The sequence below is a fragment of the Elusimicrobiota bacterium genome, from assembly GCA_016182905.1.
Lineage (GTDB): Bacteria > Elusimicrobiota > Elusimicrobia > UBA1565 > UBA9628 > GWA2-66-18.
Map to the genome: position 1 here is coordinate 1 of JACPFR010000018.1, position 56651 is coordinate 56651.

The 56651-nt window shown below is 68.5% G+C and carries 51 protein-coding genes (1 of these 51 running past the window's edge); 35 read left to right on the plus strand and 16 right to left on the minus strand.

The features are described 5' to 3' along the window. Window positions 1-14695, minus strand: a 14695-nt coding sequence (locus HYV14_06675; GenBank protein MBI2385681.1) for a right-handed parallel beta-helix repeat-containing protein, incomplete at its 3' end; no start/stop codon positions are given. 101 nt (window positions 14696-14796) lie between these two features. Continuing rightward, on the minus strand, window positions 14797-15231 hold the full coding sequence (locus tag HYV14_06680) for a helix-turn-helix domain-containing protein (protein MBI2385682.1): 435 nt from the start codon (window positions 15229-15231) through the stop codon (window positions 14797-14799). Between the two features lie 95 nt (window positions 15232-15326). Between HYV14_06680 and HYV14_06685 the strand changes: the two genes are divergently transcribed. Genes HYV14_06685 through HYV14_06700 form a run of 4 tightly spaced genes read left to right on the plus strand, consistent with a single transcriptional unit; the run spans window position 15327 to window position 18600 of the window. After that, entirely contained in the window at window positions 15327-16508 is a 1182-nt protein-coding gene (locus HYV14_06685) for a hypothetical protein (GenBank protein MBI2385683.1), read from the plus strand. After that, window positions 16501-17343: a uridine kinase gene (locus tag HYV14_06690; protein ID MBI2385684.1), complete on the plus strand. Its 843-nt coding sequence runs from the start codon at window positions 16501-16503 to the stop codon at window positions 17341-17343. The genes HYV14_06685 and HYV14_06690 overlap by 8 nt, the downstream gene beginning before the upstream one ends. After that, window positions 17340-18077: a uridine kinase gene (locus tag HYV14_06695; protein ID MBI2385685.1), complete on the plus strand. Its 738-nt coding sequence runs from the start codon at window positions 17340-17342 to the stop codon at window positions 18075-18077. Before HYV14_06690 ends, HYV14_06695 begins: the two co-directional genes overlap by 4 nt. Before the next feature lie 31 nt (window positions 18078-18108). Beyond that, a complete protein-coding gene (locus HYV14_06700; protein ID MBI2385686.1) occupies window positions 18109-18600 on the plus strand; it encodes a hypothetical protein in 492 nt (163 codons plus the stop codon). Window positions 18601-18606: 6 nt separating this feature from the next. Here HYV14_06700 and HYV14_06705 read toward each other — a convergent pair whose 3' ends face one another. From HYV14_06705 to modB, 3 genes are read right to left on the minus strand one after another with little or no spacing between them, the layout of a single operon-like run. Beyond that, window positions 18607-19386, minus strand: a complete 780-nt coding sequence (locus tag HYV14_06705) for a TOBE domain-containing protein (GenBank protein MBI2385687.1) — start codon at window positions 19384-19386, stop codon at window positions 18607-18609. Beyond that, window positions 19386-20036 (minus strand): ATP-binding cassette domain-containing protein, encoded by a 651-nt coding sequence (locus tag HYV14_06710; protein ID MBI2385688.1) that lies wholly within the window; start codon window positions 20034-20036, stop codon window positions 19386-19388. Before HYV14_06710 ends, HYV14_06705 begins: the two co-directional genes overlap by 1 nt. Continuing rightward, window positions 20036-20707: a molybdate ABC transporter permease subunit gene (modB, locus tag HYV14_06715; protein MBI2385689.1), complete on the minus strand. Its 672-nt coding sequence runs from the start codon at window positions 20705-20707 to the stop codon at window positions 20036-20038. Before modB ends, HYV14_06710 begins: the two co-directional genes overlap by 1 nt. Before the next feature lie 52 nt (window positions 20708-20759). On the opposite strand from modB, the gene modA reads away from it, so the two are divergent. Beyond that, window positions 20760-21527 (plus strand): molybdate ABC transporter substrate-binding protein, encoded by a 768-nt coding sequence (modA, locus tag HYV14_06720; protein MBI2385690.1) that lies wholly within the window; start codon window positions 20760-20762, stop codon window positions 21525-21527. A 6-nt stretch (window positions 21528-21533) separates the two neighbouring features. On the opposite strand, the gene HYV14_06725 is transcribed toward modA, so the two are convergent. Together HYV14_06725 and HYV14_06730 are read right to left on the minus strand one after the other, a co-directional pair. Beyond that, window positions 21534-22226, minus strand: a complete 693-nt coding sequence (locus tag HYV14_06725) for a response regulator transcription factor (protein ID MBI2385691.1) — start codon at window positions 22224-22226, stop codon at window positions 21534-21536. Further along, window positions 22223-22606: a response regulator gene (locus HYV14_06730; protein MBI2385692.1), complete on the minus strand. Its 384-nt coding sequence runs from the start codon at window positions 22604-22606 to the stop codon at window positions 22223-22225. Before HYV14_06730 ends, HYV14_06725 begins: the two co-directional genes overlap by 4 nt. A 59-nt stretch (window positions 22607-22665) precedes the next feature. Between HYV14_06730 and HYV14_06735 the strand changes: the two genes are divergently transcribed. From HYV14_06735 to HYV14_06775, 9 genes are all read left to right on the plus strand, one after another. Continuing rightward, window positions 22666-23349, plus strand: a complete 684-nt coding sequence (locus tag HYV14_06735; protein ID MBI2385693.1) for a hypothetical protein — start codon at window positions 22666-22668, stop codon at window positions 23347-23349. Next, window positions 23346-24389, plus strand: a complete 1044-nt coding sequence (locus HYV14_06740) for a hypothetical protein (protein MBI2385694.1) — start codon at window positions 23346-23348, stop codon at window positions 24387-24389. The genes HYV14_06735 and HYV14_06740 overlap by 4 nt, the downstream gene beginning before the upstream one ends. 522 nt (window positions 24390-24911) lie before the next feature. Then, the gene (locus HYV14_06745; protein ID MBI2385695.1) at window positions 24912-25199 is read left to right on the plus strand and encodes a co-chaperone GroES; all 288 of its coding nucleotides are present in this window, start codon (window positions 24912-24914) and stop codon (window positions 25197-25199) included. 47 nt (window positions 25200-25246) lie between these two features. Further along, window positions 25247-26875, plus strand: a complete 1629-nt coding sequence (groL, locus tag HYV14_06750) for a chaperonin GroEL (GenBank protein ID MBI2385696.1) — start codon at window positions 25247-25249, stop codon at window positions 26873-26875. 106 nt (window positions 26876-26981) lie between these two features. After that, window positions 26982-27683 carry a hypothetical protein gene (locus HYV14_06755; GenBank protein ID MBI2385697.1) on the plus strand — a complete coding sequence of 234 codons (702 nt, stop codon included), beginning with the start codon at window positions 26982-26984 and terminating at the stop codon, window positions 27681-27683. 37 nt (window positions 27684-27720) lie between these two features. Beyond that, a complete protein-coding gene (locus HYV14_06760; GenBank protein MBI2385698.1) occupies window positions 27721-28131 on the plus strand; it encodes a rhodanese-like domain-containing protein in 411 nt (136 codons plus the stop codon). 99 nt (window positions 28132-28230) lie between these two features. Further along, the gene (locus HYV14_06765; GenBank protein ID MBI2385699.1) at window positions 28231-28530 is read left to right on the plus strand and encodes a hypothetical protein; all 300 of its coding nucleotides are present in this window, start codon (window positions 28231-28233) and stop codon (window positions 28528-28530) included. Window positions 28531-28535: 5 nt separating this feature from the next. Beyond that, a complete protein-coding gene (locus HYV14_06770) occupies window positions 28536-28832 on the plus strand; it encodes a hypothetical protein (GenBank protein ID MBI2385700.1) in 297 nt (98 codons plus the stop codon). Between the two features lie 93 nt (window positions 28833-28925). Continuing rightward, the gene (locus tag HYV14_06775) at window positions 28926-29330 is read left to right on the plus strand and encodes a hypothetical protein (protein ID MBI2385701.1); all 405 of its coding nucleotides are present in this window, start codon (window positions 28926-28928) and stop codon (window positions 29328-29330) included. A gap of 29 nt (window positions 29331-29359) precedes the next feature. Here HYV14_06775 and HYV14_06780 read toward each other — a convergent pair whose 3' ends face one another. Then, a complete protein-coding gene (locus HYV14_06780; GenBank protein ID MBI2385702.1) occupies window positions 29360-29926 on the minus strand; it encodes a hypothetical protein in 567 nt (188 codons plus the stop codon). A gap of 200 nt (window positions 29927-30126) precedes the next feature. On the opposite strand from HYV14_06780, the gene HYV14_06785 reads away from it, so the two are divergent. The 4 genes from HYV14_06785 (at window position 30127) to pyk (ending at window position 33672) form a co-directional block, all read left to right on the plus strand. Beyond that, the gene (locus HYV14_06785) at window positions 30127-30759 is read left to right on the plus strand and encodes a YggS family pyridoxal phosphate-dependent enzyme (GenBank protein ID MBI2385703.1); all 633 of its coding nucleotides are present in this window, start codon (window positions 30127-30129) and stop codon (window positions 30757-30759) included. A gap of 23 nt (window positions 30760-30782) precedes the next feature. Next, window positions 30783-31046: a DUF167 domain-containing protein gene (locus tag HYV14_06790; GenBank protein ID MBI2385704.1), complete on the plus strand. Its 264-nt coding sequence runs from the start codon at window positions 30783-30785 to the stop codon at window positions 31044-31046. A gap of 122 nt (window positions 31047-31168) precedes the next feature. Then, on the plus strand, window positions 31169-32203 hold the full coding sequence (mtnA, locus tag HYV14_06795; GenBank protein ID MBI2385705.1) for an S-methyl-5-thioribose-1-phosphate isomerase: 1035 nt from the start codon (window positions 31169-31171) through the stop codon (window positions 32201-32203). Continuing rightward, window positions 32203-33672 (plus strand): pyruvate kinase, encoded by a 1470-nt coding sequence (pyk, locus tag HYV14_06800; protein ID MBI2385706.1) that lies wholly within the window; start codon window positions 32203-32205, stop codon window positions 33670-33672. The genes mtnA and pyk overlap by 1 nt, the downstream gene beginning before the upstream one ends. Here the strand turns inward: pyk and HYV14_06805 are convergent. Next, a complete protein-coding gene (locus HYV14_06805) occupies window positions 33663-35243 on the minus strand; it encodes a hypothetical protein (protein ID MBI2385707.1) in 1581 nt (526 codons plus the stop codon). The genes pyk and HYV14_06805 overlap by 10 nt on opposite strands. Window positions 35244-35344: 101 nt before the next feature. Here HYV14_06805 and HYV14_06810 point away from each other — a divergent pair, with 101 nt between their 5' ends. From HYV14_06810 to maf, 3 genes are read left to right on the plus strand one after another with little or no spacing between them, the layout of a single operon-like run. Then, on the plus strand, window positions 35345-35665 hold the full coding sequence (locus tag HYV14_06810; GenBank protein ID MBI2385708.1) for a divalent-cation tolerance protein CutA: 321 nt from the start codon (window positions 35345-35347) through the stop codon (window positions 35663-35665). Window positions 35666-35708: 43 nt separating this feature from the next. After that, window positions 35709-36437 carry an FAD-dependent oxidoreductase gene (locus tag HYV14_06815; protein MBI2385709.1) on the plus strand — a complete coding sequence of 243 codons (729 nt, stop codon included), beginning with the start codon at window positions 35709-35711 and terminating at the stop codon, window positions 36435-36437. Beyond that, complete coding sequence (maf, locus tag HYV14_06820; protein MBI2385710.1) at window positions 36434-36988, plus strand: septum formation protein Maf; 555 nt, start codon at window positions 36434-36436, stop codon at window positions 36986-36988. The genes HYV14_06815 and maf overlap by 4 nt, the downstream gene beginning before the upstream one ends. On the opposite strand, the gene HYV14_06825 is transcribed toward maf, so the two are convergent. Then, the gene (locus tag HYV14_06825; protein MBI2385711.1) at window positions 36951-38378 is read right to left on the minus strand and encodes a HAMP domain-containing histidine kinase; all 1428 of its coding nucleotides are present in this window, start codon (window positions 38376-38378) and stop codon (window positions 36951-36953) included. The two genes, maf and HYV14_06825, sit on opposite strands and share 38 nt — an antisense overlap. 30 nt (window positions 38379-38408) lie before the next feature. On the opposite strand from HYV14_06825, the gene HYV14_06830 reads away from it, so the two are divergent. Genes HYV14_06830 through HYV14_06840 form a run of 3 tightly spaced genes read left to right on the plus strand, consistent with a single transcriptional unit; the run spans window position 38409 to window position 41526 of the window. After that, window positions 38409-39677, plus strand: a complete 1269-nt coding sequence (locus tag HYV14_06830) for a HAMP domain-containing histidine kinase (GenBank protein MBI2385712.1) — start codon at window positions 38409-38411, stop codon at window positions 39675-39677. Then, window positions 39674-40792 carry a hypothetical protein gene (locus tag HYV14_06835; GenBank protein ID MBI2385713.1) on the plus strand — a complete coding sequence of 373 codons (1119 nt, stop codon included), beginning with the start codon at window positions 39674-39676 and terminating at the stop codon, window positions 40790-40792. The genes HYV14_06830 and HYV14_06835 overlap by 4 nt, the downstream gene beginning before the upstream one ends. Next, the gene (locus HYV14_06840) at window positions 40789-41526 is read left to right on the plus strand and encodes an SDR family oxidoreductase (protein ID MBI2385714.1); all 738 of its coding nucleotides are present in this window, start codon (window positions 40789-40791) and stop codon (window positions 41524-41526) included. The genes HYV14_06835 and HYV14_06840 overlap by 4 nt, the downstream gene beginning before the upstream one ends. Before the next feature lie 3 nt (window positions 41527-41529). Here the strand turns inward: HYV14_06840 and HYV14_06845 are convergent, their stop codons facing one another. After that, a complete protein-coding gene (locus HYV14_06845) occupies window positions 41530-42159 on the minus strand; it encodes a 6-carboxytetrahydropterin synthase (protein ID MBI2385715.1) in 630 nt (209 codons plus the stop codon). Continuing rightward, window positions 42156-42515, minus strand: a complete 360-nt coding sequence (folB, locus tag HYV14_06850; protein MBI2385716.1) for a dihydroneopterin aldolase — start codon at window positions 42513-42515, stop codon at window positions 42156-42158. The genes HYV14_06845 and folB overlap by 4 nt, the downstream gene beginning before the upstream one ends. Window positions 42516-42593: 78 nt before the next feature. Here folB and trxB point away from each other — a divergent pair, with 78 nt between their 5' ends. The 10 genes from trxB to HYV14_06900 all read left to right on the plus strand — a co-directional run bounded on the left by trxB (window position 42594) and on the right by HYV14_06900 (window position 52821). Then, a complete protein-coding gene (gene trxB / locus HYV14_06855) occupies window positions 42594-43529 on the plus strand; it encodes a thioredoxin-disulfide reductase (protein ID MBI2385717.1) in 936 nt (311 codons plus the stop codon). A 2-nt stretch (window positions 43530-43531) separates the two neighbouring features. Then, entirely contained in the window at window positions 43532-44428 is an 897-nt protein-coding gene (gene lipA, locus HYV14_06860; protein ID MBI2385718.1) for a lipoyl synthase, read from the plus strand. Continuing rightward, complete coding sequence (locus HYV14_06865) at window positions 44418-45146, plus strand: hypothetical protein (protein MBI2385719.1); 729 nt, start codon at window positions 44418-44420, stop codon at window positions 45144-45146. The genes lipA and HYV14_06865 overlap by 11 nt, the downstream gene beginning before the upstream one ends. Beyond that, window positions 45041-45397 carry a hypothetical protein gene (locus HYV14_06870; protein ID MBI2385720.1) on the plus strand — a complete coding sequence of 119 codons (357 nt, stop codon included), beginning with the start codon at window positions 45041-45043 and terminating at the stop codon, window positions 45395-45397. Before HYV14_06865 ends, HYV14_06870 begins: the two co-directional genes overlap by 106 nt. A 74-nt stretch (window positions 45398-45471) precedes the next feature. Next, the gene (locus HYV14_06875; protein ID MBI2385721.1) at window positions 45472-46401 is read left to right on the plus strand and encodes an alpha-ketoacid dehydrogenase subunit beta; all 930 of its coding nucleotides are present in this window, start codon (window positions 45472-45474) and stop codon (window positions 46399-46401) included. Window positions 46402-46509: 108 nt separating this feature from the next. Further along, window positions 46510-48312: a 2-oxo acid dehydrogenase subunit E2 gene (locus HYV14_06880; protein MBI2385722.1), complete on the plus strand. Its 1803-nt coding sequence runs from the start codon at window positions 46510-46512 to the stop codon at window positions 48310-48312. Window positions 48313-48325: 13 nt separating this feature from the next. Next, window positions 48326-49747 carry a dihydrolipoyl dehydrogenase gene (gene lpdA, locus HYV14_06885; GenBank protein MBI2385723.1) on the plus strand — a complete coding sequence of 474 codons (1422 nt, stop codon included), beginning with the start codon at window positions 48326-48328 and terminating at the stop codon, window positions 49745-49747. Window positions 49748-49750: 3 nt separating this feature from the next. Then, window positions 49751-50380: a lipoyl(octanoyl) transferase LipB gene (gene lipB, locus HYV14_06890; protein ID MBI2385724.1), complete on the plus strand. Its 630-nt coding sequence runs from the start codon at window positions 49751-49753 to the stop codon at window positions 50378-50380. A gap of 36 nt (window positions 50381-50416) precedes the next feature. Continuing rightward, window positions 50417-51619, plus strand: coding sequence for a phospholipase (locus tag HYV14_06895; GenBank protein ID MBI2385725.1), 1203 nt, complete (start codon window positions 50417-50419; stop codon window positions 51617-51619). Next, window positions 51616-52821, plus strand: a complete 1206-nt coding sequence (locus HYV14_06900) for an MFS transporter (GenBank protein ID MBI2385726.1) — start codon at window positions 51616-51618, stop codon at window positions 52819-52821. The genes HYV14_06895 and HYV14_06900 overlap by 4 nt, the downstream gene beginning before the upstream one ends. Here the strand turns inward: HYV14_06900 and HYV14_06905 are convergent. Further along, the gene (locus tag HYV14_06905) at window positions 52790-54175 is read right to left on the minus strand and encodes an MFS transporter (GenBank protein MBI2385727.1); all 1386 of its coding nucleotides are present in this window, start codon (window positions 54173-54175) and stop codon (window positions 52790-52792) included. The genes HYV14_06900 and HYV14_06905 overlap by 32 nt on opposite strands. Before the next feature lie 23 nt (window positions 54176-54198). Here HYV14_06905 and HYV14_06910 point away from each other — a divergent pair, with 23 nt between their 5' ends. Further along, the gene (locus HYV14_06910) at window positions 54199-54936 is read left to right on the plus strand and encodes a hypothetical protein (GenBank protein MBI2385728.1); all 738 of its coding nucleotides are present in this window, start codon (window positions 54199-54201) and stop codon (window positions 54934-54936) included. A 44-nt stretch (window positions 54937-54980) separates the two neighbouring features. Here HYV14_06910 and HYV14_06915 read toward each other — a convergent pair whose 3' ends face one another. The 3 genes in view from HYV14_06915 to HYV14_06925 are tightly spaced (each overlapping or abutting the next) and all read right to left on the minus strand, a layout consistent with a single transcriptional unit that may run on beyond the window. Beyond that, window positions 54981-56141: a membrane dipeptidase gene (locus HYV14_06915; GenBank protein ID MBI2385729.1), complete on the minus strand. Its 1161-nt coding sequence runs from the start codon at window positions 56139-56141 to the stop codon at window positions 54981-54983. Continuing rightward, entirely contained in the window at window positions 56138-56362 is a 225-nt protein-coding gene (locus tag HYV14_06920; GenBank protein ID MBI2385730.1) for a hypothetical protein, read from the minus strand. Before HYV14_06920 ends, HYV14_06915 begins: the two co-directional genes overlap by 4 nt. Then, window positions 56335-56651, minus strand: partial view of a 3-hydroxybutyryl-CoA dehydrogenase gene (locus HYV14_06925; protein MBI2385731.1) — the 3' end only. The gene runs 760 nt beyond the window's last position; 317 of the gene's 1077 nt are visible here — the last part of the coding sequence; its start codon lies off the right edge, out of view; its stop codon occupies window positions 56335-56337. Before HYV14_06925 ends, HYV14_06920 begins: the two co-directional genes overlap by 28 nt.

Genomic DNA, 56651 nt, shown 5'->3' on the forward strand with positions numbered 1-56651 from the left:
CGCCGCCGCCGTAGCCGCCGCCGGCGCCGCCGCCGCCGCCGTTGCGGATGCCGCGATCGTCGTGGCCGCCGCCGCCGCCGCCGCCGCGCGCGGCCGTCGTATTGAGCGCTCCGTCGTTGGCCGTGCCCGCGCCGCCGCCCGCGGAGCCGGCGCCGGCCGCGCAGTTGAAGTTGATGCAGCCGGATCCTCCTTTGCCGACCACCCCGTCCGCCCACTCGCCCGAGACGCCGCCGGAGACGGAGGCGGGGACGCCGCCTCGATAACCCAGGCCGTTCGCCGAGATGGACCCGCCCGCGTCGACCGTCACCGTCTGCGCGGCGGCGAAGACCAGCACGCCGCCCTTCGCTCCGTCCCACGGTGACGCGGTCAAAGAGGCGCCGGACTGGATCGCGACCGTGGTCCACTGCGGGATGCGCTGAAGCACGACCTTCTGGTTCGCGAACGCCGTCCCGCGATAGGACTTCTGCGGGGGCTTGCGCAGGAGGACCGTCGCGGAATCCGGAACGGAGTAGACGGTATGGATCTCGTAGTTGCCCACGTCGGCGGTGTCGCCCGCCGCGCCGCGAAGATTGATCAACAGCGCCAGGTCGCCGGGGGCGAAGCCCGCGCTCGCCGCGACGCTCACGGCCGCGCCCGTCGGATCAGCCGTCACCGTCGTGACCGCGCCGTCGGGAACGCCGGAGCGCGCGCTGCCTAAGATCGCCGTATTGATGTTGCCCGAGGCGGAGAGCGTGACCGCGCCGTCGCGGCCGTCGCCGAAGCCTCCGCCGCCGACCAGGGTCCACGGTCCCGAAGCCGCGGTCGCCCACTGCAGTTGGAAGCTCTCCGCGCCCGCGCCCAGCGCGGCGCCCACCGCGCGCGCGCTCACGCGCAGGCGGACGGGATCAAAGCTATCGAGGACGGCCGGCACGTTGACGCCCGCCAGCGCGGCTCCCGGGGCGAGCGCGTCGGCGTTGCGGTAGACGCGGAACTCGCGCTGGACCAGGCCGGTACGCAGGGTGGTCAGGTCGAGCAGGTCGACCGCGGTCCCCGGGGAGACGTCGGCGCCGCCGGCCGCCACGTCGACGGCCGGATTGGCGATGCGGAGGTCGAGCGTCTGGCCGTTGGCCGCGCCGGCGAGCACGTCCACCTCGGCGTAGAAGCAGACCTGAGCGGAACCGACGGCCAGGCTCCCGGCGACGGTGGCGGCCTCCGCGGCGAAGGCGGCCGCCGTGCCGTACACGGCCTCGGTCCCGTCATACTGACAGGCGTCGGAGGTCTCGTAGCGCAGACGCAGATTGGAGAGGTTCGCGGCGGCGTTGACGCTGCCGGCCTCCGAGACGGCGAGCGCCGTGACCGTGACGTTTCCGCCCAGGGCGCGCAAGGTGAAGGCGCCGCCGAGGTAGACGCCGGTCTCGCCGATGGCCGCGTCCGCGACCTGAGCGCCGAAAGCTCCGACGACCACGCCCGGCGCGGTCGCCGTCGAACCGACGAACACGTAGTTCGGCATCAAGGCATGGTTGAGCGAGGCGACCCGCAGGTAGTAGGTCGTGCCGAGGAGAAGCCCGGTGACCGTCAAAGTGCTCGGCTGTACGCCCAAGGTCTGCGAGGAGATCAGCGCGCCGCCGAAGTCGGAGCGCGTCGAGGCCTCGAGGCGGTAGCCGGACGCGCTGTTGGAAGAACCTTCGAGCGCCGCCGTGGGCAGCGGGGTCCAGTTCACCGTGATGCTGCTTTTCCAAGCGCCGAACACCAGCGCGCTCTGCACGGGGTTGGCGTAGGTGGCCGTCGCGGCGGCGGCGGAATAATGGGTCGTGCCGAACCAGAGCGCGCCCGCGCGCAGATAGTAGGTCGTATTCGGGTCCAGCCCCGGAAGACCCAGCGATAACTGCGCGGCGCCCGAGACCGAGGAGGAAAATACGACGCCGGTGAAGTTGGACGCGGTCGAGGCGGCGAGCTCGTAGCCCTGCGCGTAGACCGAGGCGTACGAGGCCGTGACGCTGGTGCGATGGACGGCCGTCACGGCGAGGGGATCGGGGGGACGGTTGGACCAGTATACGCGCTGGCCGGCCTCGTCGTCGTAGTCCTCGCCCCACATCTCCCCGGCCGCGGGCTTGTGGAAATTCCAGAGGAGCCCCGACGAGGCGCCCTCCACGCGCACGTTATAGGCGGAGGGAGAGGCGAGGGTGCTGCGCGAGACGTCGAAGCGGACATTGACGAAGCCGGTGGCGGTCGAGACCAGGTCGCGCGCGGTGATATAGGCGTTGGTCCCGCCCGCGATGCCCAGATAGTCGAAGGTCACCGAGGAGAGGAATACCCCGCCGCTCCCCGCGAGCTGGAGGCCGAGCGAGTCGGCGTTGGTGAACGAGGAGCGAATGGCGCTGAACGCGCCGGAGGAGATCACAGTGTAGTAGGTCGCGGAGGCGGAGAGCCGGTCGACGACGGTCGGCCAGCCGTCCGCGCCCTCTAGGACGAGGGCGGCTCCCGTCGACACGCGCAGGCGCGACATACCGCCGCGGTAGCCGTCGGCGCTCCGGCCGAAGAGCAGGCGCTTCTGCGTCCCGGCGTCGGCGGAGGCGGAGAGGAGAGCGAAGCTGAGACGGTCGCCCTCGTAGGGCGCGGCGTCGGTGAAGTCGATCCGCACCTGGGGCGAAGTCGAAGGGATGTCGAGGTTGACTCGGCTGCCGTTGAAGGGGGGGACCAGGTCGCTGCCGGTGGCCGAGCCGTCCACGTGCCACTGCCCGGCGCGGAACTCGAGGGTGATGAGCTGGTCCACGGCCGCTGCGTCGTAGACCTGCTTGACGACGGCCGAGAAGCCCGAGCCGCGGCGCACGACCGCAGCGGTGGCGGTCGAGCGGTACAGGCGATCGGCGTAGCGCAGTTCCCAGGTCGCGCCGGCAAGCAGATAGTCGCCGTGCAGGACGGCGCGTCCCGCGGTCAAGTCTTGATCAAGCGAAAGCAGGAACCTGCCGTCGGTCGTGAAGCCGGCGGTCGAGTACGCGAGGGCCGGGCTGACGCGGGCGCCTTGGAGGATCAGCGACGGCGAACCGGCCAGCGAGATCTGCCACGTGCTGTTGGCCACCGCAGCGCCGCCGAGGTCGTAGCCCCAACGATCTCCGGCCGAGAGGACGGTCCCGGTCTGCGTCCCCGAGAGACGCAGGCCGTGAGAGGCGTTGCCGTAGGCCGAGTTCCCGACCAGGACCGGAAGCTTGTCCGCGAAGGCGAAGCCGTCGCCGGTGTTCGAATAGGACACGTTGGCCACATAGAGATTGCCGCCGCGCGCGTCGACATCGTAGAAGCCCTCCTTGGTGTTGCCGTACGCCGCGTTGAGCAGGAACACGCTGTCCCCGCCGGCGTCGGAGCGCGTGCGCCAGTCGGCCCCGCCGGTCGTCGAGAGGTCCGAGATCTTGAAGCCCTTGCCGATGTTGTCGTAGGACTCGTTCGCCGTGACCGTATGCCCCGTGCCGTAGACGCGGATGCCGGCGCCGCTGCCCCAGCCGACGTCATGCACCTTGTTCTTGGAGATGAGGGCGTTGAAGCCCGCCACGGTCAGGCCGGTGCCGTCGATGTCGTAGACGTGGTTGCCGACCACGATGTTGTTCATGCCGAGCTCGGTGCCGTTGTGGCTGCCGGACTTCGGGCCCTGTCTCACGCCCAAGCCCCACCAGCCGCCGCCGAGGCCGTGCACGACGTTGTCCTTGACCGTGGTGCTGTCGCCGTACACGCGCAGGCCCTGGCCCCAGCTGGCGTCCGCGTCGTTGGCCAGCACGAGGTTGTCCTTGCCGTGCACGCGGATGGAGGTGTTGCTGTTCTCGAAGGCGTAGTTGCCGCGGACGACGTTGCGGTCGCCGTTGACGTTGAGGCCGCGCCAGCCGTTATGGATGAAGGTGTTGGAGCTGACGACGTGGCCGCTGCCGTAGATGCGCAGCCCCACGCAGCCGTTGGCCACGAAGCGGTTGCCGTCGAAGAGCGCCCCGTCGCCCTGCATGCGCACGCCCACGCAGTCGTTGCCGACCGCGTAGTTGCCGAGCAGGACGTCGCCGGTGGAGTAGAGCTTCAAGGACGGGACGTTGCCGAGCGTGTCGGCGAAGAGGTTGCCGACGTAGCGCGTGCCGGCGCTGTTCTGCGCGTAGACCGCGAAGTAGTCCGAGCGGTAGATCACGTTGCCCGTCAACGTCACGCTGGACGCCTGGCGCAGGTACACGCCGTACTCGTTCTCCATGATGGTCGAGCTCGAGATCGAGCCGCGCGTCCCCGCGCCGTCGAAGGTGACGCCGTAGCGGCCCGGGGCGTCCGTGCCGAGCCACGCGAGCTCGGCGTAGGCGAGCGCGAAGCTCGTCGCGTTCTCGGCGAGGCTGCGCACGTAGGCGGCCTTGGTGAAATCGGTGCTCGAGGAGCGGATGACGACGTTGCGGTCGAGGTTGCCGATGGGGACGGGGGCCAGCGCGTAGTGCGAATAGCGCAGAGGGCCTTCCAGCGTGACGGCGTAGGCGGGGCCGCCGCTGATGGCCGCGATCGTCGAGACCTCGCTGGACTCGATGGCGACGTCCTCGGTCTTGCCCACGATGAGGCGGTCGCCGACCTGCCAGCCGGCGACGCTCGTCGAGCCGTACACGGAGAGCGCGGTCGCGCCGGCGAGCGCGTCCACGGACGAGAGCGCGAAGGGGGTCTTGCTCGAGCCGTGGGCCGTGAAATCGGCCCCCTTCTCGACGATGAGGCCGAAGTAGTCGGCGCCCGCGGGCGCGAGCGCCAGCTCGGTCGCGACGCCGGCCGGGATGGGGTCGCCGTCGCGTCCCAGGTCGAGCGTGCCGCCGGCGGCCACGCGCACGTCCCCGGCCGCGACGACGAGCTTGGAGGCCGCGGTGCGGCTCGCCCGCAGCGTCCCCAGGACCGCGACGCCGCGCGCCGCGGCGGTCGTGACGTCCACGGTGACGGAATGCCCGGCCGAGACGGTGACATCCGAGCACTCGGCGGGGGCGGTCCCGCCCCAGGTCGCCGCCTGCGACCAGAGTCCCGAGGCCGCGCTGACGACGGGCAGGCAGCCGCTGACGGTCGTCGCGCCGGGAATGGCGACGGGACCTGGAGGCCAGCTCAGGTCGCCCGGGTCCACGACGAGGTCCGTGTAGGCGTTGGCGATGGAGAGCTCCAAAGTCTGCCCCGCCGCGGCGCCGACGACGTCGGCGACGACGTAGACGCACATGGTCTGCGCCGAGCTCAGCGCGACCGAGCCGGAGAAGCTCGAGACGCCGTCGGGGCCGGAGAAGCCGTCTACGTCGGTCGCGCCGTACTGCGGCTCCGTGCCCGCGTAGGACTCCGAGGCGCAGTTGTAGGGCGAGGTGACGTCCAGGTCGTAGCGCAGGCGCACGTTGTCGATCCGCGCCGCCGCGTCGATCGTGCCGCTCTCGCCGATGGTGATCCCCGACACGGTCGTCGTGCCCCCGGGCTGGGCGAACACGAAGGCGCCGCCGAGGTAGAGCGCCGTCGCCGTGCTGTTGGCCAGCGCCGTCTGCGCGCCCGCGGCGGTGACGAACAACCGGTCGGGCAGGGCCGTCGAGATCCCGCCCGCGTAGTGGGCGACCGAGTTCCAGTTCAGGGAGCCGACGCGGAAGTAGAACGTCGACGCCGTGACCAGCCCGCTGAGCGTCAAAGTCGTCTGGCCGACCGCGGGCGTGAAGCTCGAATAGACGACCCCGGTGAAGTCCGGGGCGCTGGACGCCTGCAGCAAGTAGCCTTCGGCCGTGCTGGAGGAGCCCGCCTGGGCCGCGGTCGGCAGGGGCAGCCAGTTCAAAGTGACGCTGTCGATATAGACGGCGGCCGCCTGCAGCCCGGAGACGGCGTTGGTCAAGGTCGAGGTGGACGCCGGCGCGACGGCCGCGTAGACCGTGGTCCCGGCGGCCAAGGTGCCCGCGCGCAGGAAATAGGTCGTATTGGGAAGCAGGCCTTGCGGGCTCAGGGACAGCAATGAGTTGTTGGCGGTGACCGACGAGTGGACCGCGGAGCTGAAGTCCGAGTGCGTCGAGGCGTCGACACGGTAGCCGTCGGCGGCGATGAGTCCGTAGGCGACGGTCAAGGAGGAGAGGTTCACGGCCGTCAGGACGGGGGCGATCGGCACGGGTACCAGCACGGCGAAGGGGCCGAGCACGCGCTCGTTGAACGCGCCGTCCACGGAGTGGAAGCGGACCTGGTTGGTGGCGCCGCAGGGTGCTGCGCCGCCGCAGGCGACGGCGTTCGTCGAGCGGGCCAGGTCCAGGCCCGTGACCGTCAGGATCTGCTCGCCCGTCGAGCCCGCGGCGCCGGTGTACAGGTAGCGGGCCGGATCGGAGGGGGCCGTCGAGGCGATCACGCGCCAGCTGACGCCCGCGTCCGTGGAGTAGGAGACGAAGCTCGCCGGCGAGGGCCGCAGCTGCGAGGCGGGGACGATCTGGTTCGCCCCGCCCGGCGGAGTCCAGTAGAAGCGCAGCGCCGCGTCGCCGGTGCAATCGAACGCGCCGATCACGAAGGGGACGAGGCGGTCGCCCTCGAGCACGAGGCTGCCGCCGCGCTGCGTGCCGGCCGCGTGCGTGGTGTTGTCCCAGAGGACCTGCCGGCGGTCCACGAAGATGAAGCCGCCGTCGTCGCTGTCGATGGCGAAGGTGTAGAGGCCCGAGGCTCCGGTGCGCACCCAGCCGGCGAACAGCGTCGTGAAATTGCCGGCGTTGACGCCGGGCATGGGGGACGCCGCGCCCCACTGATGGTCGACGCGGGCGTAGAACGTCGTCGCGGCCGCCGCTCCCTGCCAGTTCGCGAAGTCCCCGGCCGCGGCCCCGCTGGGGCAGGCGCCCGCGTTCCAGAAGAAGCCGGCCGCGCCCTCGGTGGACAGAGGGACGGCCCCGGCCGCCAGCAGCTCGGTCGCGACGCCCGAGTGGCCGACCGCCTGCAGTTCCGCCAGAAGGCTGGGCATGAAGCCCGCAAGCCCGCCGCGCCCGGAGACGAGGTCGCGCACGCTCAGCTGGGCCGTGGCCGGGGTGAGCAGGTCTCCGGCCTGCGTCTCGCCGAGCAGGCCGCTCGTCGAGGAGTAGGAGCGGAAGCTCGGCGCGGAGGACTCCGCCGCCGCGACGGTGTCCACGACCACGGTGAAGGCGCCGCTCCACTCGCCGGTCAGGCCGTTGACGCGCCAGTAGTAGGTGGCGTCATGAGGAAGATCCGTCGTGGCCACGGCGTAGGAGTTCGCCGTCGTGGAGTCGACGAGGACGACGGAGAAGCCCGCGTCGGAGGCCACTTGGAGGCGCCAGCTCGCGTTGCCGCCGCTCCAGGTGAACGCCGGCCGGTTCGTCGAGGCGAAGGCTCCGTTGCCCGGGAAGACCGGGACGGGCCTGCCGCCCAATGAGGCCTGGGCGGTGTTGCCGGAGGAGCCCATGTTGGCCCGGCTCCCGTTGGGCGCGGGCTCCAGGGCATAGGCCTCGGCCGGGTCGCCCGCGTCGATGGTCCGCGACGTGACGGCGTCGGTCAGGTCGAAGAGTCCCGTCGCCGGGTTGTAGCGGCCGTTGACGAAGCCGGTCTTGGGATGGAAGTCCTCGACGCCCGCGCCTGGGGCGGCCCAGTGCGGATGGGACGAGATCGAGTCGGCGTCCTTGCCCGTCGCCGCCGACCAGGGCCAGGCGTAGGCCGCGCCGCCCCAGACCAAGGTGTTGGCCGTGTTCGAGCTGAACCAGTCGTTGTAGTCCGAGTCGAAGCCCGAGACGGCGTCGGCCGTGAGCGACGCCGAGGAGCCCGTCACCGTCATCGAGGCCAGGAAGACGTTGTTGCGGATCGTGAGGGTCGAGCCGGCCAGCTGCAGCAGGTAGGCGTCGGTCAATCCGGTGCCGGTCGACAGGACGTCGTTGAACTTGAACGCCGTCTGCGTCACGCCCGCGAAGTAGGCGCCGACGAAGGAGCCCGCGGTGATCATGTCCGGGTTGCCGATGCGGTTGTGGTCGATGTTGAGGCTGCTCGCGCTTTGCGCGAACAGGCCGTGGGCCGTGAAGCCGGCTTGGGAGCCGGCGCCCCTCCAGACGACGGCGTTGTTCTGCAGCGTCGCCCCGCTGGTCAAGCCGTCGAGGCGGACGCCGTAGGTGTCGAAGGCGGCCGTGACCGGGACCACGACCGTGCTCGAGGTGAGCCACACTTTGGTCCCCGCCGCCTGCGTGCCGACGAACACGCCGTAGCGCGCGCCCATGACCGTGATCGTCGAGAGCGTCAGCGCGCCGCGATTCTGCGAGGAGATGTTCACGCCCCAGCCCTGCGGGCCGCCGATGAAGGTCGAGGAGCTCAAAGTCAGGTTGACCGAGCCGCGCGTGTCCATCCACAGCGCGCTGCCCATGACGTTGGTGGACACCAGGACGCTGCCCGAGATCGTCGTGCCCGTGCTGCGCGACACCCAGACGGCCGTCGAGGCCTGGACGTAGGAGGACGCCAGCGTCGAGGTCGAGATATTGTCGAAGAACACGCCGACGCCCGCGGCCGTGATCGTGCTGCGCGCGATCGTGCCGCGGCCGCCGAGGAAGCGCGCGCCGCGGCCGCCCGAAGCGGGGGACAAGAGGAAGGAGTCCTCGACCGCGTTGCCCGTGCCGCCCGCGAAGGACACGGCCTGCTCCGAGGCAACCGACGTGACGAGCCGGCTCGCGCTGACCGTGTTGTTGGAGCCGGTGAAATAGACGCCGTTGCCGCTCACGCCGCCGCAGTACGACTCGCTGATGAGGCCGCCGCTGCCGCTGAGCGCGCAGGCGCCGGCGCTGCCGCCGCTGGTCGTCGAGAACGTGCTGCGCAGGACGGTGTTGCCGCTGCCGCCGAGGCTCAGGCCGTTGCTGTTGCCGCTGCGCGGCCCGAAGACCCCGTCGAGCCGGTTCATGCCGCCGTTGATGGAGACGACCCACGTGCCGGAGGCGGAGACGGTGCTGTTGTAGACGGCGTTGTTGTTCGACGTCGAGTCCCAGTTGAGGCCGCGGCCGCTGCCGTGGGCGTTGTAGACGAACATCCCCGTGAAGGTGTTGGAGGAGGAGCCCGCCAAGGTCAAGGCGTCGACGACGGACACCGAGCTCGCGGCCGTGCTGTTGGAAACGGCGTTGTAGTTCGAGCCGCTCGCGAAGCGCCACGCCGTCCCGGGGGTGTTGGAGGCCAGCGTCACGGTGAAGGTATTGGACGAGGCGCCGGTCGCGAGCAGCCCGTAGAAGGACGCGCTGCCCGCCTGGAAGGTGCTGTAGGACACCGCCGTCATCGTGCTGCCGACGAGCCACAGGCCGTGCGCGGCCTGGACGGTCACGCTGGAGTAGCTGATCGCGCTGCGGCTCGAGAGACTCACGCCCGCCTGCCAGATGCGCCCGCCCGAGTCGACGTTCATCGAACTGATCCGGAGGTGGACCGATGAGCCCCAGACGCCGTACTGGACCGCGGCGGTCGGCTTGACGTCGATGCCGGAAACGTTGACCGAGGCGTTGGCGATCAGGAAGGCCGCCGTCGAGCCCGCGGGAGGCGCCACCACCGGGCGCAGGCCCGACGCCGGGTCGGCCATGATGGTGATCGTCGAGCCGCCGACGATGAAGTTGCGCACGGTCACCTGCTCGGCGTAGGTCGCCCCGTCGAGCACGACGACGCAGGCGTGCCCGGTCAGCGGGTTGGGCAGCGAGTCCACGCCCGCCTGGATGGTGGCCAGTCCCTCTCCCGTCTTGGAGACCAGCGCGCTCGCGGCGCAGCCCGAGTAGGACGCGCGCGCGGTCTGCGTGGAGCCCAAGGACGTGAAGGACGCCCTCCCGTCCCAGTCGAGGGTCCCGACGCGCAGATAGTAAGTCGCGGGATACGCCAGCCCCGTGAACGTCAAGGTGCTCAGGCTCATGTTCGGGGTGAAGCTCGAGAGCACGGTCCCCGTGAAGTCCGGCGCCGTGGAGGTCTCCAGCAGATAACCCCGCGCCGACTCGGAGGACGCGTCCGGAGGGCTCGACGGACGCGAGACCCAGGTCGCCGTGAACGACGAGCTCCACACCGCCTTGACCGACCCCGCGCTCACGGGCTTGGCCGGCGAGGACCGGGGGGACCCGCCCGCCGCCGCGTAGTGGGTCGTCGCGCCCACGAGCGAGCCCGCGCGCGCGTGGTAGATCGTGTTGGGGCTCAGGCCCGAGACGGCCAGGACGGAGGGCACGGGATTGGCGGTGACCGAGGTGAAGACCACGCCCGTGAAGTCCGCGGCGGTGGAGAGCTCGACCATCTGGTTCGTGCCGTTGGCCGGAACGAAGGAGACCGTGGCGCTCGAGAGATGCAGTCCCGTGAGCAGGATGGACTCGGGGGCCAGGCTGACGGAGCGCGAGGCCTCCGCCGTCGCGCCGTAGGAGCCCATGTTCGCCGCGGGACCGCGGGGGCTGGTCTCCGCGGCGTACGGCTCTGCCGGGTCCGCGGCGTCGACGACGGGGGAGTGCGCCGCGTCGGCCGCGAAGGACTGCGTCGCCGGGTTCCAGCGGCCGCCCGTCGAACGCGGGTGGTAGTCCTCGACGCCGGCCGACGGGTCGAACCACTGCGGATGGGCCGAGATCGAGCCCGCGTCCTTTCCCAACGCCCCCGACCACGGCCAGGCGTAGGCCGCGCCGCCCCAGACCACGGTGTTGGCCGTGTTCGAGCTGAACCAGTCGTTGTAGTTCGAGTCGAAGCCCGAGGCCGCGTCGGCCGTGAGCGACGCCGAGGAGCCCGTCACCGTCATCGAGGCCAGGAAGACGTTGTTGCGGATCGTGAGGGTCGAACCGTCCAACTGCAGCAGGTAGGCGTTGGTCAATCCGGTGCCGGTCGAGAGGACGTCGTTGAACTTGAACGCCGTCTGCGTCACGCCCGCGAAGTAGGCGCCGACGAAGGAGCCCGCGGTGATCATGTCCGGTTGGCCGATGCGGTTGTGGTCGATATTGAGGTTGTTCGCGCTTCGCGCGAACAGGCCGTAGCCGGTGAAGCCGGCTTGCGAGGCGGACCGGCGCCACACGACCGCGTTGTTCTGGATCGTCGCTCCCGTGGTCAAGCCGTCCAGGTAGACGCCGTAGGTGTCGGCGGAGGCGGAGATCGAGGAGACGATCGTGTTGGAGGTCACCCAGATCTGCGCCCCCGCGGTCTGCGTGGCGATGAAAAGTCCGTAGCGCGGCCCGGCGAGGAAGGAGTTCGTCGAGATCACGATCAGTCCCGCGTTGCCCGTGGAGAGGAGCAGCGAGTAGCCCTGCGCTCCCGCGCGGAAGGTGTTCGACGTCGCCGTCACGTCCAGGCTGCCCTGGACGTGGAGAGCGATGCCGGCGCCGCCGTCGGCCTCCAGGCGGCTGCCGGCGATGTAGGACGCCGTGGAGCGGTAGACGGCGACCGCGGTCGAGCCTTGGACGTACGAGTCGAGGATGGTCGCGCTGGAGACGGACACGGCGAGCGCGCCGTAGCCGCCCGACGTGACGGTGCTGCGCGTGATCGCGCCGCGGCCGGACTCGAAGCTCACGCCGCGCGCGCCGGAGCCGGAGCCGGGGGCGAGCACGCGCGCGTACTCGACGATGTTGCCCGAGCCTCCGCCGAAGACCACGGCGCTCTGGTTGTTGGAGTGGAGAGTGCTCGAGCTGACCCGGTTGTCGGTGCCGCTGACGCGCAGCCCGTCGCCGTTGCCCTGGCAGTACGACTCGGAGAGGAGGTTGCGGCTTCCGCTGATGCTGCAGGCCTGCGCGCTGCCGCTGCTGGAGTTGGAGAAAGTGCTGCGGCGCACGGTGTTGCTGTTGCCGGAGAGGATGAGGGCGTTGGTGATGCCGGCCGTGACCCCGAAGAGGCCGTCGACCACGTTCATGCTGCCGCTGATCGACAAGGTCAGAGAGCCTTGCGCCGCGACCGTGCTGCCCGTGAGCGTGTTGTTGCCCGAAGTCGCGTCCAGGGAGATGCCGTTGCCCCAGGTGTCCGTGTTGGACGCGTAGAAGCCCGTGATGGTGTTCGAAGAGGACGCCAGCAGGTCGACGACGTTCGACGACGCCGCCCGGCTCGCGGCGCTGCTGAAGGAGACGGTGTTGCGATGCGAGCCGCTCGCGAAGCGCCACGCCGTCCCGAGCGTGTTGGAGGCCAGCACCACGGTGAAAGTGTTGGACGAGGCTCCCGTGGCGAGCAGACCGTAAACGCCCGAGCCGCGCGCCGAGAAGGTGCTGTAGCTGACCGCCGTCATCGTGGAGCCGTCGAGCCAGAGGCCGTGGGAGTTCCACGCCGTCACCGAGCTGTAGCTCACGACGCTCCACGAGCTGATCCGGATGCCCGCCGTGTAGAAGCCCCGCCCCGTCGTCCCCATGGTGCTGACGCTCACGCTCGAGATCGTCACGTAGGCCGAGGAGGCCCAGATGGCGTAAGGGATGCTCGAGCCCGAGAGCGAGGCGACGTCGAGCCCGGCGATGACGACCGAGGAGTTCATGATCCGGAACGCCGCGGTCGACGCCGCGGGCGGCGTCACCACCGGGCGCAGTCCCGACGCCGGATCGGCCATGATCGTGATCGAGGAGCCGTTGTTCGTGAAGTTCTGCACCGTCACCTGCTCGGCGTAGGTGGCCCCGTCCTTGATCACCACGCACGCGTGCCCGGACAGGGACTTGGGCAGGTCGTCGACGGCGGACTGGATCGTCGTGTAGGGGCCCGTGCTCTTGCTGACGTTGCGCGCGCTCGCGCAGCCGGCCGGAGGCATGTCGGTCAGCGGCCCGATGTAGTTCGAAGTCGAGATTTTCAGCTCGTCGAAATAGGCGGCGTGGGTGACGGCGCCGGCGGCGCTGAAGCCGAGCCCGACGGCGACCCGGTTCCACGAGCCGGCGTCGGAGAGGTCGACTGTGGGGCTCCAAGCCAGACCCCCGTCGAGCCAGAAGGAGGGATTGACTGAGGCCCCGATGGGGGGAGCGTAGAGCTCGACGGAGTGCCAGGCGTCGGCCGTGACGGGGATGGAGATGTTGCTGTAGACGCCGAGGCTGTCGAAGACCTCGAAGAGCAATGCCGAGGCGCCCCCGGCGGTCTTCTGGCCGAGGACGCCGGCGTAGCGGCCGTTGGAGGCGCTGAAGATGTCGGCGAGGTCTTGCTGGTCGCCGTTGGCCATCGCGGAGAAGAAACTCGAGGGCAGATACACGTAGAGGCGCATATACATCTTGCTCTGACCGGCGGCGAACGTCTTTCGCAGACGGGCGCCGACGCCGACGGTCTTGTCGTGGGAGTAGAGGCCGTAGCCGCCGCGAAAGCTCACCGTCGAGAGCCGGAGCTCGTTGCCCGCGTCGAGCCAGGTCTCCGCCAGCGGCCAAGCGCCGATGATCGGGTCCTCGTCGTCCAGGCCGTCGTAGGGACGGTTGAAATCGTCGATGAAGAAGCGCGCCGGCTGGACCTGGACGAAGGTCGCCGTGCTGGTCCCGCCGGGCGCGAGCAAAGAGGCGTCCACCGTCACGGTCGAGAAGCGGTTGTCGACCTGCTCGGCGACGGTCAGGAGCACTCCCGTAAACGAGTCCGTCGAGACGACGGCCGTCACGGCGGGGCCGGGGTTCAAAGCGTAGCGCGCGGGGTCGACGAAACGCCCGTCGGCCGTGCTGACCGCCATGTCGAAGTAGACCTTGACCTGGTTGGCGTCGACGACGGAGGCCGACCTGACGGCGGGCGGGTCTATCGGACCGATGTACGTCACGGTGGAAGTCCGGATCTCGTCGAAATAGGCCGCGTGCGTGACCGTCGCGTCGGCCATGTAGCCGAGTCCCACCGTGACCGTGCTCCATGAGACGGCGTCGGCGTAGTTGGCCGGAATACGGCCCACGAGCACGCCGTCGAGCCAGAAGGTCGCGCTCGACCCGGCGACCGCGGGCGGGGCATGCATCTCGACGCTGTGCCAGGCGTCCGCCGTGACGGTGGTCGTGAAGTTCTTGTAGCCGTCGCCGCTGAAGGTCTCCCATATCAAGCGGGGATTGCCGCCGGCGTCCTTTTGGGCGATGACGCCGACATAGCGCGAGTTGAAGGTGGAGAGGACGTCGACCAGGTCGTGCTGGGAGCCGTTGGCCATCGCCGAAAAGAAACTCGACGGCAGGTAGACATAGGCGCGCAGATAGACCTGGGTCTGGGCGCCGAAGCGCTTCACCAAGCGGGCCGCCGTGCCCGTCGCCGAGGCGTCTCGCGACTCGAGTCCGTGGTCGCCGCGCACGCTCCAGGTCGAGAGCGCGACCGTGTTGCCGGAGTCGATCCAGGAGAAAGCCGAGTCCCAGGAGCCCGGGATCGCGTCGTTGTCCAGGATTCCGGCGGCGAGGCGGTTGAAGTCGTCGGTGAAGAAGGGGGCGGGATTGACGCCGGCGAAGGTCGCCGTGCTGCTCGCCGAGTCGAGCGTATTCGCGGAAACCGCCACGATGTTGGACGCCGTCAAAGTGAAGGTCGTGTTGTTCGTCAGCGCTCCGCCGAGGGTGAGCCGGGCGGAGTAGTTCGAATCCTGCCGCGCGGCCGAGTTGACCGCGATCGAGGGGGACAGGGAGAAGTTCGATGAGCTATCGGCGCTGGCGTCGACGGGCTCGCTGAAGTACACCTTGACCGTGCCCGAGCTGATGACGCTGGTCCCGACGACGCGCAAAGTCGCGGCCGCCGCGGCGGCGGGGGGTGACGCGAGGAGCACCGCGACGCCGGCGGCTATCAGACTCGCGCGCGTATAAAGTAAAGCCGCCGGTCCCTTCCGGAAGAGGAAGCCGGCGACCGGCGACTGCGGAGGCTTAGAACGGATCATTTAAGCTGGCGCAATTGTTCCTTATTGGTGCGAAATTCATGTTTCGTACGCGCACAATTGCAGCGCACTTGAGTATTTACCGTAATATATTATTGCGCATTCTATTTGCCCGTCGAACGGCGGATCGACGCCAGGAGCGCCTGGACCCGCCGCAGCCCCAGCTTGACACCCCAGCGCCGGTCGATATAGGCCCGCGCGCTTTTCCCATCCCAACCGCCAGGAGGCGCCGGCGCGTCCGACGAAGAGCCGCCCAGCACAGCGCGCAGCCGATCGAGCTGATCGGCCGTCAGGCGCGGGCGGCGTCCAGAATGTTTTTTATCGTTTAATCCATTACATTTATCGCGAACATAACGATTAGTCCAATACTCCACGCTGCGCGGGGAATCGCCGAGCAAACGGGCGGCTTGGCGGCAGCTGAGGCCTCCCGCCACGAGTAGAACGGCATGGAGACGGTGCAGACGGCGCACCTGCGGCGTCGCGCGCAATTGAGCGCGGATCTGATCGAAGGCTCCCGGATCCAATCGAATGGCTCTCATGACCAGAGTATACATCGGCAATATAATATGCGCAATCTTTAAATTCGTCATATTTGATTTCGATGACGCTTCCGTGACTGCTATACTACGGCGGCATGATCCACTCACCGCGCGCGCGAGTCGGCTGCCTCCTCGCGATCTCGCTGTCGGCCTTCTTCATCGAGGGTCTGGAGCCGCTGCTGGCACTGGTCCTCCTGCAGGCGGGACTTTGGACGCTCGCGCGCCTGCCGATGAGGGACCTCGCGCGCGCCCTCTCGCGCCTGCTGCCGTTCTCGCTCTCCGTCCTGATCCTCTTCGCGCTCTTCCCGCCGGAGGGCGCGGGCCCGGCGACGCGCGAATGGACCGTCCTGGGATTGCGCCTGGGCTGGCATCCCGACGGCCTCGGCCACGGCGCGCGGATGATCCTGCGCGTTCTCGCCGTCGTCGCCGCGTCCGGCTGGGCGCGGCGCACCGGCGCTCCGGGAGATTTCGTGGCCGGGCTGCGCGGCTGGCTGCTCCCCGAAGCCGTGGCGGGCACGATCGCCGCGACTTTGTCCATGCTGGACTCGGAGCCCGAGCAACGCGGCGGGGGAGGAGGCGGAGGGGGCCGCGGTCGGGGCGACGGCGGCGGAAGGAACGCGCGCGCCATGGAAGCGGGCCAGCCCACCTTGCGCCGCATTCTTAAAGGAGAAGTCGATTTTCTTCCGGGGCTCATCGACTCCTCGGTCGCCCGCGCGCGCGGCCTAGCGTCGGGCATGAGCAGCGCCGAGCTGCGCGACGACGTCGCCGTGCTCTCCGGCGTCTGCCTGCTCATGCTCGGCGCCAAGCTCGCGAAGATCCTGCCGGGGATACCGTTCGCGCCCGGCTACAAGACCGCGCTCCTGCTCCCGCTCTACTTCGTCGCCGCCGACCGCACGCGCATGCGCCTCGGCGCCACCGTCGCCGGCACGACCTTGGGCGTGATCTCCTTCCTCTTCGGCGACGGGCGCTACGGCGTGTTCGAGATCCTCAAGCACCTGGCGCCCGGCCTTGTCGTCGACGCGGCCGCGCCCGCCTTCGGCGCCCTGCGCGGGCGCACCGTTCCTTTCGTGGTCATCTCGGCTTTCGCCGCCGCCGCCCGGCTGTCCAGCATACTCGCCGTGGTCTGGCTCGTGGACGGGAACGCCGCGCTCTACGCCGCCGCCGCGCTCCAGGGCTCGTCCCAATTGGCGTTCGGGGCGGCCAGCGGCGTCGTCGCGGCCCGGCTGCTGCGCGCGCGGGGAAACTCAGCGTCGTCCGAGGAGGAAAGGAATGCGTGAAGAGCGCGCCGCCCTGCGGCAGAAGCACCTTCAGGGAGGACTCAAGGCCGAGTCGCTCATGGACAAGGGCGTCCTGCGCGCGAGCGCGACCGAGAAGGAGGTGGTCATCCTCCCCGACGTCGAAGTCATCGCGATCGGCGGCGCGAGCATCATGGATCGCGGCGCTTCCGCGATCCTTCCGCTCGTCTCGGAGATCGCCCGCCTCAAAAAACGGCACAACCTCGTCATCGGCGTGAGCGGAGGAGCGCGCACGCGCCACGTCTTCAAGATCGCGCTCGACCTCGGCCTGCCCACGGGAGGGCTGGCGCACCTGGCCGGGGCATCGGAGGAGCAGAACATGAAAATGCTCCAGGCCCTGCTCGCCAAGCACGGCGGCATCTCGATGACCAAGGACCACTTCTGGGACCTGCCCCATAAGCTCGCCTCGGGGATGATCCCGATCATGATCGGGATGCCGCCCTATCACTACTGGGAGCAGCCGCCGCGCCGCGGCCGCCTGCCGATGAACGGGTCCGACTTCGGGCTCTTCGTCTTCGCCGAGACCATCGGCGCCCGCCGCGTGGTCTATCTCAAGGACCAGGACGGCCAGCACGAGGCGGACCCGAAGCGCGTCCCCCGCGCCGAGCTCCTGCGCCGGGTCTCGGCGCGCGACCTGCTGCGCCTGCCCGACGAGGACCTGATCGTGGAGCGCATGGCGCTCGAGACCATGCTGAGCGCGCGCCACGTGCGGGAGATCGTCGTGACCAACGGTCTGAAGCCGGGCTCGCTGACGAAGGCCCTCGCCGGACGGAGCACGGGCACGGTGATCTATGCCCCGAAGGAGGCCGGACGATGAAGACCAGCCCGATCGTGCGCATCCTGCCGGACGTGCACGTCCTCAAGTTCGGCGGACAGAGCGTGATGGACCGCGGACGCGCCGCCGTCTACCCGCTCGTCGCGGAACTCGCGCGCCTCAAGCGCGGCCACCGCATGATCATATGCTCGGGCGGCGGCACGCGCGCGCGGCACGCCTACGACATCGCCCTGGGCCTCGGGCTTCCCACCGGAGTGCTGGCCGCGCTCGGCGAGGCGCCGCCGCGCCAGAACGCGCGCATGCTCCAGATGCTCCTGGCCAAGCACGGCGGCGTCTACATCATGCCCGACGATTTCGACAAGCTCCCGCTGTATCTCGCGATGGACTGCCTGCCCATCATGAGCGGCATGCCGCCCTACGACTACTGGGAGAAGCCGCCGATGGGCGCGCGCATCCCGGCGAACCGGACGGACTCGGGCACCTACCTGACCGCCGAATACCTCGGCGCGAAGTCCCTGACCTACATCAAGGACGTCGACGGCCTCTACACCGCCGACCCGAAGAAGGACCGAAAGGCGACGCTGATCCCGCGCATCAGCGTCTCGGAACTCCTGGCGCTCGATCTGGGGGACCTGGCGCTGGAGCGCGTCGTGCTCGAGAACATGCGGCACGCGCGCCACATGACGAGCCTGCGCATCATCAACGGCCTCAAGCCCGGCAACGTCGCCAAAGCGCTCGCCGGGAAGAACGTCGGCACTTTCATCTATCGCGATTGACAACCCGGGGAAGGGCGGATATCATCCTGCTATGAGAATCTCCCTCGCGACGCTCCTCGTCCTCCTGGCCCTTCCCGCGCCGTGCGGCGAGCCGCCCAAGCCCCGGACGGCCGCGCCGGAGGCGGTCGGAGCCGAGGAGAACGCCCGCCAGCGCCGCGACAAGCACGCCGAGCACCGTCAGAAGATGTCCGCGCTCCACGACGAATTCCGCGCCGCGAAGACCCGCGAGGAGCGCGCGGCGGTCCAGGAGCGCATGCGGGGCCTGCGCCGCGAGCGCAAGGAGCAGATGCGCCGATCCGGACGCACCGGCGGCGACGAGTCCTCGTCCGAAGGCCGCGGCAACGGCCGGGGCGGAGGCCGGGGAAAAAGGCAAGGCGGGAACGGCGATGGAGGCGGACGGGGAGACGGCAGCGGCGGCGGACGACGCGCGCCCAAAGCCGCGTCGCCGGCCCCGCCCGCGGATCCCGGAACACCCGCTGCGCCGGCCGATCCCGACAAGCCGGCGAAACCCGCGAAGCCCTGACCGAGGCTAGACGTTCACGCCGAGGATGATGCTGCCGGGACTGACGCTCGCCCGCACCGTGCGGCCGGGACGCAATGACAGCCTCTTCGCTGCCGCCTCGGCGAGCACGGCGACCAGAGGCGCCCCGCCGGGCAGGCGGACCAGGACTTCGGTGTTGACCTTCCCCGGAGAGAGCCTCTCGACGCGGCCGGCGAAGACGTTGCGCGCGCCGGCGGAGGGGACCGAGCCGCCCGAGGAGAGGAGGACCCACGAAGCCTTGACCAGCGCGAACGCCGACACGCCGCGCGCCAAGCCGAGTTCACGCACGCTCTCATTGGTGATGACGGCGACGAGGCGGTCGCCGCCGCGTAGAGCCAAGGCCACCTCCGTGCTGATCTCGCCGCGCCGCAGGCCGGACACCACGCCGAAGAACTGGTTGCGCGCCGAGGTCCGCATCGAAAGCCGGCGAAGCCAGCCGAGCAAAGGGGCCAGTTCCCCGGCCTTCCCGCCGAGCCCGCGCAGGAAGCTCAGGCGTTCCTTGTCGACCGCGCGGAAGGCCGCGACGAGCTTGCGGCCCTTGGCGGTCAGCCGGGTGCCGCCGCCGCCCGCGCCGCCGGCGACGCGCTCCACGAGGGCTTCGTCCGACGCCGCGTTCAGGGCCGACACGGCGTCCCAGGCCGCCTTGTAGCTCAGCCCGACCGCGCGCGCCGCGGCCGTGATCGAGCCCAGGGCGCCGATGCGCTCGAGCAGGCCGAGCCTGCGGCGCAGCAGCGCGTCGACGTCGCGGGCGCCTCTCTTGCGCGCCATCAGGAGCGGGCCGCCACCCGCCCGCCGGACAGGACGAGCACGGTCGTCGACAGCCTGGAGATTTCACCTCGGTCGTGGCTGACCAATAGCGCCGTGAACTTCCTGGCGCGATGCAGGCGCAGGAGCTCGTCCTGCAGCTCGGCGCGCGATTCCTCGTCGAGGGCGGAGAGAGGCTCGTCCAGGAGGAGCAGCCCCGGCTCCGGCACGAGGCCGCGCGCGAGCGCCACCCGCTGCTTCTGTCCGCCCGACAGATTCGCGGGGTAGCGGCGCGCCAGCGAAGAGAGCCCGGCGATCTCGAGCATGGCGCCCACCGCGGCCGCGTCCTGGTCCGGGCGCAGGGCGAAGCGCAGGTTCTCCTCGACCGTCATGTTGGGAAAGAGCGCGTGGTCCTGGAAGACGAAGCCGACACGCCGGCGCTGAGGGGGCTCGTCCACTCCGCCCGCCGCGTCGAACCAGACCCGCCCCGAGCACTCCAGCCTGCCGGCGTCGGGGCGGGTCAGGCCCGCCAGCATCCGAAGAATCGTGGTCTTGCCCGCGCCCGAGCGGCCGAACAAGGTGGTCACGGCGCCTTGCGCCAGCTCGAAGTCGGCCTCGAGGAGCTGGGCGCCGTCGGTCGTGTCGAGGGTCTTGCGCAGGCTCGCCTTGAGCATCAGAGCACCTCGACGGGACGGCGGCGATAAATTTGAAGCGCCAACAGGACCGGTAAAGTCACGGCCAGGAGGATCAGCGCGTGCCGGTGCGCCATGGCGTAGTTCATCGATTCGACCTCGGCGAAGATGGCGATGGAGGCGACCCGGGTCCGGCCGGGGATCGAGCCTCCGATCATCAGGACGACGCCGAACTCGCCGATGGTGTGAGCGAAGCTGAGGACCGCGGCGGTCAGCACGGCCGGCCGCACGTTGGGCAGAAGCACCCGCCAGAAGGTCTCCCAGCGGGTCTTCCCCAGGACATAGGCCGCCTCGGCGAGCGAGGGGGGGAGAGCGGCGAGAGCGGTCTCGATCGGCTGGACCATGAACGGAAGGCTGTAAAACACCGAGCCGATGACGAGCCCGGGAAAGGAAAAGACGAGACGCAGGCCCAGGACGCTCTCGAGCCACCGCCCGAACGGTCCCGCCGGGCCGAGCAGCATCAGGAGGTAGAATCCGAGCACCGTCGGGGGCAGGACGAGGGGGAGGCTGACCAGGGCGTGGACGAGCGGACGCAGGCGGCTTCGGCTGAAGGCCAGCCAGTAGGCGAGCGGGAGCCCCACGACGAGAAGGACGGCCGTCGTCGCGGCGGCCAGCTCCACGGACAAGGCCAGGGGCTGCCAGAAGCTCGTCATATCGTCAGGGCCGGGGCTTGACGCATCGTTATGTATAGTAGTATATAACGGTATGGAAATCCAGGGGCAGGCGAAACACCTGCTGCTCGCCCTCGCGCTTCCGGGCTTCGTCCGGGCCGCCCCAGCCGAATCGCTCTCCGTCGCCGTCGCCGCGAACATGATGCCCGTGATGGAGGAGATCCGCCCGGGCTTCCTGGCCGAGACCGGCGTCGACCTCGTCCTCACGCCCGGCGCGTCCGGGAAGTTCGTGGCGCAGATCGAGAACGGCTCGCCGTTCGATCTTTTCGTGTCGGCCGACATGGAATTTCCCGAGAAGCTGTTCCAGGACGGCTTCGCCGCCGCCAAGCCGGACCGCTACGCCACGGGCACCTTGATCCTTTGGACCCTCAAGAAAATGGACCTCTCCCAAGGACTCTCCGCGCTCAAGGACGCGTCGATCGTGAAGATCGCGCTGGCGGACCCCGTGACGGCGCCGTACGGAAGGCAGGCGGAGGCGGCGCTCAAGGCCTCCGGCGTCCATGACGCGGTCTCCGCCAAGCTGGTCTACGGCGAGAGCCTCGGCCAGGCGAACCAGTTCATCACCACGCGGGCCGCCGACGCCGGCTTCACCGCCCGGTCCATCGTGGAGACGGCGCAGTGGAAGGACAAGGGCGTCTGGGTGGAGGTCGACCAGGCGCTCTACACGCCGATCGATCAGGGGCTGGTCATTCTCAAGCACGGCGCCCGGAACAATCCAAAGCTCTCCCGCCGTCTCAGGAACTACATTCTGGGCCCGAAGAGCCGCGCCGTCCTGAAGCGCTACGGCTATCTCCTTCCCTAGCCGGCTCTAGGGGCGGAAGAGGTAGCCCACGCGGATCACGGTCTCCACGTGGGCGCCGAAGGCGGGAAGCTTTTTGCGCAGGGATTCGACGTGCTTGTCCACGGTGCGCGTGGACATGTCGGGCTCCGTGTCCCACACTTTTTCGAGCAGCATGCCCCGGGTGACCACGCGCTGGGGATGGCGCAGGAAATACGCGAGCAGCTTGAACTCGAGATGCGTCAACGTCACGGGCTTGCCCGCGACCTCGACGCGGTGCTCGTCGAGGTAGACCGTCATGTCGATGAAGCGCAGGCTCTCCGACGGCGGCGGCGCCGCCGCGGCCGCGGGCCTGCGGCGCAGCAGCCCCGCGACGCGCACGACGAACAATTCCAGATCCAACGGCTTGCCCATGTACTCGTCGGCGCCGAGCTCGAGGCTCTTGATCACGTCGGGCGTGGCGCGCTCGGAAGCGGTGATGGCCAGGATCGGCATCCTCTTGGTGGCCGCGTTCTCGCGCAGGACGCGGATCACGTCGCGGCCATGGATCCCGGGCAGCTTCATGTCGAGGACGCAGAGGTCGGGCAAGGTCTTGTCCAGGGAGTCGAGGAAACGCCCGGGAGTGGCGTAGGTTTTCACCTCGTAGCCGCTCTTGCCCAGAACCAGCGCCACCAGGCCGAGCATCTCTTCGTCGTCGTCGACGACGGCCAGCTTCGCCTTCAACGCCGGGCCGTCTCGAGCGCGCCGGCGACGCGCTCGAGGAGGGCGTCCATCTCGAAGGGTTTGAGCACGTAGTCCGTGATTCCCGCGTCGAGGCCTTCCTGGATGGCGACCATGGCCGAACGCACTGTACACATGAGCACGGGGACCTTCTCGGAGCCGGGGAGCTTGCGCAGGCGGCGGCACACCTCGATCCCGTCCAGGTCGGGAAGATTGCCGTCGAGAACCACGAGGTCGGGCTTGTGCTCCGTGAACGCGGCCAGCCCCGCCGTTCCGTCGGGAGCGGTCACGGTGTCGTAGCCGCCGCGCTCGAGGACATGCGCGCAGATGGCGCGGAAATCGTGCTCGTCGTCAACGATAAGGACAAGGGGGCGCTTGCTCACGTATGGAATGTATCAAATAGCCTTGAAATTGTAACAGGGAGGACCTATCCTTAATAAGCATGCCGCCGAATGAAGACTCGATGGATTGGCTGGGGGAACTGTCCTGGCAGGGCTATCCCCGGCTGGCCCCGATCCGGGACGTGACCGCGGCCGCCGACGCGGCGCCCGACGTCCCGCGCCCGCGGAAGGGCGGCGACGTCCGGGTCGAGACCTTGGCCCGGGAGAACGAGGCGCTGCGCGCCAAGCTCGACGCCCTGGCCGGCCTCGCCGCCGAGTTCGAGCGCCGCCTCGCCGAGGCCGCGTCGGCCTACGAAGGCGCCGCGCTGGAGTCGGATTCCGCTCGCCGCGCGGCCGAGCTCGAGAACGCCCGGCTGTCCGGCGAGCTGGAGAGCGCCCGCGCCGAGCTGTCGCGCCGCGAGTCCCGGGAGCTCGCTCGCGAGTCCGACCTCGCGCTCGAGCGCGAGCGCCGCGCCGACGCGGAGAAGGCGCTGCTCGAGGCTCGAAGAAGGGTGAACGACCTGGAGGCCGATGTGGCTGCCGCCCGCTCCAAGGCCGGGGAGCTTTCCGGCAGCGTCGGCGAGCTCCGCCGCCAGGCCTCGGCCTCGCACGAGCGCCTCCTGCAGGCCAAGACCCTCACTGACCAGGACGTGCAGATCCTGCGCGCCGAGATGCGGGAGTTCCTCGCCAAATTCCACCGGATCCAGGAGACGTTCTCGGAGAACAAGCCCGGAGACAATCGATGAAATATTGGACCTACATGAAGGGAGAGGTGCCCGGCAGCTACGAGCCCGCGGCTCTCGCCGCGCTCCCCGGCTTCACGATGACCACTCTCGTCTGCCCCGGAGAGGGGGAGATCGCCGAGAAGAACTGGCGCCGCGCGGGCGAGTTCGAGGACATCGTCCGCGCCCTCGACGCGCATCAGGCCATGACCCCTCCTTCCGCGCCTCTCGGCGGGCCGCCAACCGCCAACGACGTCGACGCCCTCCTCGACGGCGCGAGCACCCGCCTGTTCTCCCACGTCGCCGACCTCATGAAGGAGCTCGAGACGCGCCGCGACGAGAAGTCCCTCGTGACCTCGCTCCAGCGCCAGATCTCCGCGCTCAAGCAGGAGCTCGCCTCCGCCCGCGAGACCGCGACCATGCTCGAGATCCGCATGCCGCGCATCGCCGAGCTCGAGGAGGCCCTGAGCAAGAGCCAGGCCGCCCTCGTCCAGGCCCAGACCACCCTCGCCACCCGCGAAGCCCAGCTCGCCGAGATCCGCATGGCCGCGGAGAAGATGCGAAGCGACCTCGACACGGCCAAGCGCCGCGCCACGCAGTCGGAGGGGGACCTCGCGATCCGCAACCGCCTGGTGGACAAGCTCTCCAAGGAACTGTCGGACAAGGAGCTCTCCTTGGCCAAGGCGCTCGGAGTGATCCGCCGCCTCGAGGAGGACCTCAACCGCCTCTGCCCTTCCCCCGAGCTGCTCAGGGCCGCCGCCGCCGAGCCCACGCCCGCGCCCCGGCCCGCCCCCGTCCGCGCCGCGCCTCCTCCGCCGCCGCCCCCGGCCGCGACGGCCCCCGAGGCCGCCGCCCCGGAAGCCGTCGAGCCCGTCGTCCGCCGGGTGCTCTCCGTCCCCGAGTTCAAGACGCCCGTGCCGCCGCCCATCACCGGCACCTTCACCAACGACGATCCGCCTCCCGCCCCGCCCTACCTCGAGCCCCAGCATCCCGTCGAGCAGCCCAAGGCCCAAGAGGCGCTGATGAGCTTCCTGCGCCGCGTCTTCCCGGGGCAGAACCACTAGACCCCGCGGTTCCGCTGAAACAGGGAGGGGCGAAGGATCGACGCCCCTCGGGGACGCGCGGCATCGAGCCGCGCTCGGGGGTCTTGCGCGACCATGAGCATCTCCGTCGCGCGACCCACGCCCCTCGGGGCGTCGATCCTTCGCCCCTTCCTCCCGGAAGCGCGGGGGTCGCGTGGTTCATCGCTTCGCGATGTTATAAAGCACACGGCAGCGAGGCGCATACAGGGGGGCGGGGAAGCGACGACCCGAGGGGCTTGGGATAGACGCGACCATGGTCTTCATAGTCGCGTCTATCCCGGAGGGCGCGGCCAATCGCGCCCGTCCCCGAGGGTCGTCGCTTCCCCGCCCCCGCCCATCAGCCCCGCCCGTTAACTGGCAGTCGAATGATTCGATTGACAACTTTCGGGACCTCGTGTTATAATTAGCACTGGATGGCGGCGAGTGCCAATAAACTCCTCGCCGGAATTTAAGACGGTAAGATACCCGGAGGTAATTCAGATGGCCGAAGCGACTCTCTCGAAAGTGAAGATCCAGCCCCTCGGCGACCGCGTGCTCGTCAAGCCCGTGGAAGCGAAGGAGACGAAGCGCGGCGGGATCATCATCCCCGACTCCGCGAAGGAAAAGCCGCAGGAAGGCGTGATCGCGGCGTGCGGCAAGGGCAAGACGACCGAAGACGGCAAGGTGATCGCGCTCGACGTCAAGGTCGGCGACAAGATCCTGTACGGCAAGTACTCGGGCTCCGAGATCAAGCTGGAGGATGAGGATTATCTCATCATGCACCAGGACGACATCCTCGGGATCCTGAAGTAAATACGGACAAGCCCTCAATTCCCTTATAACGGAGATAGATAACAATCATGGCTAAGCAGATTATTTTCTCGGACGACGCTCGCCGCAAGATGAAGGAAGGCGTGGACAAGCTCGCGAACGCGACGAAGTGCACTCTCGGACCCAAGGGCCGCTCGGTCGTCCTCGAGAAGAAGTTCGGCTCGCCCGTCATCATCGATGACGGCGTCACCATCGCCAAGGAGATCGAGCTCCAGGACGCCTACGAGAACATGGGCGCCCAGCTCGTCAAGGAAGTCGCCTCGAAGACCAACGACGTCGCCGGCGACGGCACGACGACCGCGATCATCCTGACGCAGTCGCTCCTCTCCGAGGGCATCCGCAACGTCACCGCCGGCGCGAACTCCAAGTCCATCCAGCGCGGCATGCACAAGGCGCTCGAGCTCGTCGTCAAGGAGCTCAAGAAGAACTCCCGCCCGGTCAAGACCAAGGAAGAGAAGGCGCAGGTCGCGACCATCTCCGCCAACGACGTCGAGATCGGCAACATGATCGCCCAGGCCATGGAGAAGGTCGGCCATGAGGGCGTGATCACCGTCGAGGAAGGCAAGTCCTCCGAGACGACGCTCGACGTCGTCGAGGGCATGCAGTTCGACCGCGGCTACGTGTCTCCGTACTTCGTCACCGACACCGAGCGCCTCGAGACCGTCCTCGAGGACGCGTACATCATCATCACGGAGAAGAAGATCTCCGCCATGAACGACATCCTCCCGGTGCTCGAGAAGATCGTGCAGACCGGCAAGCCCTTCCTGATCCTCGCCGAGGACGTGGAGGGCGAGGCCCTGGCGACGCTCGTCGTCAACAAGCTCCGCGGGACCCTGAAGTGCGCGGCCGTGAAGGCCCCGGGCTTCGGCGACCGCCGCAAGGAGATGCTGCAGGACATCGCCGTGCTCACGCACGGCCAGGTCATCTCCGAGGAGCTCGGCCACAAGCTCGAGAAGGTCGGCCTCGACATGCTGGGCCGCGCGAAGCGCATCGTCATCGACAAGGACAACACGACGATCGTCTCCGGCCTCGGCGACAAGACCGAGATCAAGAAGCGCGCGGACGCCATCCGCCGCCAGATCGAGGACACCACGTCCGACTACGATCGCGAGAAGCTCCAGGAGCGCTTGGCTAAGCTCTCCGGCGGCGTCGCGGTCATCAACGTCGGCGCGGCCACCGAGACCGAGATGAAGGCCAAGAAGGCGAAGGTCGAGGACGCGTCCAACGCGACCCGCGCCGGCGTCGAAGAGGGGATGATCGCGGGCGGCGGCGTCGCGCTGCTGCGCGCGGGCGAGGCTCTCGACAAGTTCAAGGGCGCGGACGAGGACGAGACGACGGGCGGCCAGATCGTGCGGCGCGCTCTCCAGGCTCCGATCCGTCAGCTCGCGGACAACTCGGGCCAGGAAGCCTCGGTCGTCGTCCAGAAGATCCTGAGCTCCGCTCAGGGCATCGGTCTGGACGCCTCCAACGGCGAGTATGTCGACCTCTTCAAGGCCGGCATAGTCGACCCGCTGAAGGTCACCCGCACCGCGCTCGAGAACGCCGTCTCGATCGTCGGCACCATCCTCACCACCGAGGTCCTCGTCTCCGACATCCCGGAGAAGAAGGAGCCCGCGATGGCCGGTGCCGGTCATCAGCACGGCGGAGACATGTATTAAGAGACATCCGAACTAACGGCAACGTTAGTTCCCATGCCTCGCGAAGGATAAACAAGCCCCCCTGGTTCGAAAGGACCAGGGGGGCTTCTCTCAAAAACGAATTCCCATGGACGAAATAATCAAAGTCATCGCGTATCCAATCGTTATTCTTATTCTGGGCCTGGTATTCATGTCCATGTTTAAGAGTCCCATCACAAATCTGATTGGGCGCGCGCGGAAAGTAAAACTTCCAGGATTTGACGCTGACACCGAAGCATTAGCTCAGCCGACAACCACGAATCAGAACACCCCCGCAATTTCTCAACCGGCACACAGCGATTCACCAGCAAACGCGCCCAGCGACACTCACATCCTAAACATGGAAGCATTGCGCGAATTCGACAGCCCCTTGCTCGTCGAGATCGAAAACAACATCTATGCAGAATTGGAAAAGAGGAAAATCAATCCGCCCGTTGGCTCCCGTCCCGGGGCCGTCACTCTGCTTGTAAAGAGCCTAGGCAAGCTCATCATCCAAACTCAATTCGAAGGGATCTACGATCATATTTTCCGCAGTCAGCTGGAGATTCTTGCGCACCTCAATTCACTCGCACCCAAAGGTGAAACGGAGAAGTCAATTAAGGAGTATTACACCAAGGCTCAGGAGCAGCAACCTCGCCTCAAGGATTACGCCTTCACCAACTTTATCGGATACTTGCTTGCGCATCAATTAATACGCAAGGACGGAAACATCTTTGCCGCTACTGTTAAGGGCCGGGAATTTCTTTCCTATATACCGAGTTCAGGCAAGAGTTTCGTACGGCCGTTGTAATTGATAAATTGATTTAGCCCAACCCAAGGAGCATAAAATGACCCCGACCCTCGAAAAGCCGCTCGCCCTTTCCGCCGTGGAATACTTCAAGGCCAAGCTCTCCTACGAGATGACCCCGTGGACGCTCAAGGGTCTCCTCATCGACGGAACCCCGACCTCCTGCGGCCTCAAGTCCTCCGACGTGCTCGTGCTCGACGTCCGCTCGGCCGAGGCGTACGCCGAGGGGCACCTCCCGACCGCGCTCAACATCCCGCTCGCCGACCTCCCGGGCAAGCTCGCGACCTTGCCGAAGGACAAGACCATCGTGACCTACTGCGGCAACCTCACCTGCGCCTTGGCCCCCAAGGCCGCGCTCGTGCTCGCCGAGAAGGGCTTCAAGGTCATGGAGCTGTTCGGCGGCCTGCAGACCTGGCAGGAGAAGGGCTTCCGCGTCGAGAAGAAAGCCTAAGCCTTCGCCGCGATCTGAAATGGGACCGCCCCGAAAGGGGCGTTCCTTTTTGTGGGATATCCCACTTGACATTTTTCCCACTCCTGCTACACTAAACGCATGGCCAAGAATAAAGGCGGGGCGACGATGCTGGCGGACGGGCATTTCACCTTCCTCGGCGAGACGCGGACGGATTCGAAGAAGCGCGTCGTGCTGAAGGGGGAGGTTTCGAAGCATTATATGGCTTACGTCAACGACGCCGGCCAGATCCTCCTCGAGCCGATGTCGCTGATCCCGACGCGCAGCTTCAACTCCCTGAGCGCCAAGACCCGGGCGTCGGTGCTTCGGGGCCTCAAGCAGGCGAAGGAAGGCGAGGGCCGCTACCTGGGAAGCTTCGCCAAGCACGCGAAAGCAGGCTAGTACGCGTGAACTTCCGCCTGATATTCCAGCCCGAGGCGGAAGGACAGCTTTCGGCTCTCGCAGGCGCTTCCGGCTCGTCCGCACGCCTCAAGGCCGTTCGTAAATGCCTCGGCTTTCTGGAAACGAACCCTCGCCACCCCGGCCTCAACACTCATAAGTACGACTCTCTCTCGGGTCCGCGCGGGGAAGAAGTATTCGAGGCCTACGCCCAGAATCGCACGCCCGGGGCTTTTCGCGTCTTCTGGTATTACGGTCCAAACCCCGGCTGCATCACGATCCTCGCCATCAATTCGCACCCCTAAGGCGGAACAATTTCCTGACGCCCCGGTCACCCGGACGCGCGCGCGGCTTTGGTAGCCTCCTCGCCGAAGCCGTTCCACGCTCAAGGAGGCCCCATGACCCCGCACGCGACCACGAAGCCGCTGAAGACGCCGAAGACGCACGAGCCGTCCGCCGCGGACTACTTCATCGCCAAGCTCAAGTACGAGATGAGCCCTTACGGCCTCAACGCCTTGATGGAGGAGGGGGCGAGCGGCTATCAGATCATCGATGTCCGCTCGTCCGAAGATTACGACGCGGGCCACATCCACGGCGCGCTGAACATACCGCTCGTGGACCTTCCCAAGATGCTCTCCGAGATCCCCAAGGGCAAGACCATCGTCACCTACTGCGGGAGCATCACCTGCCAGCTCGCGCCGAAGGCCGCGCTCGAGCTCGCGCAGAAAGGGTTCACGGTCATGGAACTGCACGGCGGGCTCAAGGAGTGGCAGAGCTACGGCTATCCCGTGGAGAAATCCTAAAAAGTGAAAAAGTGGAATGCCAGGCACCGTCAAAGGCCGGCTTTATGGACGCTGATCCACTGGATGGGGGCGTTCCAGACCACGGGGGCGGGGCGGAAGGGCCGGGGCTCGGGGGCCGCGGCGGGAGCGGCGGCGCGGGTGATGACGGGGCCGTCGGACAAGGTGCGCGTGCCGTCGAAGCTGGTCAGGACGTGCTGCTCGCGCGGGGCATAGGCGATGGAGGCGGAGACGGCCGGCTCCGGCTCCGGCTCGGGGCCGAGGTCGCCGAGGAGCGGGGCGGGGCTCGCGGAGCGGGTCTCGACCGGGGTCGGCTCGGCCTGCAGGGGCATCGGCGCGAAAGCCGAGGCCGGAGCGGCCGCCTGGGCGGCCTCGCGGCGTTCGAAGGGGCGGGCCTCGCCGGCGACCGTCTCGGGAGTCTCGGGGACGCGGGGAGAGGCCAGCACGGCGCCGGCGCCGATCAGGGCCAGGCTCGCGACGGCGGCGACGGCGAGTCCGGCGGTCTCCTTCTCGCGGCAGGAAGGGGCGATGGGGGCCATCAAAGAGACTCGGGTCCGCATCGCCGGGTGGGGGGTGTACGCGAGCTCGAGCGCGTCCATGACGGAAGCTTAACCCCGGACCCATGTACGGGATGTTTCAGGATGGATAAATCCCGGTAAAAACGGGGGCGCGGAGCTAGAGGTCGAAAAACCGCGTCTAAATAGGCCTTTCGGCCCATTCCGTGTAATTTCGCTCACGAAGTGTGCTATAATGATTATGTTCGGTGTTCATTGACAACCTAGAAAAAATCCGCTACCGCATGAACGCGGCAGCCGCACGGACGAACCGTGACGGCGGCTCGTTGACCTTGGTGGCGGTCACAAAATACGCTCCGCTCGCCGCGGTCCGCGAGGCCTTGTCGTCCGGCCTCGTGACGGACGCGGGAGAGAGCCGCGTGCAGGACGCCGAGAAGAAGAAGCTGGAGCTCGGCCCGCTCGCGGGGAAGGTCCGGTGGCGCCTCATCGGGCATCTGCAGACGAACAAGGCGAAGAAGGCCGTTCAGACCTTCGACGCGATCGACTCCGTGGACAGCGAAAGGCTGGCGGCGGCGCTCGACGCGGCGATGAAAGGCTCGGACCGGAAGCTCCCCGTGATGCTGCAGGTGAAGCTCTCCGAGCGCGAGACGCAGTACGGCGTGAGCCCGGCGGAGCTGCCGGGACTGATCGAGGCGGTGAGCAAGCTCCCGCGCCTCGAGCTCCAAGGCCTCATGGGCATCGCGCCCAACGTCGAGCCCTTGGAAGCGGTCAGGCCGAGCTTCAGGCTTCTGAGGGAGCTGAGGGACGAGCACCTGCCCGGAGGAAAGCTCTCGATGGGCATGAGCCGCGATTTCGAGATCGCGATCGAAGAAGGCGCGGACATGATCCGCGTCGGAACACAGATTTTTGCACCCTAGTCCGACATCAAGGAGGCCCCTGCATGATCGTGAAAGTGCGCGTCATTCCTAACGCCATGGACAACGAAGTGGTCAGCCGCATCGGCAGCGTGCTGCGGGTGAAAGTCGCCGCCCCGGCGGTCGACGAGAAGGCCAACGCCGCGCTCAAGGATTACCTCGCCGAGTTCTTCGAGGTTCCCGGAAAGCGCGTCAGCATTCTGCGCGGGGCCAACGGCCGTGAGAAGACGGTCGAGATCGTGGGCAAGACGGAGGAGCAGCTCAAGCGGGTGATGGACTCCATCCCCTAAAGAGCGGCGCTTCGGTCTCGCCGGCGCGAAGTGCGAGGGCGAACAAGGCAGCAAGCCTTGTTCGCCCTCGTCCCGTTTATACGGGCCCTGCCTTAAAAGCTATAATCGCTTTCGAAAAAAGAATGGCCAAGAAGCCGCTGCACGAAGACCCGATCAAGCACATCGTCTGGAAGGGGGACCGCCTCATCGTCCTCGACCAGCGCTATCTGCCGAGGACCGTCAAGTACGCGACCTGCCGCACCGCCGCCGACGTGGCCAAGGCGACCAAGGACATGGTCCTGCGGGGCGCCCCGCTGATCGGCTGCGCCGCCGCCTACGGGATGGCGCTCGCCGCCCGCCGCAACAAGCTCTCCGACGTGCTCAAGGCCGAGCCCGTCCTGCGCCGCGCCCGCCCCACCGCCGTGAACCTGATGCACGCGCTCGACCACATGCTGGCCGTCGCGAAGGCCGGCCCGGAGAAGACCCTCTCCAAGCGCATGGCCGCCGCCGCGGTGAAGTACTACGAGGACGACCTCGGCTTCAACGCCCGCATGGCGACTCTCGGAGCGCGGCTCCTGCGGCGCGGCTCGAGCGTCATCACCCACTGCAACGCCGGAGCCCTGGCCACCGCCGGGATCGGGACCGCGGTCGGCATGATCCGCGGAGGCTGGCTGGCCGGAAAGGTCTCGCACGTGTACCCGTGCGAGACCCGGCCCTACCTCCAGGGCGCGCGGCTGACTTTGTGGGAGCTGATGATGGCCGGCATCCCGGCGACCCTCATCACCGACAACATGGCCGCCCACCTGATGAAGACGAGGAAGATCGACGCGGTGATCGTCGGCTCCGACCGCATCGCCGCCAACGGCGACGTGTGCAACAAGATCGGCACGTACGGCCTGGCCATCCTCGCCAAGCACCACGGCATCCCGTTCTACGTGGTGGCCCCGTCCACCACCGTCGACCTGTCGACCAAGCACGGGGATCTCATCCCGATCGAGGAGCGTTCGACCCAGGAAGTCGTCGAGATCTTCGGGGTCAAGATCGCTCCGAAGGGGGCGAACGCCCATCATTTCGGCTTCGACGTCACGCCCCACGCGCTCGTCACCGCGATCGTCACGGAGAAAGGGGTCGTCTCGCCGGTCAACGGCGCGAATCTAAGGAAGGTTCTAAACAACTAATGTCCAATCACCAGCACAAGCCGCCGACGACCCGCCCCAAGCTCACCAAGATCCTCGCCACGCTCGGCCCCGTCTCGGCCAAGCCCGCCGTGATGCTCGACCTGCTCGCCGCCGGCGTCGACGCGTTCCGCCTGAACTGCTCCCACGCCTCGCTCGCGGAGCTCGAGAAGAACGTCAACCTGATCCGCTCCATGTCCCGGCAGAGCCGCCGCGCCTGCTCCGTCGTCATGGACCTCCAGGGCCCGCGCCTGCGCGTCGGCCGCCTGCGCAACGGCGAGGCCATCGACCTGCGCAAGGGGGCGAAGACGCGCATCAGCGTCGCCGACATCCCGGGAACGGCCGAGGAATTCTCCACGAGCTTCAAGAAGCTCCCCCAGACCGTGAGGAAGGGGATGGAGATCCGCCTGGACGACGGCTCCATCGTGCTGTCCGTGCTCAAGACCGGCTCGAACTGGGTGGACTGCGAGGTCGTCATCGGCGGCAAGCTCAAGGAGCACAAGGGCATCAACCTGCCCGGCGCCGACATCGACCTGCCCGCGCTGACCGCGAAGGACCTGCGCGACCTGGAGATGGGCCTCAAGTGCGGCATTGATCATGTGGCTCTTTCCTTTGTTCGCTCGCCCGACGACATCCTCAAGGCCCGCCGCATCATCCAGAAGGCGGGGGCGCCGACGCGCATCATCGCGAAGATCGAGCATCCGCTCGCGCTCGACCGCATCGACGACATCCTCGACGCGGCCGACGGCATCATGATCGCCCGCGGCGACCTGGCCGTCGAGCTGTCCGCCGCCGAGGTGCCCGCCCTGCAGAAGATGCTCGTGCGCCGGGCCAACGACGCCGGCAAGCTCTCCATCGTCGCCACGCAGATGCTCGAGAGCATGATCAGCCACGCCCAGCCGACGCGCGCGGAGGCCTCCGACGTGGCCAACGCGATCTACGACGGCGCCGACGTGGTCATGCTGTCCGGCGAGTCCGCCGTCGGGCTCTATCCCGTCGAGACGGTGACGGTGATGGCCGACATCATCCGCCGCGCCGAGGCCTCTAATTTCAGGTACAGGATGATACCCCACGGCCTGCTCGACTCCCCGGAGACGGGCTTCGCTCACGCGCTCGCGCGCGCGACGCACGACGCCTGCGACGTCACCGGCGCCAAGGCCGTCATCGTCTACACGATGACCGGCTGGTCGGCGCGCATCATGTCGAAGTACCGGCCCTACGCGCCGATCGTGGCGATGACCCCTCTCAAGGCGACCTACAACCAGCTCGCGCTGTACTGGAGCATCGCGCCGATGATCTGCCCCCTCGGCAAGACGACCGACGAGATGCTCGGCTACGGCGAGAGGATCCTGCTCAAGAGCGGCGTCGTCAGGCAAGGGGAAACGACCCTCGTCACGGCCGGCGGCACGGCGAAGCACAAGGCCTCGAACATGCTGAAGATCCACGTCGTCGGGTCCTTGACCTACCGCTGAGCGGCGGCGCGCCGCAGGGCGCGCGTCCACGCCCGCAGGCGCGCGTCCATCGCGTCGAGGTAGGCGTTGAAGCGGTCGAGCTCCTTCAGCTGACGGTCCACCCGCGCCCCCGCCGCCGCCTTCGGCCCCGTCCGGGGCTCGGCCGCCTTGAAGGCGGCCAAGGTCACGGCGCGCGCCCGCGAGCCGTGGGCGGAGGGGACGTTCGAATAGCCGTACGGCACGGCCGCGATCGTCTTCGCGATGGTCTCCGGCTTCCAGAAGAACGACAAGCGCTCGCTGCCGGCGAAGGCGGCCGCGCGCTCCGGATGGCGCTTCGCGAAGGCCTTCACGAAGAGCGCCTGCACGGTGAAGGCCTCGCGCTCGTCCTCGTGGCCGTACAGCATGGCCGCGTCGGTCGTCGTCATCCTCGAGGCGTCGGCATGCAGGCGCTGCAGGCGGTGCGTGGTCTCGTGGACTATGATCGGGGCCATCTCGAGGGCGAAGTCCGCCAGGAGCGCGTCGTCGGTCAGGAGGTCTCCGGCCTTTCGTCCGCGCTCGAGCAGGAACAGCCCCAGGTTCTCACGCGAGACGATCAGGCGGTCGGTCTCGTTCTGGTAGCCGCCGAGCGCCGTCTCGAGCTGGTCGAGCTCGACGCGGCCCAGCGCCCGGTCGAGGACCGGCTCCGCGGGCGTGCCGGCGGCCCAGCGCTTGACGGCGGCGGGCAGGCGGGCCGAGACGGCCGCGAGCGTCCTCTTGGATATCTTCTCCGGCGTCGAGCCGGGAGCGTCGCTCTCCGCGAGCCGGTCGAGGGCGCCGCGCGCGGCGTCCATGTCGCCGGCGGCGCTGACGGCGCCGAGCACGGCGGACAGCCCCTCGTCCCGGGCGCGCCTCGCGGCGCGGCGAGCGCGCCGCAGGTCGGCGGCCAGGGCCTCGTGACGCTCCAAAGTCCGGTCCATCCGGTAGTCCTCGTTGGCCGACATATAGGGCGCGGCGCGCCGGGCGAACTCCTCGAGACGCGCGCGGTAAGCGGTCCCGTCCATGGACAGACGGCGCCCCTGAAGGAGCTGCTCGCGCAGCGCGGCGACGATCGCCGAGGAGCGCTCGTCCACGGTCAGGCCCTCCCAGAGCTCCTCGGTCGCGCCCGCCGCGCCGAGCCAGCCGCGCAGCTCCGCGTCGAGCGTGCGCCATTCGGCGAGGGCCGCGACGACTTTCCGCATCTCGGCCGAGGCCAGGCCGCGGCCCGCGTAGAAGGCGCGGATGTCGGCGGGCCTGCGGAAGGACGGCTCGGAGTCGCGAGCGACCAGGGCGCGGCGCAGGTTGGCGGCGTCCTCGTATTGACCGGGCAGCGCGGCGAGATCGAGTATCTCATGCGCGCGCTGGAAGGAGGGGGCGAGCATGCCCGGATCCCGGGCGCGCAGAAGGGCCTGGGCCGCGTCGTCGCGCAGGAACGACGCCGCGGCGCCGGTCCGGTAGGAGGTCAAGCCGGCCTGGTAGCCCGCGAGACGCTGCGGGACGGAGACGACGCCGGCGGCCGCGCCGACGGCGAGAAGCAGCGGGAGTAAAGCCCCGAGGACGAGCCGGAACGGCTTCATAGACCGAGGATAAGCGAGGCGCGAAGCGTCCTACAGGGTCTTTGGTCAGGGGCTCCCTGGGACCGGGCCCAGAAAGGGGCCTATCTGCTAGAATGGCGGCCATGGCGAGCCCCTTTCGCGTCGTACTGATGACCGCTCCGCGCGGAAAGCGGGCCGAGATCCTGGCCCGGGGGCTCGTGACCGAGAGGCTCGCGGCCTGCGTCAACGTCGTCCCGGGCGCGGTATCGCATTACCGCTGGCGGGGAAGGATGCGCCGCGACGCGGAAAGCCTGCTCGTCGCGAAGACTTCCGCGGCGAAGCTGCCCGCGCTCAAGCGCTGGGTCGCGGCGCGCCACCCCTACGCGATCCCCGAGGTGCTCGCGCTGAAGGTCGAGGACGGCGCCAAGCCCTACCTCCAGTGGCTCGCGGGGGAGCTCGAATGAATCCGCCCTCGGAGCCGCGGCTATCCTCGAGGATAGTCGAACGATGAACAAACCCGTCCACCCGACCTACTGGCCCGTCCTCCTCGAGGCCCGCGACGAGGCGCCCGGCGCGCGCACCTTCCGCTTCGCCTCCCCCGCGGGGTTCCGCTTCACGCCCGGTCAGTTCCTGATGTTCCATTTCGCCGACGACCCGAAGACCTGGCGCGCGTACTCGATCTGCTCCTCGCCGCTCGCGGAAAGCGAGTATTTCGAGGTGACGGTGGGAATGGTGGGGGCGTTCTCCGAGCGCCTCGGGGCGCTGAAGCCGCACGCGGAGGGGGGGCTCGCCGTGCGCGGACCGTTCGGGCGCTGGACCTACGACGGCTCGCTGCGCCACGCGGTGCTGGTGTCCGGCGGCACGGGGCTGACGCCGTTCCGGGCGATGTGCCTGCTGAAGATAGGCATGAAGAACGAGAACCGGATCACGTTGTGCTGCGCGGCGAAGAAGCCCGAAGGACTGTTGTATCGCCATGAATATGAAGGCTGGCGAAGCCACGGCATCAACGTCAACGAGAAGGTGACCCAACCGGGCGCCGGGACGGACTGGGACGGAGAAATAGGCCGATGGAACGCGGGCTCGGTGTTCGCCGCCGCGAACGACGCGGCGGCGGTTTATTACCTGTGCGGGCCGAACAAGATGGTTCAGGAACTGAGGGAAGGATTGGAGGGGCTCGGAATCCCGCCCCAAAGCATACGGACCGAGAAATGGGGCGATTACACGGACCTCTTTTGAAGCTCATACTCGCCTCGGCTTCACCTCGGCGTCGCGCGATATTGCGGGCGGCCGGAGTGAGCTTCAGCGTCGACCCGAGCGGAGTGGATGAGAACATCGATGAGAAGGATCCGCGGAAGCACGTCGTCAAATTAGCGCGGCTTAAAGCGCTGGATGTCGCGAAGCGCCATCCCGGCCGGCCCGTGCTCGGCGCCGACACCATCGTCGTCTGCATGGGCGAGATCCTGGGCAAGCCCAAGGACCTGAAGGACGCGGTGCGCATGATCACTTTGCAGTCGGGACGAACCCAGCGCGTCTACACCGGCACGGCGCTCGCGATCGGGCGGCGGGTGTACACCGAGGTCGCGGTCACCAAGGTCTACGCCCGCCTCCTCGACGCGGACCGGCTGAAGCGGCTGGCGGGCAAGCACATGGACAAGGCGGGGGCGTACGCCGTCCAGGACCGCCATGACCCGCTCGTCGCGCGCATCGTCGGCGACCGCGACAACGTGACCGGCCTGCCGATGCGCTCGGTCAGACGGCTTCTGGCTCGGGCGCGACGGGAAGCGTGAAGTAGAACCGGGCGCCCTTCTCCTCGGCGTCGCCGACGCCGATCGCGCCGCCGTGGCGGGTGACGACCTTCTCGCACAGGGCCAGCCCCAGGCCGACGTTGCCCACGTGGCGCTTCATGTCCCGCTGGAAGAACTTCCGGAAGAGCTCCTCGCGCGCCTCGGGGGGGACGCCGGGGCCCGAGTCGCTCACCTCGACGAGCACCTTGTCCGGGCCTTCGGCGCGGACCTTGATCGAGATGCGCCCTCCCGAAGGCGTATGCTCGACGGCGTTGTGCACGAGGTTGTCGAGGACGCGGCGCAGCAGGGCCGGGTCGCCGAGCACGGGAGGAGGGGCGTCGTCGGGGAGGGCCAGGTCGAGGCTTTGCTTGCGGTCGGCCACGATCAGGCCGAAATCCTTGGCGCAGGCGCGGGCCAGCGCACTCATCTCCACGAGGTCGGTGTTGGACAGGATGGACGTCTCCTCGAGCTTGGCGAGCTGGAGCACGTCCTCGACCATGCGTTGGAGGCGGGCCGTCGACATCTCGAGCAGCTCGAAGGTCCGGTTGTGCTCGCGCTTGCCGCCCTTCGTCGCGAAATCGGAGAGCAAGGTGAGGCCGGAGCGGATGACGGTCATCGGCGTCTTGAGGTCGTGGACGAGCATCGCGGCGAGCTCGCGCTTCTCCGCCTCGAGCGTGCGCCGGCGGCGGGTCTCGGCCTTGAGGCTCACGCCCATGCGGTTGAACGCGGCGGTCAGGCGGGAGACCTCGTCGCCGTCGCCCTCGCCGCCCAGGCGCCGGAAGTTCTGCGGGTCGGCGGCCATCGCCTCGAGCCGCCCGACCAGGCGCTCGAGGCGCTCGCCCGCGAACAGGCCGATCAGCCAGGCGATCAAGGTGATCGCGCCGAAGGCGGTGACGCCCGCCTGCACGCCGCGCGCGCCGATCTCGTCGAGGCGCCGCTCGAGGGCGTCCGTCCGGAAGCCGACCTGCACGACGCCCCTGCCGCGCGGCCCGAGGTCCACCGGCCCCTCGACGTCGAAGATCCCGTCGGTCACCTGGGCGATGCGGCGGCCGGACTTGGGCTCGCGGCCGATCAGCTTCGAGTCCTCGGAGCTGCCGACGAGGCGCCTGCCCCTGCGGTCGCGGACGACGATCGTCGCGATCTGAGCGCGGCGGATGAGGTCGGTGAAGCGCTTGCCGACCTCGCCCAGACGGCCCTGGCGCGCCTCGGACTGGACCACGGCCTGCACGGCGGTCAAGGTCACGGCCCCCAGATGCTCGGCCTGCGCGTAGGCCTCGTGCCGCGAGGAGCGCACGCCCAAAAGGACGAGGCCGCCGGCGACGAGGCCGCCGGACACGGCGAAGACGAGGGCGAGGCTCAGACTCAGGCGCATGGGGTTTCGGACCTGGCTCATTCTATGATTTTCGGCTATACTTGGCGCGCGATGACCCCCGCGCTCTGGGCGCTGCGCGCCGTGAACCTCCTTCTCGTGCTGGCCGCCGCCTTCCTCGGCGCGCGCGGCAAGGCCGTCAGCGTCTCGCTGCCCGCGCTCGCCGCGCTGGCCGCCGTGGCCGCGTCGGCCGCGGCCGTCTTCTCCGGCAGGATCCGGGACGCGAAGGCTCGGCGGTCCGCCCTCGCGGCCTTCTGCGCGGGGGACATCCTGCTCGTCATGTGGACCGCGCAGTGGACCCAGCAGTGGGCCGGCGTCATCGACCTCGGCGTGCTGGTCCCGGCCGTCGTCCTCGCCCTGGAGTTCGGCGCGGCCGCCGGGGCCCTGGCCGCCGTCGTTCCGGCCGGCTTCACCGCGTTCCTCATCGCCACGGTGGGCCCCGCGGCCGAGGCGAACCCGGAGCTGGTCTGGACCCTCGTCCTGCGCGGCCTCCTGTTCGCGCTCGCTCCCGCGGCGGCGGGCCTGGCCCTCGGCCCCGCCCGCTCGCGCGCAGCGGCCGTCGCCCGCGGCACGATCGCCCGCCTTCGCGCCGCCCAGGTCGGGGAATACCTCTCCTACGCCCTGTTCCAGCTGCGCGACTACGCGATCACCATCACCTCGGTCGCCGAGGCGATCGCGCTGGCGCCCAAGGACGACCCGAGGCAGGCGGAGCGCGTGGAGCGCCTGCGCAAGGCCGCCGGAGAACTCGGCGTCAAGCTCTCGCGCGTGCTGGGCGACCAGAGCGCGCTGACGACGGCGCGTCCGCCGGCGGCGGCGGTGGACCTCGCCGGGCTCGTCGGCGCCTGCGTCGACGAGTGCCGGGAGGCGTTCGCCCCCGACGGCGTCCAGGTGTCCATCCTCGTCCAGAGCGCGCCGCCCCCGGTCCATTCCGAGCGCCGCTCGATCGAGCTGGCGCTGCTCTCCGTCCTGCAGAACTCCCTCGAGGCCTGCGCCTCCCGCGGCGGGGGGGCCGTGACGGTCCTGCTGCGCCGCGAGGGCGCCAACGCCGAGATCGAGGTCTCCGACGACGGCGGCGGCGTCTCCGAGACCGACAAGGTCACGATGTTCGAGCCCTTCGTCTCGGCCCGCCGCGGCTCGCACGGCCTGGGGCTGGGCCTGTCCATGTCGCGCCGGTTCCTCGAGCGCATCGGCGGCGGCCTGAAGGTCAAGAGCAAGGGCGGGTACACCGCCGCGCTGCTCGTCGTGCCGCTCGAGCGCGAGCTGCCGAAGATCCGCCTCGAGGACTCGACGTGGGCCGGACGCCGCGCGGAGCAGAGATCATGAGCGAACCCGCCGCCGAGAAGAAAGAAGCCCCGCCGCCCCCGGCGCCGGCGATCCCGGAGCTGCTCGAGCTCTCTCTGACGGCGCTCGTCAACGCGCCCGGCGTCTTCGCCAAGCTCGCGGCGCGCCCCGCGGCCGGCCCCGGCGCCGCCTTCGCGGCCGCGCTGTTCTGGGGCGCGCTGTTCTTCGCGCTGAACCTGGTCAAGATCGCGCTGTCGAACCCCGACCTCCTGCGCTCCTACCCCGCGTGGCAGATCGGGGCCGTCGGCCTCCTCGCCCTCGGCGCCTGGGCGTCGCTGTACCTCCTCGCCTCGAGCCTGCTCTACGGCCTCGGACGCGCCCTCGGGTCCGCCGGGGATTTCGACCGGGCCCTGCTCGTCGCCGCGGTCGCGCTCGCCGCCGCGCCCGTCCAGGCGCTGACCCAGTGGTTTCCGTCGGCGTGGGTCGCGCCGGCGCTCCTCGCCGCGTGGATCGCGGCGTGCGGCCTGGCCTCGCTGTTCCAGGCGAACGCCTGGGCGGCGCGCGGCGCCTGCGCCGCGCTCGCCGCCGCCGTCCTCGGCCTCCAGTACGGGACGGGCCTGCTCGTGGAGAAGTCCTCGGCGGCCGCCCAGATGGCCGCGGTCGCGGCGCAGGCGGCCCCGACCGAGGATCAGATGGCGGAGCTCCAGCGGCAGATGCAGCAGGTGCAGGCGGCCGCGGCGCAGGCGCCGGAGGCCGGGGCCCCCGCGGGCGCCTCCGGGCTCGACCTTCTGCGCGGGCCCGGCGGCGAGGAGGCTCCCGCCGCCGTGCCCGACGAGATGCAGAAGGTCCAGCAGATGACGGCCCAGGGCGACGCGATGAACAAGAGCATGGTGGGCATGCTCGAGTCGATCGCCCCGATGCTGAGCAACCCCGCGATCACGAGGAACATGACGCCTCAGCAGAAGGCCGATTTCGACGAGCTCAACGAGATGCTCCGGGACCTCAAGAGCGGCATCGCCTCGAACACGATCACGACCCCTCAGGAGCAGCAGGCCAAGATGCAGAAGATCCAGCAGCTCGTGATGCGCATGCTGAGCAGCGGCCTCGCGATGCCGAAGCCGGGGCCGGCGCCGCCGCCCCAGGGGACGAAGAAATGAACCTGAAGGGCAAGGTCGTCCTCGTCACGGGCTCGGCGCGGCGCGTGGGGCGCGTGATCGCGCTCGCCTTCGCCGCCAAGGGCGCGCGCGTCGCCGCGCACTACAACACCTCCGCGGCCGAGGCGCGCGAGCTCGTCGCGGGCGTGAAGTCCCTGTCCGGCGCCGACGCCGACGTCTTCCGCGCCGACCTGCTCGACGCGGACGCGCCGCGCAAGCTCGCCGACGCGGTCGCCCGCCGCTTCGGCGGCGTCGACGTCCTCGTCAACTCCGCCTCGCTGTACGAGCGCACCCCGTTCGCGTCCGCGACCCCCGAGGATTGGGACCGGCACATGGCCGTGAACGCGCGCGCGCCCTACCACCTCGCGCAGGCCTGCGCCCCCTGGCTGAAGAGGACCGGAGGGGGGGCCGTGATCAACATCGCGGACTGGGCCGGGCACCGCCCGTACGCCGACTTCGGGCCTTACTGCGCCTCCAAGGCGGCCTTGCTGTGCGTCAACAAGCTGCTCGCGAAGTCCCTCGCGCCCGAGATCCGCGTGAACGCGATCCTCCCGGGCCCCGTGCTCGCGCCGGAGGACATGGGCGAGGCGGAGAAGCGCAAGGTGTCCGAGGCGACCTTGCTCAAGCGCCTGGGCACGCCCGAGGCCGTCGCGCGCGCCTGCCTGTACCTCGCCGAGTCCGCCGACTACTCGACGGGCGCCGAGCTCGCCGTGGACGGCGGACGCCTCGTCGCCTGACGCTTAGCGGGCCCGGCTCTTGGGCTTGGAGGGAAAGGACGCGGCTATCTGCGTCTCGATCCTCGGGTTGACGGTCTTCACGCCCTTGAGGAGCTTGTCCCACATCTTCGGGTCGGCCCACTCGGCCTTCGCCTGGGGGGAGAACACGATGTCCTTCAAGGCGATCTCGCCCATCTGCGCGTCGTAGGCGTCCTGACGGAAGCACTGCGCGTAGCCGGTCTCGGTCTCGTGCAGGATCACGGAGTGGACCCGCGCGGTGTCGTCGCCGTTGGTCTTCACCGTGTTGTCGAGCATCGCCTGGACGGCGACGAAGATCACGCGCGTGAGTTGCTCGGCCGTCGGGGAGACGGGCAAAGAGACCCAGCGCTTGGAGTTGTCCTTCATCGCCTTGACGTAGGCCGGGGCCTCCTTGTCCCAGAACAGCGAGGCGTGGTCGAAGCCGTCGAGGAAGTCCTTCACCCCGCCCTTGAGCAGGCCGAAGTCGTAGACCATCTGCCCGCGGTCGAGGCGGTCGGCGGTGAGGAACAGCTCGCAGCGGAAGCTGTGGCCGTGCACGGAGTACTTGCAGCGGTCGGAGGAGCAGTTCCGGACGATGTGCGACGCCTCGAAGCGGTACAGCTTTCGGATGATCATCTCGTCCTCCGTATCTCGACGACGACCTCTCGGGTCTTGGGCATGACGGCCGGGGTCTTGCGCACGCGGATCGTCACCGCCGAGGCGGAGGCGTTCGCCTTCAGCACGGCGGCGGCCAGGCGCTCGGCCATGGTCTCGATCAGGGCGCACTCCCGGGACTCGGCCTCGGCGCGGATCAGCTTCTCGACCGCCCAGTAATCCACCGTCAGGCGGAAGTCGTCCCGCGCGGCGGCGGGGCGGGCGTCCACCTCGAGCCCCGCGTCCACCAGGAGCTTCTGACGGCGCGCGCGCTCGGCGGCCGGAACCCCGATCTTCGAGCGGCATTCGACCCCGTTGAGCCAGATCATGTCGGACATCGTCTTATTCTAGCAAGGCCGGCCCCCGGAAAGGCGCCCCGGACGGGCGCGGGGGGGGTGAAATGTTATAATCGCCTCATGGCAGAATCGAAGAAAATCGTCGTCATCGGGTCCGGCTCGGCCGCCTACACCGCCGCGATCTACGCCGCGCGGGCGAACATGGACCCCCTCGTCTTCGGAGGCGTCTCCATGGGCGGGCAGCTCATGATCACCTCGGACGTGGAGAACTTCCCCGGCTTCCCCGAGCCCATCGCCGGCCCCGAGCTCATGGAGCGCATGCAGAAGCAGGTGCAGCGCCTGGGCGTGAAGATCGTCAACGAGTACGTGACCAAGGTCGACCTCAAGAACGGCAGCCCGTTCTACGTCGAGACCTCGGAGGGCACGGCCGCCTCGGCCCAGGCCCTGATCATCGCCACCGGCGCCAACGCCAAGTGGCTCGGCATCGACAGCGAGAAGCGCCTGATGGGCCACGGCGTCTCGGCCTGCGCGACCTGCGACGGCTTCTTCTTCAAGGGCAAGGACGTCGTCGTCGTCGGCGGCGGCGACACCGCCATGGAGGAGGCCACCTTCCTCACGAAGTTCGCCGCGAAGGTCGTCCTCGTCCACCGCCGCGACTCGTTCCGGGCCTCGAAGATCATGCTCGACCGCGCCCGCAAGAACCCCAAGATCACCTTCGTCGTGGACTCGGTCGTCGACGAGATCCTGGGCAACGGCCATGTCGACGGCGTTCGCCTCAAAAACCTCAAGACGAACGCGCTCACCGAGTTCAAGACCGGCGGCGTGTTCATGGCCATCGGCCACGAGCCGACGACCGGCTTCCTCGGCGGCCAGCTCGAGCAGGACGAGAACGGCTACATCGTGACCGACGACCGCACGCGCACCTCGGTGCCGGGCGTGTTCGCGGCCGGCGACGTCATGGACCACCGCTACCGCCAGGCGATCACGGCCGCGGGCAACGGCTGCAAGGCCGCCCTCGAGGCCGAGCGCTGGCTGGCCGACCAGGGCCACCACTGAGCATGCCGCGGGCCGCGGAGCGCCTTCCTCCCTGGCTGAAGGTCAAACTTCCCACCGGCCCGGTCGTCGCGCGCCTGAAGGACGCCTCGCGCTCGCGCGGGCTGTCCACCGTCTGCGAGGAGGCGCGCTGCCCGAACATGGGCGAGTGCTGGGGCGGGGGGACCGCGACCTTCATGGTGATGGGAGACACGTGCACGCGCGGCTGCCGTTTCTGTTCCGTGGGCACGGCCCTGAAGCCGCCGGCGCCCGACGCGGAAGAACCCGCCAAGCTCGCCCTGACGCTGAAGGAGATGGCGGTCGATTACGTGGTCCTGACCACGGTCTGCCGCGACGACCTGCCCGATCAGGGCGCCGGACACCTCGCCGCGTGCATACGCGAGATCAAGAAGGTCAATCCGGACATGAAGCTCGAGATGCTGCTTCAAGATTTCAGGGGTGATAAGGGGCTTCTCGAGACGGTCCTCGACGCCGGTCCGGATGTGGTGGCGCACAACGTCGAGTGCGTGGAGCGGCTGACGGCGACGGTGCGGGACGCGAAAGCGGGGTATAGGCAGTCTCTCGACGTTTTGGCTTACGCCAAAACGTATCGAACGAAGGCGCCGACCAAAACGTCTTTGATGCTCGGACTCGGAGAAACGGAAGGGGAACTCATTCAGAGCTTCAAGGACATCCGCGAGGCGGGGGTCGAGATATTGACGCTCGGGCAATATCTGCGGCCCTCGGGGTCGCGTCACCACCTCATGGTAGAACGGTTTGTGCATCCCGACGAATTCAAAAGATATGGCGAGATCGCGAAGAGGCACGGCTTTCTCTACGTGGCGTCGGGGCCCTTCGTGCGGTCCTCGTATCGCGCCGCCGAACTTTTCATGAAGGGACACCTGGAGAACCATGCCCCTTAAGACGATCGCCTCCATCGACATCAAACGCCTCGAGATCCTCGCGATCGACGGGACCGTCGATAAATCACTGATGCCCAAGGCGTCGGACAAGCTTCTGTTGGAGATGTACCGTCTTATGTTCCAGATCCGCGCCTTCGATGAGCGCGCGATCCTCCTCCAGCGCTCCGGCCGCCTCGGCACGTATCCGATGATCACCGGCCAGGAGGCGACGCAGTGCGTCCCGCCGCTGGCGCTGAAGCCCTCCGACTGGGTCGTGCCCACGTACCGGGGCGGGGGCGTTTATTTCGCGCGCGGCATGCGGATGCGCTACGCCCTGCTGTACTGGGCCGGCGACGACCGCGGGACGCATTTTCCCGACGGGAACAACGACATGATCTTCTCCATCCCGGTCGGCACGCACCTGACCCAGGTCGCGGGCCTCGCCTGGGGCCAGAAGCTCAAGGGCCAGGGCGGCGTGGCGATGACCTACTGCGGGGACGGGACCTCCTCGAAGGGCGACCTGCACGAGGCGCTGACCTTCGCCGGCCAGTTCAAGCTGCCCGCGATCTACGTCATCGAGAACAACGGCTGGGCCATCTCGGTCCCGCGCAAGCGCCAGGCCGCACGTATCGCATGGGCCACCACACGACGGCGGACGACGCGACGCGCTATCGAGAAGACAAAGAGGTCGAGAGCTGGAAGAAGAGGGATCCGATCGCGCGGTTCAAGAAGTTCCTGACGGCCAAAAAGTTATGGGACGACAAGAAGGAAAACGAATTAACCACGAAGACACGAAGCTGGATCGACGGCGAAGTGAAAGCGTATGAGGAATTCCCGGCGCCCAATCCGCTGAACATGTTCGCGGACAACTACGACAAGGCGCCGCGGGCCCTCATCGAGCAGCGCGCCGAGCTGGAGGAACTGCTCAAGTTCAAGGGCGGCGCGAAGATCCTCATGTCGCTTCCTCCGACGGAAGGGAGGTTTCCGTGAAGACCGTCCCGAAGCCCGCCGCCACGCGCACGCTGAACCTAGTGCAGGCCGTCAACGAGGCGCTCGACGTCTCCATGGGCCGGGACGAGCGCGTCATGATCCTCGGCGAGGACATCGGCCGCAACGGCGGCGTGTTCCGGGCCACCGAGGGCCTGTGGAAGAAGTACGGCGACGAGCGCGTCGTCGACACCCCGCTCGCCGAGATCGGCATCATGGGCTCGGCCATCGGCCTGGCCATCACGGGAATGAGGCCTATCGCGGAGATACAGTTCGACGGCTTCATGCCCTCCGTGTTCGACCAGGTGGTCTGCCACCTCGGCCGCATCCGCTCCCGCTCGCGCGGCAAGATGTCCGTGCCGCTCGTCCTGCGCGCCCCTCACGGCGGGCTGATCCACGCCCCGGAGCATCACTCGGAGAGCCCGGAGGCCTACTTCTGCCACACGCCCGGCATCAAGGTCGTCATTCCATCGACTCCATACGACGCCAAAGGCCTGCTGATCGCCGCCATCGAGGATCCCGATCCCGTCGTGTTCTTCGAGCCGAAGTTATTGTACCGGGCCGCTCGCGGCCCGGTTCCCGCGGGCCATTACACCGTCGAGATCGGCAAGGCGCGCCTCGTCAAGGAAGGCAAGGACATCACCTTGCTGACCTGGGGAGCGATGACCGTCACCTGCGAGAAGGCGGCCGAGCGCCTGGAGAAGGAAGACGGGGCCTCCGTCGAGATCCTCGACCTCAGGACGCTCGCGCCTCTCGATCTGGAAGCCGTGCTCGCCTCGGTCGGCAAGACCGGCCGCTGCGTCATCGCCCACGAGGCGCCGAACACCGGCTCCTGGGCGGCGGAACTCTCGGCCCTGATCGCGGAACGAGGACTGCTCCGCCTCCTCGCCCCCGTCGCCCGCGTCGGCGGCTGGGACATCCGCATGCCCCTTTTCCGTCTCGAGCAATACTACATCCCCGACGCCGATCGCGTCGTGATGGCCGCACGTAAAACGTTAAGCTTTTGATATGGTGCCTGGCCTACCGGTATTTGCATTATTCCGGCAGGGAACGGCGGCGGGTCCGGAGTTTGCGCAAATACCGGTAGGCAAGGCACCTTTTTAAAGAGAGAGAACATGAACTTCGAATTCAATCTGCCGGATATCGGAGAAGGACTCGTCGAAGGGGAAATCGTCAAGTGGTTCGTCCAAGTGGGCGAGACCGTGGCGGAGCATCAACCCATCGCGGCGGTATTGACGGATAAAGCCGAGGTCGAGATTCCGAGCCCGAAGGCGGGCAAGATCGTCGCGCTTCACGGCAAGCCGGGCGAGAAGATCAAGGTGCACACGCCTTTGGCGACGATCGAGGTCGGCGGCGGAGCCGCCGAAGCTCCGAAGAAAGAGGAAAAAGTCGCCGTCAAGAATTCCGGCGCGGCGCCGAAGGCGCCGCAAGCTTCGGCGACCGAGGTCGTGGAACGTCCCGCGGCCGCGTCCGGCGCGGGGACCTTCGTGTTCAACTTGCCCGACATAGGAGAGGGGCTCGTCGAAGGGGAACTGGTGAAGTGGTTCGTCAATGAAGGCGCCAAAGTCGAAGAAAACGAGCCGATCGCCGCGGTATTAACGGATAAAGCGGAGGTCGAGATCCCGTCGCCGAAGACAGGTACGATTTCCAAGCTGCACGCGAAGCCTGGCGAAAAGGTGAAGGTGCATGGTCCGTTGGTCACGTACGCGGGCGTCAAAGGGTCCGTCGGAACGAGCTCTCCCTCCGTTGCCGTTACGACCGATTCTCCTAAGGCCGCCGCCGCGCAAGCGGCGCCGCGGCCGTCCAGGCCCGCCTCCGAGGTACTGGCCACTCCGATGGTGAGGAAGATGGCGAAGGATCAGGGGATCGATATCGGGCAAGTCCAAGGAACGGGCCCTCAGGGCCGCGTGCTCGCGAACGACCTCGCGGGGTTCACGGCCGGCGGCTCCGCCGCCGCGACGCCGTCGCGCGGCGCTTCGTACGATAACTCGAAGGCGAACGCGACGCCGGCGGTGAAGAAATTGGCGACCGACCTTGGAGTGGATCTATCAAGCATCTCGGGCACTGGCCCCGGAAAACGGATATCCGAGACCGACGTGCGCGCGAAGGCGGCTTTGGCGCCTGCGGCGCCTACGGCGACGGCAACGACGAAACGACAAGAACCCGTTCCCGCATCCACGACCTCGTCCGCGACCGGCTACGCGCCGGTGTCGGTGCAGCGGCAGAGCGGCGACACGACGGTTCCCTTCTCCGGAATACGCCGCAAGATCGCGGAGAAGATGCAGCAGTCCAAGCGCACCGTGGCGCATGTCACGCATATGGATGAATGCGACATGACCGCCGTTCTGGCCCTGCGCGAGTCGCTGAAGCCCGAGGCCGCCAAACGCGGCGTCAAGCTGACGTTCCTGCCCTTCATCGTTCGCGCCTTGTCCAAAGCGCTCTCCGAGTTCCCCATGTTCAACTCGTCTTTGGATGAAGCCGCGGGAGAGATCGTCATCAAGCGGCGCCACAACGTCGGCATCGCCGTCGCCGCGCCGCAGGGACTGGTCGTTCCCAACGTCAAGGCCGCCCAGGACAAGGACATCTGGGCCCTGGCGGTCGAGATCGCGACCCTCGCGGAGAAGGTCCGCGCCAAGACGATCGAGGTGTCCGCGCTGCAGGACGGGACGGTCACGATCACGAACATCGGACCCATCGGGGGGCTCTTCGCTACTCCCATAGTGAACCACCCCGAGGTCGCGATCCTCGGCCTGATGAAGCTCGGGAAGCGCCCGGTCGTGCGCGACGGCAAGGTCGTTGCACGGGACGTCATGAACCTGGTGCTGTCCTTCGACCACCGCATCGTGGACGGGGCCGACGCCGCGAGCTTCATGAACACCATCATCAAGCATCTCGAGAACCCGCAGACCCTTCTCTAAGAAAGAGGTAACTATGGCTATTTCGACGGACGTGCTCATCATCGGCGGCGGCCCCGGCGGCTACGTGGCGGCCATCAAGGCCGGCCAGCTCGGCAGGAAGGTCCTGCTCGTGGACCGAGACAAGCTCGGCGGCGAGTGCCTCAACTACGGCTGCATACCGTCGAAGGCGCTGATCGCCGCCGCGGGGCACGCCCACAAGTCCAAGAAGTCGAAGGACGCCGGCTTCGACGACCCCAAGCACCAGCTCGACTGGACCAAGGTCGTGGCGTGGAAGGACCAGATGATCGGCGGCTTCGTGAAGAACATCGGCGTCCTGGTCAAGGGGAACAAGGGCGAGCACATCCAGGGCTCGGCCGTGTTCACGACCGCCAACACCGCCGTGGTCACGAAGGCCGACGGCTCCGCCGAGGAGGTGGAGTTCAAGCACGCGATCATCGCGACCGGCTCGGAGATCGTCTCGGTCCCCGGCTTCACGATCGACGGCAAGGACATCCTGGGCTCCAAGGAGGCGCTCGACCTCAAGACCCCGCCCGAGGGCCTGGTCGTCGTCGGCGGCGGCGTGATCGGCCTCGAGATCGGGACCTTCTTCGCCAAGCTCGGCACGAAGGTGACGGTCGTGGAGTTCACGGACTCGCTCCTGCCGGTCATCGAGAAGGACCTGGTCTCGCCGGTATCGCGCAATCTGACCAAGCTCGGCGTGGACGTCATGCTCTCCTCCAAGGCGAAGTCGTGGACGAAGAAGGGCAAGCGCCTCGAGGTCGTCGCGGAGACCCCGGAGGGGGAGAAGAAGATCCTCTGCGACAAGGTGCTGATGTCCGTCGGCCGCGCTCCGCGCTCCAAGGGCCTCGGCCTCGAGAAGCTCGGCGTCGAGGTCGACAAGCGCGGCCACGTCGTCGTGGACACCGAGATGCTGTCCTCCGCCGGCAACATCTACGCCATCGGGGACGTCGTCGGCCAGCCCTACCTGGCCCACAAGGCCAGCCGCGAGGGCATCCTCGCGGCGCAGTCCATCGCGGGCGAGCCCCTCGAGACGCGCGGCCAGGTGCCGTGGGCCGTGTTCACCGACCCCGAGATCTCCTGGGTCGGCATGACGGACCCCGAGGCCAAGGCCGCGGGATTCACGACGGTGACGGGCAAGTTCCCGTTCGCCGCCTCCGGCCGCGCGATGGCCGTGCGCGAGACCGACGGCTTCTGCAAGGTCGTCGCCGACAAGGCGACGAACCGCATCCTCGGCGCCGGGTTCGTCGGCACGAACGCGTCGGACCTCATCGGGGAAGCCTGCCTCGCGGTGTCCGTCGGCGTCACCCTCGAGCAGGTCGCGCAGACCATCCACCCGCACCCGACCCTGACCGAGACCTTCGCGGAGGCCTGCGAGGTCGCCCTCGGCCATCCCGTGCACATGCTGCAGGTCAAGCGCGAAGCCCCGGTCTTCTAGACGATGCTCGTCCGGGATCTGGGTCTCAAGGAGTACGAGGAGGTCTGGAACCTCCAGCGCAAGCTCGTCTTCGAGCGGAGCGAGGAGAAGATCCCGGACACCGTCGTGCTGTGCCAGCACCACCCGGTCTACACGATCGGACGCTCGTCGAAGCAGGCCGTCCCCGAGGCGCTCCCGTACCCCGTCCACAAGATCGAGCGCGGGGGCGACCTGACCTGGCACGGCCCGGGGCAGCTCGTCGGCTACCCGATCTTCCATCTGCCCGGGCTCGGCCTCAAGGCCCGCTCGTACCTGGCCGCCCTGGAGGCCGTGCTCATCGAGGCGATCGCGCCGTTCGGCGTGAAGGCGACGACCGTCAAAGGCTTCACCGGCCTGTGGGTCGGGCGCAAGAAGCTGGCCTCGATCGGCGTCGCGGTGCGCGGCGGCGTCGCGTACCACGGCTTCGCGCTGAACATGAACAACACCTTGGCCCCTTTCGGCCTCATCCACCCCTGCCGGCTCGAGAGCGAGGTCATGACCACCATGGCCCGCCTGACGGGGGGAAGCGTCGACGAGCACGCCGTGAGCAAGGCCGTCGGCCAGGCGATGCTCCAGTATTTCGGACGGATGGTCAGGGACGATGCCCGCCCCTGACCGCTTGAACGGCCTCGACATCATCCTGGAGGACTCATGATCCGACTTTCCTCGCTGCTGCTGGCCCTGCTCGCGACGACCGCCCGCGCGGAGTTCTCCGTCCCGGGCTTCGAGCTCGTCTACTCTTATCCCGTCGAGACGGCCCTCGCCGAGCCCGACCTGCGCCTGGCCCAGGACGCCTGGCCCGCGATGTTCGACGCGGCGCAGAAGACGATCGACATCGAGCAGTTCTACGTGACCCCGTCCACGGGCGAGCCCCTCGAGCAGTCCCTCCAGGCCCTCGAGCGCGCCGCCGCGCGCGGCGTGAGGATCCGCGTCCTCCTCGAGAAGAAGTTCGAGAAGAACTCGCTCGACGGCATCGCGCGGCTCAAGTCCATCCCCGGCCTCGACCTGCGCATCATCGAATGGTCCAAGGTCAACGGCGACGGGATCGTCCACGCCAAGTTCTTCGTCGTCGACTCGACGCAGGCCTTCGTCGGCAGCCAGAACTTCGACTGGCGGGCCCTCAAGCACATCCACGAGCTCGGGCTGAGGATCACCGACGCCGGCGTCGTCGCGAGCGTCCAGCGGGTGTTCGAGCACGACTGGAAGGAGGCCGACACGAGGGTGTACGAGCTCGGCTTCAAGCCGGAGCCGCCGCCGGCGCCCGCGAGCCGCGACGCGGACCGCTCCGGGCGGGCCTACCTCGTCGCCAGCCCGTGGCGGAAGAACCCGCCCGGGGTGGGGGACTCCGAGTCCGAGCTGGTCCGGCTCATCGGCGAGGCCAAGTCCGAGCTGGCCGTCCAGCTCCTCGACTACAACCCGACGACCTACTCCCGTCCCAAGCGCTTCTACGCCCCGATCGACAACGCCCTGCGCGACGCGGCGGTGCGCGGCGTGAAGGTCAAGCTGCTCGTCTCCCACTGGAACACCGACGAGCAGTCCGTCGTCCACCTGAAGAGCCTTTCCCTGATCCCCGGCGTCGAGGTGAAGGTCATCACCGTGCCCGAGGCCAAGGAGGGCCGCATCCCCTTCTCGCGCACCGCGCACTCCAAGTACATGGTCGCCGACGGCAAGGTCGCCTGGGTCGGCACGAGCAACTGGGCGGGGGGCTACCTCGACTCCTCCCGAAACCTCGAGATCGTGGTGAAGGACGAGTCCCTCGCCGCGCGCGCCGCGAGGATCCACGCCCATCTGTGGGGCTCTCCTTACGCCGAGCCGCTGCAGCTCCTGAAGGACTACCCGAAGCCCCGGAAATGAGGAAGGCGCTCGACACCGCCGCGCTCGGCTTCGCCGGGCTGTGCCTCGGCCTGGCCGCCGGCGCCCTGCCCGCGGCGGCGTCGGCGGAGGCGAGGCTGGAGCTGTCCAAATCCCAGCTGGCCCTGACGCTCGGCCTGGGGCTGTGGACGCGCGCCTTGGCCTCCGGCTTCGCCGGCGCGCTCGTCGACCGCTTCGGCGTCCGCCGCGCCCTGCGCGGCGCGGCGGCGGGCGCCGCCGCCGCCGGGCTCGGCCTCGGCCTCCTGTTCCTCGGCGGGAGGGAGGAGACGGCGTTCGTCGGCGTCGCCATCCTGCACGCCGCCCTGTGCTATTTCCTGGCCTTCGCCGGGCCCGCCGCGGCCCGCATGAACGCCGCGCGCCTCGAGCCCGCGCTCCGCGGACGCCACTCCGGCCTTTACGGCGCGATCGCCTTCCCGGCCGAGTTCCTCGCCCTGCCGGCCGGCCTGTGGCTCGGCGGGCGTCTCCCCGCCGCGGCCTTCGTCTTACTGCCGGCCGGCGCCGCGCTCCTCGCCCTCGCCGCCGCCTTGCTCGCCCCCCGCGGGACGCGGGAGGACGAGCCCCATCCCCGGCTCGCCGAGCTCGCCGTCCTCGCCCGCCGCCGGGACGTGCTCCTGCCCGCCTCCCTCGAGGCCTGCGCGGGGGCCGCGCGCTGGGGCCTGCTGGGCTGGTCGGCGCAATTCCTGAACGAGGTGCACCACGTCCGGCTCGGGACGCCGCTGTTCGGCGCGGCGCTCGCCGCGGCCGCGGGCGGGGCCTTCCTGGGCCCCGTCCTCGCCGGGCTCGCGTCGGACAAGGGCTTCGGCGGACGCCGCGGGCCCGCGGCGGCGGTCTTCTTCGCGGCGCTGACCGGGGCGCTGATCGGCCTCGGCCGGGCGCTGGAGCCGGTCACCGCCGTCGCTTTCCTGGGCGCGGCCTGCGCCGCGTCCTTCGGCGTCCACGCCCTTCTCAGCGGCGCCGCCGCGATGGACGCCGGCGGCCGGCGCTCGGCCGGCGCGGTCTCCGGCCTGCTCGACGGCGTCCACCACGCGGCCGGAGGGCTCGCGATGCTGCTCGTCGGCGCGATGATCGACCGCGGCGGCTGGGCCGCCTGGACCCGCGCCTTGATCCCCTTCGCCGTCGCCGGCGCCGGCCTGTCTTTCCTGCTTGGCGCCTTTAAGGCTGAAGCTCCGGATCCTTGCCCTTGAGCAGCTGAGCGACCGGAGCCTGGCGCTTCTTCGGCACCGCGTGCCAGATCTTCACCGCGAGGGCGAGGCCGATCAATGAGAAAGGCACCAAGAAGACCGGCCACCAGAACCAGTTCGACGCGATCTTCGCCGCGTCGCCCGTAGGCGTGATCGAGCCGATGATGACGGACTGCAGGCCGGTCCCGAGATAGACCATGCCGTCGACGATGCCGACGGCGGCGCCCGCGTTCTTCGCGCCGCCGAAATCGGTGGTCGAGGTGCCCGAGAGGATGCCGTGCACGCCGATGACCGCCATCGACATCAGGATGACCGCCGCGCCGGCCCACCACAGCGCCTGATCGAGGGTGAACGCCAGGACCACCGCGCAGATCGCCATGAGGCCGTAGAGGACGCCCGCCATCGGCGCGCGCCGCGATTGGAAGAGACGGTCCGAGGCCCACCCGGTCAGGATGGAGCCGGCCACGCCCGCCAGGAACAGCACCATGCCCCAGTTCTGGACCACCCAGAAGGTCTTCTTGAAGCCGACCTCGGCCGCGAACAGCGGATACCAATGCATGATGCCGTTGCGCAGGATGCCGGAGCAGAATTCGATCCCGCATACGACGATCAGCACCGGATGGGTGACGATCTTCTTGAAGACCTGCATGACCGGCAGGCGCTTGCCGTCGTGGGACAGGGCTTCCTCGCCGGTGTCGAAATCCTTGTAGCCCGCCTCGCCGGGGGAGTCGCAGAGGTATCTCCACATGATGATCCAGGTCACGCCCAGCAGGGCCGCCGGGACGAAGAAAAGCCACCAATTCTGGTTCATCCCGGTGCCGCTCGGCAGGAAGAAATGGGCGATCGAAGCCCAGACGCCGAGCTTCTCGGGCAGGGCCGCGCGCGTGGCTTCGACGATGGCGAAGCCGGTCCCGCGCTCGCGAACGTGGAACCAAGGGGCCTTGACGGTCACGATCGCGACGGCGCCGTAGCTCTGGAAGTGCATGTTGATCGCGTACAAGACCATGAACATCCAGAACAGGGAGATGTTCCAGCCCCAGTTGCCCATGCCGTACAGCGCCAGGCCCATGACGGCGTTGACGATGAGCGCGCCGCCGGTGCCGACGAGCATCGCGTTGCGTCCGCCGAGCTTGTCGGTGAGCGGCCCGGACGCGAGGAACGAGACGCCGTAGACCCACGCGCCGACGGCGAAGATCGTCCCGAATTGAGCCTTGGTCATCAGGGCGTCGCCGAGCGCGCTCTTGGCGACGGTCAGGTTGTAGCGCCCCATGTAGAGGAATGCGTAGGCCAGGCCCATCGGGACCCAATTGAGGGCGCGGCGAAGACGGTAGTCGAAAGCGTGGCGGGGATAGTCCATAGGGGAAATCATACAATAGAAGCATGATTCCTCAATCGATCGGTCACGTGACGCAAAAAGCCCTGCTCGACGCCCTGCTGGACGAGACGGCGGCCGCCGCGAAGCGGGGGAACGCCATCGTCGTCTTCGACCTCGACGACACCTTGTTCTCGACGGCCGACCGCCACCTGCGCATCCTCGCGGAGTTCGCGGCGATGATCGAGGGAAGCGACGCCCGCTCGGCCGGCGTCCTGCGCGGCATCGCGCGCGAGAAGCTGCGCTACTCGATCTCCGACACGGCCAAGGACCACGGCCTCGAGGAGAAGCTCGCCAAGGACCTGCGCGACTTCTGGTTCGCGCGCTTCTTCAAGAACCCGTACCTGCTCGAGGACTCGATCATCGCCGGCGGGCCGGAGTACGCGGCCGAGGTGATCGCGCGCGGGGGGAAGTCCTTCTACATGACCGGCCGGGACGAGGGCATGCGCGAGGGCACCGAGGCGTCTTTGCTGCGCCACCGCTTCCCGGACCCCGACGGCAAGGGCGCCACGCTCGTGCTCAAGCCGCGCTTCGACACGCCCGACTTCGCCTTCAAGAACGAGGCCCTGCACCGGCTCGCGGAGTTGGGCGCGGTCGTGGGCTCCTTCGAGAACGAGCCGGCGCACGTGAACATGTTCGTCGAGCGCTTCCCGAAAGGCAGACACTTCCTGCTCGAGACGAAGCACTCGGGCAAGCCCGTCGAGCTCCACGCCGGCGTCCACCGCATCAAGGACTTCCGCCGCTAGGGGGGACTATCCTCACGGATAGTCCCGACTGTTTCCGGAAACAGTCAGCGGGCGGGCAGACGCTCCAGGAGGAATCGCATCGCGTTCCCTCCCATCACCGACGCGATGTCCTTCTCCGGCATGCCCTGCCTCATCAGCGCCTGGGTGATGAGCGGCATGCCCGACGCGTCGAAGGGCTGGGCCACCGCCCCGTCGAAGTCCGAGCCGAGCGCGACGTGCCGCGCGCCGGCGACCTTGACGGCGTGGACGATCGCCCGCGCCGCGGCGTCGGCGTCGTCGCCGCAGGTGGCGATCCTCCAGAAGCCGATCGCGATGAGGCCGCCCTTGGCGGCGATGCGCCTGAGCTGATCGTCCGTGAGGTTCCGCTCGTTGGGGCAGGTCCCGCGCACGCCGGTGTGCGAGACTATGGGGGGCGTCTTGCCGAAGGCGAGGACGTCGTCGATGAGCGCGGGCGAGGCGTGGGCGACGTCCACGATCATGCGCAGCTCCTCGAGAGCCGAGAGGACCTTCCGCCCGAACTCCGACAGCCCGGCGCGGCTCGTACCGTGGGCCGACCCGCCGACCTCGTTGTCGATGAAATGCGTCAGCCCCACCATGCGCACGCCCATGTCGTACAGCGCCGCGACGCTCTCGAGCTTCCCGTCCAGGGCCTGGGCGCCCTCGACCGACAGGAGGCCCGCCACCGTCCCCGTGCCGCGGGCCGCCAGGTAGCCCGACAGGTCCTCCCGCGCGAGGATCACGACGAGCCGTCCGCCGGAGCGCGCCGCCGCGCCGTCGAAGGCCGCCGCCTGGTGCCTCGCCCGCTCCAGCTTGCTCGTCCAGGTCTTCCGCGGCCAGCCCGAAGCGACCGCCAGCGCCGTGATCAGGTCGCCCTGCCCCGCGTCGTTGCTCTTGATGTTGATGCCCTTGGGCGCGTGGGTGACGATCGAGAACACCTGGAGCGCCGCGCCGCCGTCGACGAGGCGCGGCACGTCGACGTGGCCGAGCGCGTTGCGCCTGAGCAGGTCGCGGCCCCAGAACAGCGGGTCCGCGTGCATGTCCGCGACGGTCAGGCGGGAGTGGAGCGCCCGCGCCTCGGGGGATACGGCATAGGGGGGGCGAGCCAGGACCTTATTGACCCTCTTCTCGGCTTGGGCCGTGATGAGGTTCTCGGCGGCGGCGGGCAGCGCCAGCAGCCCGACGCACAGCGCCGCGGCGGCCCTCACTTGCCGAGCAGGTCCGCGAAGAACTTCTTCTTGTTGGGCACCGCGTGATAGGCGGCGACCTTGTCGAGGCGCGCGATCAAGGTGATGTAGGTGCCCGCGTCGAAATAAACGCCGTGCTTGTGCAGCACGCTCATCACCCGCGCCTGGTCCTTCTTCAGGAGCTCGAGCAAGGTGGGGAGCTTCTTCTTGGCGGCTACGCCGCCGTGCTTTCTTTTTGCCATTCAAAAGGCCCCTTGGGGAAGTTCATCGCGAGCTTGATCGCGGTGTCGATGTCGGATTTACCGGCGGTACCCTCGGAGACGAGCCGTTCTGCCTCTAATATGATGGCGCCCGCAAGGTTACTCCAAATGTCCTTCGCCGTTAAAAGGTTTCCAGGAGCGAGGTCGTTCTGCACCCGCATGTTCTCCCCGATCTTTTTGCCGTTCTCGTAAACGTAAAATCCCTTCCCCGTCTTCCGCCCAAGCTCGCCCGCCCCCACGAGCTTCTTCTGGAGGGCGGGCGGCGCAAATC

Bases quoted from the DNA above. Each gene is read 5' to 3' on its own strand.
- HYV14_06680 (MBI2385682.1), bottom strand. From the start codon at position 15,231: ATGAGAGCCATTCGATTGGATCCGGGAGCCTTCGATCAGATCCGCGCT.
- HYV14_06685 (MBI2385683.1), top strand. From the start codon at position 15,327: ATGATCCACTCACCGCGCGCGCGAGTCGGCTGCCTCCTCGCGATCTCG.
- HYV14_06690 (MBI2385684.1), top strand. From the start codon at position 16,501: ATGCGTGAAGAGCGCGCCGCCCTGCGGCAGAAGCACCTTCAGGGAGGA.
- HYV14_06695 (MBI2385685.1), top strand. From the start codon at position 17,340: ATGAAGACCAGCCCGATCGTGCGCATCCTGCCGGACGTGCACGTCCTC.
- HYV14_06700 (MBI2385686.1), top strand. From the start codon at position 18,109: ATGAGAATCTCCCTCGCGACGCTCCTCGTCCTCCTGGCCCTTCCCGCG.
- HYV14_06705 (MBI2385687.1), bottom strand. From the start codon at position 19,386: ATGGCGCGCAAGAGAGGCGCCCGCGACGTCGACGCGCTGCTGCGCCGC.
- HYV14_06710 (MBI2385688.1), bottom strand. From the start codon at position 20,036: ATGCTCAAGGCGAGCCTGCGCAAGACCCTCGACACGACCGACGGCGCC.
- modB (MBI2385689.1), bottom strand. From the start codon at position 20,707: ATGACGAGCTTCTGGCAGCCCCTGGCCTTGTCCGTGGAGCTGGCCGCC.
- modA (MBI2385690.1), top strand. From the start codon at position 20,760: ATGGAAATCCAGGGGCAGGCGAAACACCTGCTGCTCGCCCTCGCGCTT.
- HYV14_06735 (MBI2385693.1), top strand. From the start codon at position 22,666: ATGCCGCCGAATGAAGACTCGATGGATTGGCTGGGGGAACTGTCCTGG.
- HYV14_06740 (MBI2385694.1), top strand. From the start codon at position 23,346: ATGAAATATTGGACCTACATGAAGGGAGAGGTGCCCGGCAGCTACGAG.
- groL (MBI2385696.1), top strand. From the start codon at position 25,247: ATGGCTAAGCAGATTATTTTCTCGGACGACGCTCGCCGCAAGATGAAG.
- HYV14_06755 (MBI2385697.1), top strand. From the start codon at position 26,982: ATGGACGAAATAATCAAAGTCATCGCGTATCCAATCGTTATTCTTATT.
- HYV14_06760 (MBI2385698.1), top strand. From the start codon at position 27,721: ATGACCCCGACCCTCGAAAAGCCGCTCGCCCTTTCCGCCGTGGAATAC.
- HYV14_06765 (MBI2385699.1), top strand. From the start codon at position 28,231: ATGGCCAAGAATAAAGGCGGGGCGACGATGCTGGCGGACGGGCATTTC.
- HYV14_06775 (MBI2385701.1), top strand. From the start codon at position 28,926: ATGACCCCGCACGCGACCACGAAGCCGCTGAAGACGCCGAAGACGCAC.
- HYV14_06780 (MBI2385702.1), bottom strand. From the start codon at position 29,926: ATGGACGCGCTCGAGCTCGCGTACACCCCCCACCCGGCGATGCGGACC.
- HYV14_06785 (MBI2385703.1), top strand. From the start codon at position 30,127: ATGAACGCGGCAGCCGCACGGACGAACCGTGACGGCGGCTCGTTGACC.
- HYV14_06790 (MBI2385704.1), top strand. From the start codon at position 30,783: ATGATCGTGAAAGTGCGCGTCATTCCTAACGCCATGGACAACGAAGTG.
- mtnA (MBI2385705.1), top strand. From the start codon at position 31,169: ATGGCCAAGAAGCCGCTGCACGAAGACCCGATCAAGCACATCGTCTGG.
- pyk (MBI2385706.1), top strand. From the start codon at position 32,203: ATGTCCAATCACCAGCACAAGCCGCCGACGACCCGCCCCAAGCTCACC.
- HYV14_06805 (MBI2385707.1), bottom strand. From the start codon at position 35,243: ATGAAGCCGTTCCGGCTCGTCCTCGGGGCTTTACTCCCGCTGCTTCTC.
- HYV14_06810 (MBI2385708.1), top strand. From the start codon at position 35,345: ATGGCGAGCCCCTTTCGCGTCGTACTGATGACCGCTCCGCGCGGAAAG.
- HYV14_06815 (MBI2385709.1), top strand. From the start codon at position 35,709: ATGAACAAACCCGTCCACCCGACCTACTGGCCCGTCCTCCTCGAGGCC.
- HYV14_06825 (MBI2385711.1), bottom strand. From the start codon at position 38,378: ATGAGCCAGGTCCGAAACCCCATGCGCCTGAGTCTGAGCCTCGCCCTC.
- HYV14_06830 (MBI2385712.1), top strand. From the start codon at position 38,409: ATGACCCCCGCGCTCTGGGCGCTGCGCGCCGTGAACCTCCTTCTCGTG.
- HYV14_06835 (MBI2385713.1), top strand. From the start codon at position 39,674: ATGAGCGAACCCGCCGCCGAGAAGAAAGAAGCCCCGCCGCCCCCGGCG.
- HYV14_06840 (MBI2385714.1), top strand. From the start codon at position 40,789: ATGAACCTGAAGGGCAAGGTCGTCCTCGTCACGGGCTCGGCGCGGCGC.
- HYV14_06845 (MBI2385715.1), bottom strand. From the start codon at position 42,159: ATGATCATCCGAAAGCTGTACCGCTTCGAGGCGTCGCACATCGTCCGG.
- folB (MBI2385716.1), bottom strand. From the start codon at position 42,515: ATGTCCGACATGATCTGGCTCAACGGGGTCGAATGCCGCTCGAAGATC.
- trxB (MBI2385717.1), top strand. From the start codon at position 42,594: ATGGCAGAATCGAAGAAAATCGTCGTCATCGGGTCCGGCTCGGCCGCC.
- lipA (MBI2385718.1), top strand. From the start codon at position 43,532: ATGCCGCGGGCCGCGGAGCGCCTTCCTCCCTGGCTGAAGGTCAAACTT.
- HYV14_06865 (MBI2385719.1), top strand. From the start codon at position 44,418: ATGCCCCTTAAGACGATCGCCTCCATCGACATCAAACGCCTCGAGATC.
- HYV14_06870 (MBI2385720.1), top strand. From the start codon at position 45,041: ATGGGCCACCACACGACGGCGGACGACGCGACGCGCTATCGAGAAGAC.
- HYV14_06875 (MBI2385721.1), top strand. From the start codon at position 45,472: ATGGGCCGGGACGAGCGCGTCATGATCCTCGGCGAGGACATCGGCCGC.
- HYV14_06880 (MBI2385722.1), top strand. From the start codon at position 46,510: ATGAACTTCGAATTCAATCTGCCGGATATCGGAGAAGGACTCGTCGAA.
- lpdA (MBI2385723.1), top strand. From the start codon at position 48,326: ATGGCTATTTCGACGGACGTGCTCATCATCGGCGGCGGCCCCGGCGGC.
- lipB (MBI2385724.1), top strand. From the start codon at position 49,751: ATGCTCGTCCGGGATCTGGGTCTCAAGGAGTACGAGGAGGTCTGGAAC.
- HYV14_06895 (MBI2385725.1), top strand. From the start codon at position 50,417: ATGATCCGACTTTCCTCGCTGCTGCTGGCCCTGCTCGCGACGACCGCC.
- HYV14_06900 (MBI2385726.1), top strand. From the start codon at position 51,616: ATGAGGAAGGCGCTCGACACCGCCGCGCTCGGCTTCGCCGGGCTGTGC.
- HYV14_06905 (MBI2385727.1), bottom strand. From the start codon at position 54,175: ATGGACTATCCCCGCCACGCTTTCGACTACCGTCTTCGCCGCGCCCTC.
- HYV14_06910 (MBI2385728.1), top strand. From the start codon at position 54,199: ATGATTCCTCAATCGATCGGTCACGTGACGCAAAAAGCCCTGCTCGAC.
- HYV14_06920 (MBI2385730.1), bottom strand. From the start codon at position 56,362: ATGGCAAAAAGAAAGCACGGCGGCGTAGCCGCCAAGAAGAAGCTCCCC.